This window comes from Micrococcus sp. Mcc89 (assembly GCF_024519795.1).
Taxonomy (GTDB): Bacteria; Actinomycetota; Actinomycetes; order Actinomycetales; family Micrococcaceae; genus Micrococcus; species Micrococcus luteus.
Window position 1 is genome coordinate 1 of the sequence record NZ_JALJRI010000033.1, and the last position, 57377, is coordinate 57377.

Annotated in this window: 51 protein-coding genes and 1 pseudogene (1 of these 52 running past the window's edge); 36 read left to right on the forward strand and 16 right to left on the reverse strand. The window is 73.7% G+C overall.

Features of this window, described 5'->3' with window-relative positions:
- Positions 1-620, forward strand: a pseudogene (locus tag NR072_RS04825) (IS5/IS1182 family transposase); the annotation flags it as partial.
- Between the two features lie 336 nt (positions 621-956).
- On the opposite strand, the gene NR072_RS04830 reads toward NR072_RS04825, so the two are convergent.
- From NR072_RS04830 to NR072_RS04845, 4 genes are all read right to left on the reverse strand, one after another.
- Positions 957-1580, reverse strand: coding sequence for a CueP family metal-binding protein (locus tag NR072_RS04830; RefSeq protein ID WP_044659994.1), 624 nt, complete (start codon positions 1578-1580; stop codon positions 957-959).
- 182 nt (positions 1581-1762) lie between these two features.
- Positions 1763-2098: a metal-sensitive transcriptional regulator gene (locus tag NR072_RS04835; RefSeq protein ID WP_270618289.1), complete on the reverse strand. Its 336-nt coding sequence runs from the start codon at positions 2096-2098 to the stop codon at positions 1763-1765.
- Positions 2099-2109: 11 nt separating this feature from the next.
- Positions 2110-4245 carry a heavy metal translocating P-type ATPase gene (locus tag NR072_RS04840; RefSeq protein ID WP_036382829.1) on the reverse strand — a complete coding sequence of 712 codons (2136 nt, stop codon included), beginning with the start codon at positions 4243-4245 and terminating at the stop codon, positions 2110-2112.
- A gap of 89 nt (positions 4246-4334) precedes the next feature.
- Positions 4335-4922 carry a YdhK family protein gene (locus NR072_RS04845; protein ID WP_163721322.1) on the reverse strand — a complete coding sequence of 196 codons (588 nt, stop codon included), beginning with the start codon at positions 4920-4922 and terminating at the stop codon, positions 4335-4337.
- 501 nt (positions 4923-5423) lie between these two features.
- On the opposite strand from NR072_RS04845, the gene dxs reads away from it, so the two are divergent.
- Genes dxs through NR072_RS04865 form a run of 4 tightly spaced genes read left to right on the forward strand, consistent with a single transcriptional unit; the run spans position 5424 to position 9261 of the window.
- A complete protein-coding gene (gene dxs, locus NR072_RS04850; protein ID WP_241247657.1) occupies positions 5424-7439 on the forward strand; it encodes a 1-deoxy-D-xylulose-5-phosphate synthase in 2016 nt (671 codons plus the stop codon).
- A complete protein-coding gene (locus NR072_RS04855; protein ID WP_044659996.1) occupies positions 7436-7954 on the forward strand; it encodes a hypothetical protein in 519 nt (172 codons plus the stop codon). Before dxs ends, NR072_RS04855 begins: the two co-directional genes overlap by 4 nt.
- A gap of 3 nt (positions 7955-7957) precedes the next feature.
- Complete coding sequence (locus tag NR072_RS04860) at positions 7958-8932, forward strand: aldo/keto reductase (RefSeq protein ID WP_020627855.1); 975 nt, start codon at positions 7958-7960, stop codon at positions 8930-8932.
- Entirely contained in the window at positions 8932-9261 is a 330-nt protein-coding gene (locus NR072_RS04865; RefSeq protein ID WP_020627854.1) for a PLD nuclease N-terminal domain-containing protein, read from the forward strand. Before NR072_RS04860 ends, NR072_RS04865 begins: the two co-directional genes overlap by 1 nt.
- 7 nt (positions 9262-9268) lie before the next feature.
- Here the strand turns inward: NR072_RS04865 and NR072_RS04870 are convergent, their stop codons facing one another.
- Complete coding sequence (locus tag NR072_RS04870; RefSeq protein WP_256836360.1) at positions 9269-9781, reverse strand: Rieske (2Fe-2S) protein; 513 nt, start codon at positions 9779-9781, stop codon at positions 9269-9271.
- Between the two features lie 94 nt (positions 9782-9875).
- Between NR072_RS04870 and NR072_RS04875 the strand changes: the two genes are divergently transcribed.
- Entirely contained in the window at positions 9876-10532 is a 657-nt protein-coding gene (locus NR072_RS04875; protein ID WP_036382836.1) for a hypothetical protein, read from the forward strand.
- A 41-nt stretch (positions 10533-10573) separates the two neighbouring features.
- Here the strand turns inward: NR072_RS04875 and NR072_RS04880 are convergent, their stop codons facing one another.
- The 4 genes from NR072_RS04880 to msrB form a co-directional block, all read right to left on the reverse strand.
- A complete protein-coding gene (locus tag NR072_RS04880) occupies positions 10574-12745 on the reverse strand; it encodes a 3-hydroxyacyl-CoA dehydrogenase NAD-binding domain-containing protein (RefSeq protein ID WP_036317899.1) in 2172 nt (723 codons plus the stop codon).
- Positions 12746-12821: 76 nt separating this feature from the next.
- Complete coding sequence (locus tag NR072_RS04885) at positions 12822-14072, reverse strand: HRDC domain-containing protein (RefSeq protein WP_036382839.1); 1251 nt, start codon at positions 14070-14072, stop codon at positions 12822-12824.
- A gap of 71 nt (positions 14073-14143) precedes the next feature.
- Positions 14144-14758: a DUF3000 domain-containing protein gene (locus NR072_RS04890; protein ID WP_020627849.1), complete on the reverse strand. Its 615-nt coding sequence runs from the start codon at positions 14756-14758 to the stop codon at positions 14144-14146.
- A 75-nt stretch (positions 14759-14833) separates the two neighbouring features.
- Entirely contained in the window at positions 14834-15349 is a 516-nt protein-coding gene (gene msrB / locus NR072_RS04895; protein WP_020627848.1) for a peptide-methionine (R)-S-oxide reductase MsrB, read from the reverse strand.
- 87 nt (positions 15350-15436) lie between these two features.
- Between msrB and NR072_RS04900 the strand changes: the two genes are divergently transcribed.
- Positions 15437-16837, forward strand: coding sequence for a S9 family peptidase (locus NR072_RS04900; protein WP_020627847.1), 1401 nt, complete (start codon positions 15437-15439; stop codon positions 16835-16837).
- A 6-nt stretch (positions 16838-16843) separates the two neighbouring features.
- On the opposite strand, the gene NR072_RS04905 is transcribed toward NR072_RS04900, so the two are convergent.
- Positions 16844-18937: a M3 family metallopeptidase gene (locus NR072_RS04905; protein WP_036380983.1), complete on the reverse strand. Its 2094-nt coding sequence runs from the start codon at positions 18935-18937 to the stop codon at positions 16844-16846.
- 99 nt (positions 18938-19036) lie between these two features.
- Between NR072_RS04905 and NR072_RS04910 the strand changes: the two genes are divergently transcribed.
- The 8 genes from NR072_RS04910 to NR072_RS04945 all read left to right on the forward strand — a co-directional run bounded on the left by NR072_RS04910 (position 19037) and on the right by NR072_RS04945 (position 28070).
- Positions 19037-19798: a YebC/PmpR family DNA-binding transcriptional regulator gene (locus NR072_RS04910; protein ID WP_036317934.1), complete on the forward strand. Its 762-nt coding sequence runs from the start codon at positions 19037-19039 to the stop codon at positions 19796-19798.
- A 47-nt stretch (positions 19799-19845) separates the two neighbouring features.
- Positions 19846-20481 carry a crossover junction endodeoxyribonuclease RuvC gene (gene ruvC / locus NR072_RS04915; RefSeq protein WP_036317938.1) on the forward strand — a complete coding sequence of 212 codons (636 nt, stop codon included), beginning with the start codon at positions 19846-19848 and terminating at the stop codon, positions 20479-20481.
- An 80-nt stretch (positions 20482-20561) separates the two neighbouring features.
- Positions 20562-21206 (forward strand): Holliday junction branch migration protein RuvA, encoded by a 645-nt coding sequence (ruvA, locus tag NR072_RS04920; protein ID WP_036317942.1) that lies wholly within the window; start codon positions 20562-20564, stop codon positions 21204-21206.
- Positions 21203-22225: a Holliday junction branch migration DNA helicase RuvB gene (gene ruvB, locus NR072_RS04925; protein WP_036317944.1), complete on the forward strand. Its 1023-nt coding sequence runs from the start codon at positions 21203-21205 to the stop codon at positions 22223-22225. Before ruvA ends, ruvB begins: the two co-directional genes overlap by 4 nt.
- Before the next feature lie 60 nt (positions 22226-22285).
- Positions 22286-22717 (forward strand): preprotein translocase subunit YajC, encoded by a 432-nt coding sequence (yajC, locus tag NR072_RS04930; protein WP_036317946.1) that lies wholly within the window; start codon positions 22286-22288, stop codon positions 22715-22717.
- Between the two features lie 70 nt (positions 22718-22787).
- The gene (secD, locus tag NR072_RS04935; protein WP_036317949.1) at positions 22788-24608 is read left to right on the forward strand and encodes a protein translocase subunit SecD; all 1821 of its coding nucleotides are present in this window, start codon (positions 22788-22790) and stop codon (positions 24606-24608) included.
- Positions 24605-25645, forward strand: a complete 1041-nt coding sequence (gene secF, locus NR072_RS04940) for a protein translocase subunit SecF (RefSeq protein WP_036317952.1) — start codon at positions 24605-24607, stop codon at positions 25643-25645. The genes secD and secF overlap by 4 nt, the downstream gene beginning before the upstream one ends.
- 115 nt (positions 25646-25760) lie before the next feature.
- Complete coding sequence (locus NR072_RS04945) at positions 25761-28070, forward strand: bifunctional (p)ppGpp synthetase/guanosine-3',5'-bis(diphosphate) 3'-pyrophosphohydrolase (protein WP_256836361.1); 2310 nt, start codon at positions 25761-25763, stop codon at positions 28068-28070.
- 11 nt (positions 28071-28081) lie between these two features.
- Here the strand turns inward: NR072_RS04945 and NR072_RS04950 are convergent, their stop codons facing one another.
- Entirely contained in the window at positions 28082-28699 is a 618-nt protein-coding gene (locus NR072_RS04950) for a hypothetical protein (protein WP_036380977.1), read from the reverse strand.
- Between the two features lie 85 nt (positions 28700-28784).
- On the reverse strand, positions 28785-30323 hold the full coding sequence (locus NR072_RS04955) for a DUF349 domain-containing protein (RefSeq protein WP_044659821.1): 1539 nt from the start codon (positions 30321-30323) through the stop codon (positions 28785-28787).
- 174 nt (positions 30324-30497) lie between these two features.
- Here NR072_RS04955 and hisS point away from each other — a divergent pair, with 174 nt between their 5' ends.
- Positions 30498-31874, forward strand: a complete 1377-nt coding sequence (hisS, locus tag NR072_RS04960) for a histidine--tRNA ligase (protein WP_036313678.1) — start codon at positions 30498-30500, stop codon at positions 31872-31874.
- Between the two features lie 60 nt (positions 31875-31934).
- Here hisS and NR072_RS04965 read toward each other — a convergent pair whose 3' ends face one another.
- Positions 31935-33227 carry an APC family permease gene (locus NR072_RS04965; protein WP_044659820.1) on the reverse strand — a complete coding sequence of 431 codons (1293 nt, stop codon included), beginning with the start codon at positions 33225-33227 and terminating at the stop codon, positions 31935-31937.
- Positions 33228-33372: 145 nt separating this feature from the next.
- Between NR072_RS04965 and aspS the strand changes: the two genes are divergently transcribed.
- The gene (aspS, locus tag NR072_RS04970; RefSeq protein WP_044659819.1) at positions 33373-35187 is read left to right on the forward strand and encodes an aspartate--tRNA ligase; all 1815 of its coding nucleotides are present in this window, start codon (positions 33373-33375) and stop codon (positions 35185-35187) included.
- A 23-nt stretch (positions 35188-35210) separates the two neighbouring features.
- On the opposite strand, the gene dtd is transcribed toward aspS, so the two are convergent.
- From dtd to NR072_RS04985, 3 genes are all read right to left on the reverse strand, one after another.
- The gene (gene dtd / locus NR072_RS04975; protein WP_044659818.1) at positions 35211-35663 is read right to left on the reverse strand and encodes a D-aminoacyl-tRNA deacylase; all 453 of its coding nucleotides are present in this window, start codon (positions 35661-35663) and stop codon (positions 35211-35213) included.
- 44 nt (positions 35664-35707) lie between these two features.
- Positions 35708-37447 (reverse strand): choice-of-anchor I family protein, encoded by a 1740-nt coding sequence (locus NR072_RS04980; RefSeq protein ID WP_044659817.1) that lies wholly within the window; start codon positions 37445-37447, stop codon positions 35708-35710.
- 139 nt (positions 37448-37586) lie between these two features.
- The gene (locus NR072_RS04985; RefSeq protein ID WP_044659816.1) at positions 37587-38177 is read right to left on the reverse strand and encodes a DUF1697 domain-containing protein; all 591 of its coding nucleotides are present in this window, start codon (positions 38175-38177) and stop codon (positions 37587-37589) included.
- A 52-nt stretch (positions 38178-38229) separates the two neighbouring features.
- Between NR072_RS04985 and NR072_RS04990 the strand changes: the two genes are divergently transcribed.
- The 19 genes from NR072_RS04990 to carB form a co-directional block, all read left to right on the forward strand.
- Complete coding sequence (locus NR072_RS04990; protein WP_256836362.1) at positions 38230-39627, forward strand: replication-associated recombination protein A; 1398 nt, start codon at positions 38230-38232, stop codon at positions 39625-39627.
- A 171-nt stretch (positions 39628-39798) separates the two neighbouring features.
- Entirely contained in the window at positions 39799-40362 is a 564-nt protein-coding gene (locus NR072_RS04995; RefSeq protein WP_020621560.1) for a general stress protein, read from the forward strand.
- A gap of 282 nt (positions 40363-40644) precedes the next feature.
- On the forward strand, positions 40645-41271 hold the full coding sequence (gene rpsD / locus NR072_RS05000; protein ID WP_020621561.1) for a 30S ribosomal protein S4: 627 nt from the start codon (positions 40645-40647) through the stop codon (positions 41269-41271).
- A 171-nt stretch (positions 41272-41442) separates the two neighbouring features.
- Positions 41443-41832 carry a hypothetical protein gene (locus NR072_RS05005; RefSeq protein ID WP_020621562.1) on the forward strand — a complete coding sequence of 130 codons (390 nt, stop codon included), beginning with the start codon at positions 41443-41445 and terminating at the stop codon, positions 41830-41832.
- Complete coding sequence (gene alaS, locus NR072_RS05010) at positions 41829-44540, forward strand: alanine--tRNA ligase (RefSeq protein WP_036380962.1); 2712 nt, start codon at positions 41829-41831, stop codon at positions 44538-44540. Before NR072_RS05005 ends, alaS begins: the two co-directional genes overlap by 4 nt.
- Before the next feature lie 7 nt (positions 44541-44547).
- Positions 44548-45069, forward strand: a complete 522-nt coding sequence (gene ruvX / locus NR072_RS05015) for a Holliday junction resolvase RuvX (protein ID WP_129866780.1) — start codon at positions 44548-44550, stop codon at positions 45067-45069.
- Positions 45066-46334, forward strand: a complete 1269-nt coding sequence (mltG, locus tag NR072_RS05020) for an endolytic transglycosylase MltG (RefSeq protein ID WP_129866781.1) — start codon at positions 45066-45068, stop codon at positions 46332-46334. The genes ruvX and mltG overlap by 4 nt, the downstream gene beginning before the upstream one ends.
- Positions 46334-47257 (forward strand): shikimate dehydrogenase, encoded by a 924-nt coding sequence (locus NR072_RS05025; RefSeq protein ID WP_113914224.1) that lies wholly within the window; start codon positions 46334-46336, stop codon positions 47255-47257. Before mltG ends, NR072_RS05025 begins: the two co-directional genes overlap by 1 nt.
- 79 nt (positions 47258-47336) lie before the next feature.
- Positions 47337-48572, forward strand: coding sequence for a chorismate synthase (aroC, locus tag NR072_RS05030; protein ID WP_036336604.1), 1236 nt, complete (start codon positions 47337-47339; stop codon positions 48570-48572).
- Complete coding sequence (locus NR072_RS05035; protein WP_044659812.1) at positions 48569-49273, forward strand: shikimate kinase; 705 nt, start codon at positions 48569-48571, stop codon at positions 49271-49273. Before aroC ends, NR072_RS05035 begins: the two co-directional genes overlap by 4 nt.
- On the forward strand, positions 49270-50439 hold the full coding sequence (gene aroB / locus NR072_RS05040; protein WP_081097731.1) for a 3-dehydroquinate synthase: 1170 nt from the start codon (positions 49270-49272) through the stop codon (positions 50437-50439). Before NR072_RS05035 ends, aroB begins: the two co-directional genes overlap by 4 nt.
- Positions 50440-50559: 120 nt before the next feature.
- Positions 50560-51123: an elongation factor P gene (gene efp, locus NR072_RS05045; RefSeq protein ID WP_002857030.1), complete on the forward strand. Its 564-nt coding sequence runs from the start codon at positions 50560-50562 to the stop codon at positions 51121-51123.
- Positions 51116-51568, forward strand: a complete 453-nt coding sequence (nusB, locus tag NR072_RS05050; RefSeq protein WP_044659811.1) for a transcription antitermination factor NusB — start codon at positions 51116-51118, stop codon at positions 51566-51568. Before efp ends, nusB begins: the two co-directional genes overlap by 8 nt.
- Before the next feature lie 169 nt (positions 51569-51737).
- Positions 51738-52346, forward strand: a complete 609-nt coding sequence (pyrR, locus tag NR072_RS05055; protein WP_036313707.1) for a bifunctional pyr operon transcriptional regulator/uracil phosphoribosyltransferase PyrR — start codon at positions 51738-51740, stop codon at positions 52344-52346.
- 3 nt (positions 52347-52349) lie between these two features.
- Positions 52350-53333: an aspartate carbamoyltransferase catalytic subunit gene (locus NR072_RS05060; RefSeq protein ID WP_036313715.1), complete on the forward strand. Its 984-nt coding sequence runs from the start codon at positions 52350-52352 to the stop codon at positions 53331-53333.
- Positions 53330-54709, forward strand: coding sequence for a dihydroorotase (locus NR072_RS05065; RefSeq protein ID WP_036313718.1), 1380 nt, complete (start codon positions 53330-53332; stop codon positions 54707-54709). The genes NR072_RS05060 and NR072_RS05065 overlap by 4 nt, the downstream gene beginning before the upstream one ends.
- The gene (locus NR072_RS05070) at positions 54706-55332 is read left to right on the forward strand and encodes a hypothetical protein (protein ID WP_256836377.1); all 627 of its coding nucleotides are present in this window, start codon (positions 54706-54708) and stop codon (positions 55330-55332) included. Before NR072_RS05065 ends, NR072_RS05070 begins: the two co-directional genes overlap by 4 nt.
- Positions 55329-56513 (forward strand): glutamine-hydrolyzing carbamoyl-phosphate synthase small subunit, encoded by a 1185-nt coding sequence (carA, locus tag NR072_RS05075; RefSeq protein WP_113914216.1) that lies wholly within the window; start codon positions 55329-55331, stop codon positions 56511-56513. Before NR072_RS05070 ends, carA begins: the two co-directional genes overlap by 4 nt.
- Positions 56514-56516: 3 nt before the next feature.
- A protein-coding gene (carB, locus tag NR072_RS05080; protein ID WP_078025475.1) for a carbamoyl-phosphate synthase large subunit crosses the window boundary here: on the forward strand, positions 56517-57377 show its 5' end (the start). The gene runs 2445 nt beyond the window's last position; the window shows 861 of its 3306 coding nt (coding positions 1-861); its start codon is at positions 56517-56519; the stop codon falls past the right edge of the window.

The window sequence follows — 57377 nt, forward strand, 5'->3', positions numbered from 1 at the left end:
ACCAGCGGGAAGAAACACTGGCCGCCTATGGGCAGAACTCAATGGCCCTTGACACACGGCCGCATGGCCGAAGAGGGCACCTGGGACACGGTGCTGGCAACACGGACCACCTGCAGCGGATGCCGAAATCCTGATCGATTGGTCGGTCTCGGTCGACTCCACGATCGCCCGCGCCCATCAGCACGCGAGGAACACCACCCGGCTCAGAGGGGCTGGATCGAACGACAAGGAATCCGCGTGAAGAGCCCGCCGATCACGGCCTCGGGCGCTCACGGAGCGGGCTGAGCACGAAGACCCATCAGCTGGTCGACGGTGCTGGGCGAGAGGGCGTACTCATCGCGGGCGATCGGCACCCATCTGCGCGCCGGTGGCATCAAGGCCGTTCTCCCCAACCGGCTGACCAGCAGGGCCACCGCAGACGCCGCGGCTCGGCCGGCGGCCGACCCGTGGGCCTGGACTCGGAGGCTTACACGGGCCGGAACGTGATCGAGCGCCAGGACGCGCACCTGAAGCAATGGCCGGGCCTGGCGAGCAGGTACGACGAGTACGCGATCGTGTACTGGGCTGCCGTGGTCCTGAATGCTGTGCTCGCGTGGTCGACGGCATTGTCGGACACGCCCGAGTGGCGTGTTCGAACTGATCGACGATCCAGGTCAAGTGCTCGAGAAGCTCGGCGAGGCTCAGCACCGGCAGGTATGAGCGTGAGGACCTGGACAGAGAGGATCCCCCGAAATGCACATCGTGAAACAGAGTGAGCGATGTAGTGCTCTTCAGTTGGCACTGGTTGATATTGGTCGACGAGGCTTCAGCCCGGTCTGGTGATGCCCTGCGATGACTCTGAAGCCGGCTCTCGGGCGAATCCTCACATCGGGACGCCGAGACCCTGTGGGAGTCCAAGGATGGGACGTCTCGACGCCTGATCTGTCGGCGCTGCAGAGGAGCATGAGACCTGGGCCTTAAACCAGCTGAAGACCGGTCAAGCAGGTGGGGTCGTCGGGGCGGGTCGAGATGGCCTTTTTCGCGGTGCGGCCTTCAGCTGAGACAGTGAGAGTAGCGTCAATTCCACGCGGCAGCCAGACCCCGACGAATCCGTTGTCGTACGTCGTCAGCGTTTCATCGAGGAGGGTCTCCCCGGACGTCGCCTCGACCACGGTGACGTGGACGTCAGTATTGGCGAGTTCGCCGGTGCAGGTCGTGAGGCTGTGGAAGTAGCATTCGTGAGTCTGGCTGCGATACGGGGCGATAGAGACGTAGAATTCGTCTTCTGGCATCGGCAGGGTGGTCTGATTGTTCTGGTCGTCGGTCAGTACAAGCTGGTCCGGTTCAATCGACGCGATGAATTCAGACGAGCGATCTGTCACCTTCGTTGAGTCGAGGCGCTTGATGATCTCGCGAGCATTCAATCCGTCTAGATTGTGCTCGACCACCAGTGAGTGATCGGATCCTGCATCAGCGGACGGTCCCGCATCAGCACAGCCGCTGAGCAGGAGGACGGCGCTGGTCGCCAGACCGGTCAAGGCCGCGCAGATCCTCAGGCGGCTCCTGGAGGACTGGATCGGAGCAACAATGGCAAGTGGCATGCCCAACTCTTTTCTCAGGTGAACGTGTTCATGTCGTCAGGTTAGACAGAAGGCATCCCGAGTTCGCCGGTGCCAAGGGCGCGACGACGTGCAAAGCACGCCTGCCCGGAGACATCAAGAGCCTTGTCCTGATCTGGGGCCCACCGGTCCGAGGCACCCTGTGTTGACGAAATCGGATGGTGTCAGGAGCGCACGAGGCGATTGATGGCGTCGGTGGCCTCCTGGATCTTGGCGATGGCCGCGTCTTCATCGCCTTTCTTGGCGGCGTCGAGCACGCAGTGCTTGAGGTGGTCATCGAGCAGACCGGTCGCCACTCCCTGCAGGGCGCGGGTGAGGGCCGAGACCTGGGTGAGGATGTCGATGCAGTACTTTTCGTCGTCGATCATCTTCGTGATGCCGCGGGCTTGGCCTTCGATGCGCTTCATGCGGTTGCGGTAACGGTCCTTGTCACTGATGTAGCCGTGCCGATGGGCTCCGGTGTCGGCACCGGTCTCATCGGCTGCAGTTTCAGTGGTCACGAGTGCGTCCTTCACTTCTGGTGCTCCAGGACGGAGCGGGTGCTGGCATCTGGGGCGAGGTCGATGCGACGCAGCAGCTGGGCGTTGAGCGCGACGACGACGGTGGAGATCGACATCAGGATCGCGCCTACTGACATCGGCATGACGAAGCCGACGGGTGCGAGCACGCCAGCCGCGAGCGGCACAGAGAGCAAGTTGTACCCTGCGGCCCACCACAGGTTTTGCCTCATTTTACGGTATGCGGCACGGGAGAGCTGGATGACCGAGAGGACGCTACGCGGGTCGGAGCTGGCGAGGATGACACCTGCAGAGGCGATGGCGACGTCGGTGCCGGCCCCGATGGCGATGCCGACGTCGGCCTGGGCCAGGGCAGGGGCGTCGTTGACGCCGTCGCCGACCATGGCGACCTTCTTGCCCTCCTTCTGCAGCTGGTCGACCTTGGCGGATTTGTCCTCGGGGCGGACGCCGGCGAAGACCCGGTCGATGCCGAGCTCTCTTCCCACCTCGTTCGCCACGGCTTCCGCGTCGCCGGTGATCATGACGACCTCGACGCCGAGCTGATGGAGCGCATCGACGGCGTCGCGGGACTCTGGGCGAACCTCGTCGGCGAGCTTGAGACCGCCGATGACCTTGCCGTCGCGGAGGACGTGCAGGATGATCGCACCCTCTGCCCGCCATTCGTCGGCGACACCGATCTCGTCCTGGCCGGTCTCCTCGAGCAGACGGGGTCCGCCGACGCGGATCTCATGGTCGGCCACCGTCGCGGTGACGCCGACCGCCGGGGAGGAGGTGAACCCGCTGGCCGGTTCGACGGCGAGGCCCTTCTCCTTGGCGGCGGTGACGATGGACCGGGCGAGGGGGTGCTCACTGTCGGCCTCGGCGGAGGCGGCCAGGGCGAGGAGCTGTTCGGCATTCAGGCCGCCGGTCGGCTCCACGCCGGTGACGGTGGGCTCGCCCTTGGTCAGGGTGCCGGTCTTGTCGAAGAGCACCGCGTCGACCTGGCGCATGGACTCCAGGGCGAGGCGGTCCTTGATCAGGACGCCGCCGCGGGCGGCGCGCTCGGTGGCGATGGACACGACCAGAGGGATCGCCAGACCCAGCGCATGGGGGCAGGCGATGACGAGGACAGTGATGGTGCGAACGACCGCGTCGTCGGGGAGCCCGAAGAGCGTCCAGACGACGGCGGTGATCAGCGCAGCTCCGAGGGCGAACCAGAACAGCAGGGCCGCAGCCCGGTCGGCGATGCGCTGGGCACGGGAGGATGAGCCCTGCGCCTCGGCGACGAGCCTGTTGATGCCCGCCAGAGCCGTGTCGTCGCCGGTGGCGGTGATCTCTACGCGCAGGCCGGAGTCGGTGGCCACGGTGCCGGCGGTGACGTTCTCGCCCTCGCCGCGGGCGACGGGGTGTGATTCGCCGGTGATCATGGACTCGTCCATGTCGGCGCGGCCGTCGACGATGGTGCCGTCGGCGGGGACGCTGCCGCCAGGCCGGACGATGACGACGTCGCCGACGCGCAGCTCTGCCGGGTCGACCTTGACGACGTCGTCTCCCTCTATACGCTCAGCCTCGTCAGGGAGCAGCGCGGCGAGGGAGTCCAACGCCGAGGTGGTCTGGGCCAGTGAGCGCATCTCGATCCAGTGGCCCAGCAGCATGATGACGATCAGCAGCGCCAACTCCCACCAGAACTCGAGCTCGGGGTGGACGAGACCGACAGTGGCGGCCCAGGAGGCGAGGAACGCTACGGTGATGCCGAGCGCGATGAGCAGCATCATCCCCGGCTGGCGGCTTTTCAGCTCGCTGACAGCACCGGTGAGGAACGGGGTGCCGCCCCAGGCGTACATGACGGAGCCGAGGACTGCGGCGACCCAGCCCGCCCAGCTGGGGACCGAGTAGCCCAGGAGCATGGCGAACATGGGGGAGAACGCGACCACCGGGATGGCGATGATCAGGTTGATCCAGAACAGCCGCCGGAACTGGCCGACGTGGTCGCCGTGGCCCGCGTGACCACCGCCGTGATGACCGTGCCCGGCGTGGTCACCGTGTTCCATGGTGTGGTCTTCGTTCTCGGCGCGCGAGTCGTCACGGTGGCCGGACTCGGTGGTCGCGACGCCGGCGTGGTCATGGTGATGCGTGGTCGGGTCCGTCATGCTCTTCGCTTCCCCTCGTCATTCCCCGATCTTTCCTTCGATCGGGTCGTATTTCGCCGCGGACCTTCAGCGCGCCCGCGGCGATCGGCTCAGGAGGCCGGCTTGAGCTCGCTCTCGACGACCCACTTGTGGTTGGTCATCGTCATGCCGTCGGACTCGTAATCGACCATGTAGACGGTCTCCTCGGTGGAGGAGGCGATGGTCGCCTTCGCGCCCTTCATGCCTTCCATGTGTTCGGCCTCGAGAGTGACCTCGGTGCCGTCAGCCAGACGTTCATCTCCGGCGTCCTTGATCTCCTGCTGGACGACCCACTTGTGATCCTTGACCGGCTCCCCGCCTGCGGACGGCGTGAAGTCCACCGCATAGGTGTACGTGTCGTACGCGCCGGCGATCGTCGCGTTCGCACCGTCCATGCCCTCCATGTGGTCGGCGGTGAGCGTGACCTCGGTGCCGACCGGGTATGTGGGCGACGCAGCCGTCTCGATGCCCTCGGGGGCGGGGCCGCCGTCCATCGGATGCTCCATCCCGCCGCTGTCAGAGCTGCTGTCGTGGCCCTCGTGCTGGCTGGTCGTCGAGGGGGTCCCTTGGTCCTGGCCGCCGCCGGTGCTGCAGCCGGTGAACACGAGCGCTCCTCCGAGCACTCCTGCGGCGACGGTGGTCATGAGGTGCTTGCGCATGAAGTCTCCTGTTCGTTCTGGTCCAGTCAACGCTATACCCCTCCCGGGTATCAAGTCGATGTCGATCGGCGGGCGTGGAATCGCCCGGCCAAGATCCAGTCGACCCGGGGTGGCAGCGCTGAGGCTGCGATGGAGAACATCGGCTCGGCGGCCCTGGTCGCAGATGGAATCGAGGCCCGAACGGACGGGCTCACCTCGCTCGCCGTCGTGACGGGATCGGCTGCGTCGTCTCGTGAACATCACCGTGGTGAGAAGACGATCCCAGTACCGTCGATCACCCAAGAGAAATTGGTCTTGTCCGGTTGCATCGTCGGGTGTCCCATCGAGACAGGGATCCTGAGAGCCGACGGAAGCTGTGCAACTATCGCCAGGCAGAGCGAAGCATGTCTCAGTACGTGCTCCGTCAGATCGCCGCGAAGGCCTGATCCACGGGGCCCGCCCGCGCGGGCCGCCGCCGGCGTCCCGCCCGGGTGCGGAGCCGCGGAGTAGGCTGGTCGCACCATGGAACATCTGCCCCCCACGAGCCCCGGCGCCCCGCTGCTGCCGCAGATCGCCCGCCCGGCGGACCTGTCGGCCCTCACGGAGGACCAGTTGACCGCGCTGGCTGCGGAGATCCGCGCCTACCTGATCGCCCACGTCTCCAAGACGGGCGGCCACCTCGGACCGAACCTGGGCGTCGTCGAGCTGACGCTGGCCGTGCACCGCGTCTTCGAGTCGCCGAAGGACGCGGTCATCTTCGACACGGGTCACCAGTCGTACGTGCACAAGCTGCTCACCGGACGCCAGGACTTCACGACGCTCCGCCAGGAGGGGGGCCTGTCCGGCTACGGTGACCGCACGGAGTCCGAGCACGATGTGGTGGAGTCCTCGCACGCCTCCAGCTCGCTCTCCTGGGCGGACGGCATCGCGCGGGCCTGGGCGCAGACCGGGCAGGGGGACCGCACCGTGGTGGCCGTGATCGGCGACGGCGCACTCACGGGGGGCATGGCCTGGGAGGCGGTCAACAACATCGCCGCGGGCCGGGACCGGCGCGTGGTGATCGTCGTCAACGACAACGGCCGCTCGTACGCGCCCACGGTGGGCGGCGTCGCCGAGCACCTGGGCGGACTGCGCCGCGGGGTGCTGGACAAGGTGCGCACCCACCACCGCTACGAGCAGACCCTCGACTACCTCAAGCGCCGCCTCCAGGAGGCCGGCCTCGCGGGCGAGCTGGTGTACCGGCCGCTGCACGCGGCGAAGAAGGGCCTCAAGGACCTCTGGGCGCCGCAGGGCCTGTTCGAGGACCTGGGCATGAAGTACATCGGCCCGGTGGACGGTCACGACCTCACCGCCATGGAGGAGGCCCTCGAGGACGCGCGGGCGTACGGCGGGCCCGTGATCGTCCACGCGATGACCGAGAAGGGGCACGGCTACGCACCGGCGGTCGCGCACGAGGCGGACCAGTTCCACGCGATCGGCGTGATCGACCCCTCCACGGGCGAGCCCATCACCTCGTCCACGGCCCAGTCCTGGACCTCCGTGTTCGGCGAGGAGATGCTCGCGATCGCGAATGAGCGGCCGGACGTCGTGGCCATCACCGCCGCCATGCAGAACCCCGTGGGCCTGGCCCCGATGGCGCTGGCCCACCCGGACCGGGTGTTCGACGTCGGCATCGCCGAGCAGCACGCGGTCACCTCGGCCGCCGGCATGGCCTTCGGCGGTCTGCACCCCGTGGTGGCCGTCTACGCGACCTTCCTCAACCGCGCCTACGACCAGGTGCTCATGGACGTGGGCCTGCACCGTGCGGGCGTGACGTTCGTGCTGGACCGCGCGGGCGTCACCGGGCCGGACGGCCCGAGCCACCACGGCATGTGGGACCTGGCCCTGCTGCAGTCGGTGCCGGGGCTGCGGATCGCCGCGCCCCGCGACGCGGACACGCTCCGGGAGGAGCTGCGCGAGGCCGTCGCCGTCGAGGACGCGCCCACCGTGGTGCGGTTCGCGAAGGGCTCGGTCGGCGAGCCGGTGCGTGCCCTGGAGCGACTGTCGGACGGCACGGACGTGCTCGCCCGGCGGGGCGAGGCCGGCGGACGCGACGGCGCCGAGCGGGACGTGCTGATCGTGGCGGTGGGCGCGATGGCCGAGCTCGGCCTCGACGTCGCCGAACGGCTCGAGCGGCACGGCATCAGCGCCACGGTGATCGACCCGCGGTGGGTCCTGCCCGTGGCCCGGTCCGTGATCGACACGGCCGCCCGCCACCGGATCGTCGTGTGCCTCGAGGACGGGGTGCGGGCCGGCGGCGTCGGCTCGCGGATCCGGCAGGAGATGCGCGCGGCCGGCGTGGACACCGCCCTGAACGAGGTCGGCCTGCCGGTCGAGTTCCTCGCCCACGGCAGCCGCGAGCAGGTGCTGGCCCGCGTGGGCCTCACCGCGCAGCGCATCACCCAGGACACCGTCGCCCAGGTCCTCGGCGCCAAGGTCCCGTACGCCCGGCCCGTCCCCGAGGACGCGGCCGCCCCCCACCACCAGGAGCAGGCATGAGCATCGTCCGGCTGTACCGTGATCGCGTCGGCGACGACGGCGCCCGGCTCTTCGAGTACCGCGAGGCATGGGCCGACGCGGAGGCCGGGGAGTTCGTGGTCCACCACGGCCGGGTCGGCCAGCCCGGCACCGTCGGGGAGCAGCCCCTGGCCGACCAGGCCGAGGGTGATCAGCTGCTGGCCGCGTTCGTGGCGCAGGGCGCGGAGGAGGGCTTCGCCGAGGCGGACCCCGCGACCTTCGCCGTGCTGCCGGTGGCCTACCGGCTCCGCGGCCGGGAGGCCACGGTGATCGAGCGGCGCACCGTGGAACGGCTGCGCGTCGAGGTGACCCACCAGCTGGCCTGGCGCGGTCTTGGCGAGGTCGAGGACGTCGTCGAGGAGGCCGGTGCCCTCGTGCTGCGCGTCCGGACCCCCCACGCCCGCAAGGCCGCCGCCGAGATCCCGGCGGCCGCCAAGCGCGCCGACGGCGTGCAGCCGAACAAGGTGGACGTCCGCACCGCAGAGCAGGAGGGCTGACCCGTGCGCCACACCCGTCTCGGCCGCTCCGGGCTGACCGTCTCCGTCGTCGGCCTGGGCTGCAACAACCTCGGCCGCCCCGGCACCGCCACGCTGGAGCAGGCCGGCACCGACGCCGTCGTCCACGCCGCGCTCGACGCCGGCATCACCTTCTTCGACGTCGCCGACGTCTACGGCGCCGAGCCCGGCCTGTCCGAGGAGCGGCTCGGCCGCGCCCTGGGCGCCCGCCGCGACGAGGTGGTGATCGGCACCAAGTTCGGCATGGACATGGGCGGTGTCGCCGGCGACGACGGCGGCGCGCGGGGCTCCCGCCGGTACATCGTGCGCGCCGTCGAGGACTCCCTGCGCCGCCTCGGCACCGACTGGATCGACCTCTACCAGTTCCACACCCCGGACCCGGCCACGCCCATCGAGGAGACCCTCCGCGCGCTCGACGACCTCGTGCGCGCCGGCAAGGTCCGCTACGTGGGCCACTCGAACCGGGCCGGGTGGCAGATCGCCCAGGCCGAGTACGTGGCCCGCGAGCTGGGCGTGGAGCGCTTCGTGTCCGCGCAGAACCACTACAACCTGCTGGACCGCCGGGCCGAGCTCGAGGTGGTCCCGGCGGCGGCCGAGTTCGGGCTCGGCGTCCTGCCGTACTTCCCGCTGGCCAACGGGCTGCTCACGGGCAAGTACTCGCAGGGCGACGCCCCCGAGGGCTCGCGCCTGTCCCACGTGCGCCAGCACATGGTGGCCGACGCCGACCTGGAGCAGCTGGCCGCGTTCGGCCGGTTCGCCCGGGAGCGGGGGATCACCGAGGTCCAGGCCGCGATCGGGTGGCTGGCGGCGCAGGGACCGGTGTCCTCCGTGATCGCCGGCGCCACCCGTGCCGAGCAGGTCGTGGAGAACGCGGCGGCGGCCGACTGGCTCGCCACCGCGGAGGACCTGGCCGAGCTGGACGCCCTGTTCCCGGGCCCGGAGAAGGTCGCGCTCTTCTGATGGCCGGCGCGCTGACCGGCGCGGCCGCCGCGACCCCGCTCGTGCCGACGCCGGGGGAGGCCGCCCTGGGCTGGACCGTGTCCGTCGTGGCCGGTGCGCTGTGGGTGGCCGGCTTCGTCTCGCTGGGCCGCAGCCCCCTGGACGCCCGGGCGCGCCTGCCGTGGGTCGGCCTCATGCTGCTGCTGCCGGTGCTGGGGGCGCTCATCTGGTTCTGGTGGCGGCACCGCTACTACCCGGCGCGGCGGCGCGAGCAGCCGGCGTGGGACCCCAACGACCGCTCCGCCGTCGTGGTGCCCCCGCGCCGGCGCTACGGCGCGCCGGAGGAATGAGCCGGGCTCAGAGCTTGACGACGATGCGGTCGTCGACGACGGCCGCGTCGTAGTCCATGAGGGCCTTGCGGGCCGGGCCGCCGAACGGCTTCCCCGAGGTGACGTCGAAGTGCGAGCCGTGGCAGGGGCAGACGTAGGCCGGGCCCTCCTGCCGGTCCACGACCTGGAGCAGGCAGCCCTGATGCGTGCACACGTTGGTGAAGGCGGTCACCGTGGTCTCGTCCACGCGATGCATCATCAGCGTCCTACCCTGCACCTGCACCTCCCGGGAGGCGCCCACGGGCAGCTCGGCGGCGGGCAGCGCGTCGACGGCGTCGGAGCCGGTGTAGTGGTCCTGCGCGGTGTCCTTCTCACGCAGCCGGTCCGTGCAGCCGGCCAGCGCGAGTGTGCCGGCACCCGCGGCGGCGACGGCGGCGCCGCGGCCCAGGACGGTGCGGCGGGAGGTGTCCGGGCGGGCGTGGTCGTCGCAGCAGCCGGACCGGGAGGAGTTCGGGGTGAGGGGGGAGTCCTGCGTGGTCATCGACCCATTATCGCCCGTGGCGAGGGCGGATGCGACCGGGCCCGACGGGTGCGAGGATCGGGGGGACGGACCCCCGAGCCCCAGGAGCACCGCCGTGACCCACCCCGCCCCGCGCCCCACCGGCGCCGCCCGTTTCGACCTCACTCCCTTCGAGCGGTGGGAGGCCGTGACCCTCGACGACGTGCACGTCGGCTTCCTGCACCGGGTGCTGGAGGACGGCGTGCTGACCACCCGCATGGGCTTCGCCCCCACGCCCGCCCAGCGCGCCGCCCGCGGTGGACTGCCCGAGCGCTACCTCGCCCAGACGCAGGTCGGCTTCACGCCCGACGGGGACGGCTGGGCATGGACGACCCACGAGGACTCCGCCGGAGCCCAGCGGGTGCGCATCGACCGTGAGCGGGCCGGCATCGACGCCGCGGTGCTGCCCTCGTACGCGGAGTACCTCCTCCTCGCGCGGGTGGCCGCCGAAGGCCCGCTCGCCGTGGACCGGCTCGAGGAGGCCTCGCCCCTGCAGGGCGGGCTGCGCGTGCCCCGCGCCGAGCTGCGCCCGGCGGACGCGGGCGGGTCGGACGTGCGGGTGGCCGTCGTCGCGGACGGCGTGGAGCTGGGGGCGCACCTCGTGCGCGAGGGCGCCGTGGTCGCCTCCGACTGGGGCGGGGGCACCGCCTCGACCCCCGTGGCCGACCAGGCCGCGGCGACCGCCGGGCTCGACGCGCACGTGGTGACGTTCGCCGGGCTGCCGATCGCCTGAGCCGTGGGCCGGGCCGTCGCGGACGGCCCGGCCGGGGCCGGTCAGGCCTGCGCGGCCGGGTGGAAGCGCCGCCCGTTCACCCGCTCGGCGGCCCCGCAGTCGTCCAGGTACGGCGTGATGCCGCCCAGGTGCAGGGGCCAGTTGGCGCCGAGGATCATGCACAGGTCCACGTCCTCGGGGGCCGCGACGACGCGCTCGTCCAGGAGCAGGCCGATCTCCTCGGCCAGCGCGTCCTCGACCCGGCGCAGCAGCTCCTCGGAGGTCTGCGGGGTCGAGCCCTGCTCCAGCAGGGCCGCGGTCGCCTCCGGGATCTGCTCGCCGGTCGCGCCGGCGGCCTCCTCGTCGCGCCGGTCGGGGCGGACGTCCTTGGCCCAGATCGCGGTCTTGCCGGCGTCGATCAGGCGCTGCAGGTTCGCCGAGACCGGGAAGCGCTCCGCGCCGAAGGACGCGGAGAGGGACTCGGACACGTGCTGGGCCACGGGGATGCCGACCATGGCCAGGAGGGTGAACGGCGTCATCGGCAGGGCCAGCGGGTCCAGCGCGTGGTCGGCCTCGTGCGCGTCGGTGCCCTCGTCGAAGGAGTTCTGCACCTCGCCCATCATGCGCAGCAGGACGCGGTTGACCACGAACGCGGTGGCGTCGTGGACGAGCACGCCGGTCTTGCGGAGCCGGCGGGTCAGTTCGAACGCGGTGGCCACGACCTCGTCCGTCGTCGCCTCGGTCCGCACGATCTCCACGAGCGGCATGACCGCCACCGGGTTGAAGAAGTGGAAGCCCACGAGGCGCTCGGGATGCTCGAGGACCTCGGCCATGGCGGCCACGGACAGGCTCGAGGTGTTGGTCATCAGGATGGCGTCCTCACGCACGATGCCCTCGAGCTCGCGGAAGACGGTGCGCTTGACCTCGAGCTCCTCGAAGACGGCCTCGATGACGATGTCGGCGTCCGCGTACACCGCCTTGTCCGTGTCCGCGGTGATCAACCCGGCCAGGGCCTCGCCGTCCTCGGCGGAGAGCCGTCCACGGGAGACCATCTTCTCGACCTGCGCGCGCACGCCCGCCAGGCCGCGCTCGACACGCTCGGCGTCGATGTCCGTCATCACGACGGGCACCCGCAGGTGCCGGGCGAAGACGAGGGCGAGCTGGCCGGCCATCAGGCCCGCACCGACGATGCCGACCTTGCGGACCTCGCGGGCGAGCTCGCGGCCCGGGTCGCCGGCGGGGCGCTTGGCGCGGCCCTGGACGAGGCCGAGGAACGCGTACACGGTGCGCCGGAACTCGGGGGAGTGCAGCAGCGTCCCGAGGGCGTCCGCCTCGGCCTGGGCGGACTCGGCGCGGGTGCGCGTGCGGGCGCCGGTGAACAGGTCCTCCAGGTGACGGCGCGCCGGCAGGTGGCGTCCGGGGCGAGCGGCCTGCAGCCGCTCCAGCGCCGCCAGGGCGCGGTCCCAGGCGGCGTCGGACACGTCGCGGTCGCGGTGGGCGGCCAGTTCGGCCGCCACGGACTCGTCCCCGGCGACCAGGGCGGCGGCGAGCTCGAGGCCCGCGTCGAGGAGGTCCCCCTCCACGATCCGGTCCATCAGGCCGAGCCCGTGCGCCGCGCGGGCGTCGAGCATGCGGTTGTCGTCGAGGGGGTTCTTCAGCACGACGTCGACGGCGGCCTCCGGGCCGATCAGATGGGGCACGCGCCACACGCCGGACCAGCCGGGGATCAGGCCGAGCCGGACCTCGGGCAGGCCGAAGCCCTTCGCATCGGCGGCCACCACGCGGTGTCCGGCGGCCAGGGCCAGCTCGAGGCCGCCGCCGAGGGCGAGGCCGTTCACGAGCGCGACCGTGGGGATCTCGAGGGCCGCGAGCCGGTCGTAGACGGCGTGGCCGAGCAGGGCCAGGTCGCGGCCGACGTCGTCGGTGAGGCCCGCGATCAGGGACAGGTCCGCCCCGGCCGCGAAGGTCCCCTCCACACCGGTCACGGCCAGGGCCTGGATCGCGCCCGCGGCGGCCCGGGCGGCCTGCTCGTCGAGCACCCGGCCGAGGCCGAGGAGCGTGGCCGGGCCCAGGGTGGCGGGCCGGCGGGGTCCCTGCCCGTTGTCCAGCGTGAGCAGCGCGAGCGTGCCCGCGCCATCGGGCAGGGCGTGGTCGGTCACGGTGACGGTGGTGACGACCTCATCCGGGGCCAGGGCGGGCAGGTGGTCGAAGGAAGCAAGAGAAACGGATGTCATGCGGGTCACACTACCGGCGAGTAGCCTCGGCGTCGACGCGACGCGACGGACCGATCCGGCCGGCCGCGTCGGGGGCTCAGGCGCCGGCGGGATCGGGGTCGAGGAGCGCGACCGTGACGATCGCGCCGACGTTCTCCACCTGCCACGGGCGCGCGCCCCGCTCCGTCAGGAACGCGTCGACGGTCTCGGGGGTGATCGGGGCGGGCGGGGTCCAGCAGATCCGCCGAAGGGTGTCCGGGGTGAGGAGGTTCTCGGTGGGCATCCCCAGCTGCTCGGCCCGTCGGGCGACGCGGGCCTTGGCCGTGCGCAGGCGGCGGTCCGCCACCGGGTCCCGGTCCTTCCAGGCCCGGGGTGGGGGCGGGCCGTCCCCGGTGCGGATCTGCGCCGCGGGGGCGTCGTCCCGCTCGGCGTCCTCGACGCCGGCCCGGATCGCGGCGATCCAGCGCGGGGCCTCGCGGCTCGCGGCGCGGCCGTGGAAGCCGGAGGTCTGGCGCAGGGCGGGGACGGTGCGCGGCTGGGCGGCCGCGGCGGCGACGATCGACCGGTCCGGGATGAGCCGGCCGGGGGCGACGTCGCGGTGGCGGGCGAGGTCCTCGCGGGCCTCCCACAGGCGCTTGAGGACCGCGCGCTGCACGGGGCGGCGCAGCGTCTGGGAGCCCGAGGTGCCGCGCCAGGGGTCCTTCTTCGGCGTGGGCGGCGGGGCCGTGCGCACGTGCTCGAACTCCTGCTCGGCCCACGCGAGCTTGCCGTCGGCCTCGAGGCGCGCGATCAGGGCCTCGCGCAGCGGGACGAGCAGCTCGACGTCGAGCGCCGCGTAGGTGAGCATCGCCTCGGGCAGCGGACGCACCGACCAGTCGGCGGCCGAATGCTCCTTGGCGAGGGTGACCCCCAGCAGCTCCTCCAGGACCGCGGCCAGGCCGACGCGCGGCAGGCCGGACACCCGGGCCGCGAGCTCGGTGTCGAACAGCCGATCGGGGCGCAGCCCCTGCTCGGCCAGGCAGGGCAGGTCCTGGCTGGCCGCGTGCAGGATCCACTCGACGCCCGCGAGGGCCTCCTGCAGCGGGGCCAGCCCGTCGAGGGCTTCGGGATCGACGAGCCAGATGCCGGCGCCCTCGCGCTTGAGCTGGACGAGCATAGCCCGCTGGCCGTACCGGATCCCGGAGGCGCGCTCCGCGTCGACGGCGACGGGCCCGGTCCCCGCGGCGAGCGCCGCGGCGCAGGCCTCCAGGCCCGCGCGGGTGTCGGTGAGCCGGGGGACTCCACCGGCCGGTGTGGCGATCAGCCGCGGGGGCGCGTCCGGGGCGGCCGTCTCGGGGGCGTCGGTCATGCTGCTCCTGTTCGGGGAGGTCGGGGCGGGGACGGGCCGGGGCCCGGTGTGTCGGAGGCGCGGGCGCGCGGTCAGGGGCCGGCCGTGTGGACGTCCGCGGCGTGCTCGGGCGGCAGACCGGCGAACGCGCAGATCATGTCCGACCACGCCTCGAGATGCGAGCCGAGGTCCCGCGGGGCCGGGGTCCACGAGGCGCGCAGCTCGATGTCGGTGGTGTCCGGGGCCGCACTGAGCGTCCCGAAGCCCTCCGCGATGCTGCGCGTCGCGGTGCCGCCGGCGTGGGAGTGCTCGGCGTGGCGGCGCTCGAGCGCCTCCACGAGCCACGTCCACGCGACGGCGCCGGCCAGCTGGTCCAGTGCGACGTCCGGTTCCAGGCTCGCACGGATCCATGTCACCGCCCGGAAGCCTCCCGGCCACCGGGCGTCCGGGGCCGGGTCGTGCAGGAGGACGAACCGCCCCGTGGCCAGCACGCCGCCGGTCGCGCCCGGCCCGTCGCACACGTCGGCGGCGAGGGCGACGGCGAAGGGCGCCTGCCCCTCGGGTGCCGGGATCTCCCGCAGCCGCACCTCGGTCCGTGGCCGCGCATCGCGCAGGTCCGCCAGGGCACGCCGGAACACCCCCGGCGGCACGGGCGCCTCGACCGCCCCGGGGGCGGCGGAGAGGCGACGGGGCCCGATCACGCTCATGCCCGTCAGCCTAGGCTGCGGGGCCCAGCGGGCCGCGGGGGCGCGCCGTGGACGCCACGGCGCTCCCGCACCGGATCAGCGCGCCCCGTCCGGGGCCGCCGCGTCGTCGGCGGGGGCCAGGCGCAGCGAGATCGAGTTGATGCAGTAGCGCAGGTCCGTGGGGGTGTCATAGCCCTCGCCCGCGAAGACGTGACCCATGTGGGAGCCGCACGCCGCGCACCGCACCTCGATCCGCTCCATGCCCAGGGTGGTGTCCTTCAGGTACTCCACCCGGTCCTCCGCGAGCGGTGCGAAGAACGAGGGCCAGCCGCAGTGCGCGTCGAACTTCTCGTCCGAGCGGAACAGCTCGGATCCGCACGCCCGGCACGCGTACACGCCCTTCACGTGCGAGTCCCAGTACTCGCCCGTGAAGGGCCGTTCCGTGCCGGCCCGGCGCAGCACCTGGAACTCCTCGGGCGTGAGCCGTCGGGCCCACTCCTCGTCCGTCAGGCGGGCGCCGCCCGGGGCGGCCAGGGTCTGCTCGGGAGCGGGGACGTCCCGCGCGGGGTCGGGGGTGGGGCCGTCATGGGGGGTGTGGGGAGTCTCGGTCATGCCCGGTGCAACGGTCCGGAGCGCCGTCGTGTTCCCGACCGGCGTCGCATTGGCGGGCGCGCCCGCCCGTGGAGGACAATGGCGCGCATGGCCGCACGACCCCGCCGTCCCCGTCCCCACCCCGCCGACCTGCCGCCCGCCCTGGCCGCCGCCGTCACCGTGGCAGCCCGGCGGGCCGGGGGTCGCGACTCCCGCGTCCGCCGAGCGGGCCGCCTGGTCCGCCGCGGAGTCACCGGATCGGTGCGCGGCGGCGTGGCCGTGGCCTCCCCGGTGGCCCGCTGGGCCCCGCCCGTGCTCAGCGTCGCCGCGGCCTCCGCCTTCGTGCTGGCCGGGGCGAGCTCGGCGCTCGCAGGCGTGTTCGCCCGCACCGTGGTGACCCCCGTGCGCCGCCACGCCGAGTCCACGCCGATCCTCGCCGTCGTCGACACGCCCGCCGGGCAGGACGTGATCCTGCAGGCCGACGAGTACACCACCGTGCCCGGCCAGTACTCCCTCACGTTCGACGACGGCGCCGGATGCGCCCGCATCGGGGAGATCACCTCCTTCGACCCCCGGGACGGCACGGTGCAGCGCGCGGTCGAGGAGGTCTTCTCCGGCGATCTGACGACGGCGACCCGGGGCCGGTTCACCGGCTTCGTCTACCCGACCCCCGCCGACGCCGGGCTCGACGCCGAGGACGTGCAGGTGCCGGTGCCCGGCGGCCACGCCCGCGCATGGCGCATCGAGCCGGACCCCAGCGAGGACGGCGAACCCCGTCCCGCGGAGGGGCTGTGGGCGGTGATGGTCCACGGCCGCGGTGCGCGCCGCAACGAGGGCATCCGCGCCGTGCCGACCGCCCGCCGCCTGGGCATGACGTCGCTGCTGATCTCCTACCGCAACGACGGCGACGCCCCGGACGCCGCCGACGCCCGCTACGGGCTCGGCACCACCGAATGGGAGGACGTCGAGGCGGCCATCCGCTACGCCCTCGACCACGGCGCCCGGGACGTCGTCCTCTTCGGCTGGTCCATGGGCGGGGCCGTGGTGCTGCAGACCGTGGACCGCTCCCCGCTGGCCCCGCACGTGCGCGGCGTGGTCCTGACGGGCCCCGTCATCGACTGGGTGGACGTGCTGCGCCACCAGGCCCGGCTCAACCGGATCCCCGAAGCCGTGGGCCTGCTCGGCCAGTGGCTGCTGGCCAACCGGGCCGGCCGGTTCATCACGGGCCTGGCCGCCCCCGTGGACCTCAAGGCCCTGGACTGGGTGACCCGCGCCGACCACGTGCGTGTGCCCACGCTGATCCTGCACTCCGAGGACGACGAGTACGTGCCCGTCGGCCCCTCGCAGGACCTGGCCGAGCGCAACCCGGACCTCGTGCGGTTCGTCCGCTTCCACCAGGCCCGCCACACCCGCGAGCAGAACGTGGACCCGCGCAAGTGGGACACCACCGTGCGCGGCTGGCTGCGCGCCGTGCTCAGCGCCCCCCGCCCCGGCGGCCGGGGGCGCTGACCGCGCTCAGGCCGCGGCGTCCGCCAGCCCCCGACGGCGCAGCAGCGGCTCGAGCTCGGCGTCCCGGCCACGGAACGCGCGGTAGGACTCCAGCAGGTCACGCGTATCGCCCCGCGAGAGCAGCTCGTCCGCGAACCGGCGGCCGTTCTCCCGCGTCATCCCGCCGTGCTCGCGGAACCACTCCACGGCGTCCGCGTCCAGCACCTCGGCCCACACGTAGGAGTAGTACCCGGCCGCGTAGCCGCCGCCGAAGATGTGCTTGAAGTAGCCGGTGCCGTAGCGCGGAGGCACCAGGTCCGGGTCGATGCCCGCCTCGGTCAGCACCCGGCGCTCGAACGCGGCCGGGTCGGCCGTGGCGGCGTCCACCGTCTCCTCCGTCAGCGAGTGCCAGGCCCAGTCCACGAGCGCCGCGCCCAAATACTCGACCGTGCGGTGCCCCTCGCCCCACAGGTCCGCCGCCTCGAGCCGCTCCAGCGTCCCCGCCGGCAGCGGCTCGCCCGACTCCACGTGCCGCGCGTACGCGGCCAGCAGGGACGGCTCGCGCAGCCACACCTCGTTGACCTGCGACGGGAACTCGACGACGTCGCGCGGCACGTTCGTCCCGGTGAGCGAGGCGTACTCGCCCCGGGCCAGCAGCCCGTGCAGGGCGTGGCCGAACTCGTGGAACAGCGTCGTGGCCTCATCCAGCGTCAGCAGGGCCGGACGCCCCGCCGCCGGGGCCGGCACATTCATCGTGGTGAACACCACCGGGCGCTCGCCCAGGGCGTCCGCCATGTCCCGCACCGTGTGCATCCAGGCACCGCCCGACTTGGTCGGCCGCGCGAACAGGTCCGCGACGAACAGACCCACCCCGGCACCGTCCTCACCCGTCACCTCGAACACCCGGATCCCGGGGCGGTACAGGTGCCGCGCCAGCTCCGGGCGCTCGGCGAACGTGAGCCCGTACAGCGCCGTCGCCGCCGCGAACACGCCCTCGGTCAGCACCCGGTCCAGCTCGAAGTACGGGCGCAGGGCGTCCGCGTCCACCGCGAACTCCTCCCGCGCGTACGCCGCGGACAGCGCCGGCCAGTCCCATGGGGCCACCTCGGCGTCCGTCCGGCCCGCGTGCGCCGCCGCCGTCGCCGCGTCCGCCCGCGCGTTGGCCATCGCCCGCGGCGCCATCGCGGCCAGCAGCTCCTCCACGGCCGCCGTCGACGGCGCCGCCCGGTCCTTCAGCGCCTGCTCGGCCCAGCTCTGCGCCCCCAGCAGCCGCGCCTTGCGCAGCCGCAGCCGCACCATCGCCATCGCCGTCGTCAGCGTCTCGTGCTCCCCGGACCCGCCCCGGCCCGTCGACGCCTCGAACACCTCGCGCCGCATCCCCTCGTCCTGCAGGGACGCCAGCCACGGCTGCGACGTGAACAGGGACAGCGTCAGCAGCCACGGGCCCGCCGCCGCGTCCCCGTCCCCGTGCCCCGCCTCGGCGGCCGCCCCCGCCGCCGCGGCCAGGTCGTCCTCGCTCAGACCGGCCAGGCGCTCGCGGTCCGTGACGAGCACGGCGCGGGCGGCGGTGTCCGCGACGAGGCGGCGCGTGTAGGCGGCCGAGAGGGACGCCAGCTCCGTGTTGATCCCGCGCAGCTCCTCGCGCGCGGCCTCGTCCAGGTCCGCCCCCGCCAGGGAGAGGCGCAGGCGCAGCGTCTCCAGCAGGCGGGCGTCCTCGCCCGTGAGGCCGCCGTCGTCGATCGAAGCGGCGCGCGCCGCCAGCCGCGGGTCCAGCAGGATCGCGTCCTCGTGGGCCGCGAGCTCGGGGGAGAGCTCCTCGGCCAGGGCCTGCCGCGCATCCGTGCCGTCCGAGCCGACGAGCGTGAAGAACATCGCGGCGGAGCGGCGCAGCAGCTGGCCGGACAGCTCGAGCGCACGGACGGTGTTCTCGAAGGTCGGCGCCGTGGCCGCCCCGAGGATCTGGTCGACCTCGGCGCGCTGGGCCGCCATCCCCGCGCGCACGGCCTCGGCCAGCTGCGCGTCGGAGACGGCGGAGAAGTCGGGCAGCCCGTAGGGCAGGTCGGAGGGGGTCGCCAGCGGGTGGTCGGCGGGCAGGACGGAGGGCGCGGAGGTGTGGGTCATGGGCGCGAGTGTAGTCAGCCGTGATCCGCGCCACCCCACCGGGCGTCGCTAGACTGGGCGGTCGAGCCAGCAGACGAGATCCAGACCTGAGGAGGCGTGATGGCAGGACATTCCAAGTGGGCGACCACCAAGCACAAGAAGGCCGTCATCGACGCGCGGCGCGCCAAGGCGTTCGCGAAGTACATCAAGAACATCGAGGTCGCGGCACGTGCCGGCGGACCCGACGTCGCCGGCAACCCCGCCCTCGACCTGGCCGTGTCCAAGGCCAAGAAGGCCTCGGTGCCCAACGACAACATCGACCGCGCCGTCAAGCGCGGCGCCGGCCTCACCGGCGAGGTCATCGACTACGCCGAGATCATGTACGAGGTCCGCGGCCCCCAGGGCTCGGCGCTGCTGGTCGAGTGCCTGACCGACAACAAGAACCGCGCCGCCGCGGACGTGCGCGCGGCCGTCACCCGCAACGGCGGCACCATGGCCGACTCCGGCTCCGTCTCCTTCCTCTTCGAGCGCAAGGGCCTCGTGCGCCTGCCCGCCGAGGGCAACACCGAGGACGGCCTGCTCGAGGCCGTGCTCGAGGGCGGCGCCGACGCCGAGGAGGTCGTCGTCTCCGGCGACTCCTTCGAGATCCTCTCGGACCCCTCCGACCTGCAGTCCGTGGCCAAGGCCCTCGACGAGGCGGGCGTGGAGTACGAGTCCGACGAGCTCGAGTTCGTCCCCACCATGAAGGTGGACCTGGACGCGTCGGGCGCCCGCACCTTCCTCAAGCTGGCCGATGCCCTCGAGGACCTCGACGACGTCCAGAACGTCTTCTCGAACGTGGACATCGCCCCCGAGGTCCTCGCCGAGCTCGACGAGGACTGATCGCGCTGAGCGCGCGCCGGCCCGCCGACGTCGTCCGGATCCTCGGGGTGGACCCGGGGCTCACCCGCTGCGGGATCGCCGTGGTGGACGTGGACGCGCGACGGCGGGCCGCGCTCGTCCACGTCGAGGTCACGGGCACCCCGCCCACCGCCCCCCTGGACCAGCGCCTCCTGCGCATCGACGAGGCCGTCTCCGCGGTCCTCGCCGCGCACCGGCCCGATCGCGCCGCCGTCGAGCGCATGTTCGCGAACACGAACACGCCGACCGTGCTGGGCACGGCCCAGGCCGCGGGCGTGGCGATCGCCGCGGCCGCGCGCGCCGGCGTCCCCGTGGGCCTGCACACCCCCTCCGAGGTCAAGGCCGCCGTCACCGGACACGGCGATGCGGGCAAGGAGCAGGTCACCACGATGGTCACCCGGATCCTCCGCCTCGACGCCCCGCCGCGCCCGGCCGACGCGGCCGACGCCCTCGCCTTGGCCATCGCCCACGGCTGGCGCGGCACCGCCCTCGGCGCGGCCGCCGGCCAGACCGGCCTCGACACCGCGGACCTCGCCTCCCGGGCGGGGCGCTCGCAGTTCGCCGCCAAGGCGCCCGCGCGCGCCCGCCCGCGGGGCCAGCTCACCGCCGCGCAGCGGGCCTGGCTCGACGCCGAGCGCTCGGCGGGCGGCGGGCGACGCCGGTAGGCCGCTGCCGGGCCGGCGTTCGATGATATGTTCGAATCCGCGCCGACCGGCGTCCGTCCGTCCCGACAGGAGGGCCCCTCATGATCGCCTCGCTCAGCGGCACCGTCGAGCACGTGGCCCTCGACCGGGCGGTCATCGCCGTCGGCGGCCTGGGTGTGCAGTTCTCCGCCACCCCGCAGACGCTGGCCACCCTGCACGAGGGCCGGCCGGGGGCGGTGCAGACCCACCTCGTGGTCAAGGAGGACGCCCTGACCCTCTACGGCTTCGCGGACCGCGACGAGCGCGAGGTGTTCGAGGTGCTCATCACGGCCAACGGCGTGGGTCCCCGCCTCGCCCTGGCGATCCTCTCCGTCCACCACCCCGAGACCGTGCGCCGGGCGGTCACCGAGGAGGACGAGAAGACCCTCACCCGCGTGCCCGGCATCGGGCCGAAGATGGCGCGCAAGATCATCGTCGAGCTCTCCGGCCGCCTCGCGCCCACCGGGGAGCCGGTGCCCGAGGCGGAGGCCGAGGCGAGCGCCGAGCCGACCGTCGAGGCGCTCTGGCACGCCGACGTCGTGCAGGCGATGGCCGGCCTGGGCTGGTCCGAGAAGGAGGCGCTCAAGGCCGTCGAGGCCACCGTGGCGGCCCGCCCGGAGCTGGACGAGGGCCGCGACGTCGCCGCGCTGCTGCGTGCCACCCTGCGCGACGTCGGCATGGCCGGCTCTGTGCGAGGCGGGCGATGAGCGCGGAGTCCTCGCCGCTGTCCGCGGCGGCCGTCGACCCGGAGGAGCGTCGGCTCGAGGCCGCGCTGCGCCCCAAGCACCTGGACGAGTTCGTGGGCCAGATGCGCGTGCGCGAGCAGCTGGACCTCATGCTCGCCTCCGCCCGGCTGCGCGACCGCGCCGCGGACCACGTCCTGCTCTCCGGTCCGCCCGGGCTCGGCAAGACCACGCTGGCGATGATCGTGGCCGCGGAGATGAACGCCCCCCTGCGGCTGTCCTCCGGCCCCGCGATCCAGCATGCGGGCGACCTCGCGGCCATCCTGTCCTCGCTCACCGAGGGCGAGGTGCTCTTCCTCGACGAGATCCACCGGATGTCCCGCCCGGCCGAGGAGATGCTCTACATGGCCATGGAGGACTTCCGGGTGGACATCGTGGTGGGCAAGGGCGCCGGCGCCACCTCGATCCCGCTCGAGCTGCCGCCCTTCACGCTCGTCGGCGCCACCACGCGGGCCGGCCTCCTGCCGGGGCCGCTGCGCGACCGCTTCGGCTTCACGGGCCATCTGGACTTCTACACCGAGGTGGAGCTCGAGCGCGTCCTGCGCCGCTCCGCCCTGCTGCTGGACATGCGGCTGGCCACGGAGGGGTACCGGCAGATCGCCCGGCGCTCGCGCGGCACCCCGCGCATCGCCAACCGCTTGCTGCGCCGCGTGCGGGACTGGGCGCTCGTGAAGGGGCTGGCCGAGGTCGGCGCGCACGACGCCGCCGCCGCCCTGGACATGTACGAGGTCGACGGGCGCGGCCTGGACCGGCTCGACCGGTCCGTGCTCACGGCCCTGTGCACCACGTTCGGCGGCGGGCCCGTGGGGCTCAGCACGCTGGCCACCGCCGTGGGGGAGGAGGCCGAGACCGTGGAGACCGTGGCCGAGCCCTTCCTCATCCGCGAGGGCATGGTGGCGCGGACCCCCCGTGGCCGCGTCGCGCTGCCGGGGGCCTGGGAGCACCTGGGCCTCGCCGCTCCGGAGGCCACGCCGGGGCCGTGACGCCCAGGGCGGGCCCCTACACTGGACAGGCCCGCCCACCCCGAGCATCAGGAGTCCCCCATGCCCGTCGCCACCGCCGCGACCCTGCCCGTGATCGCCCAGCAGGCCCAGGGGGGTGGCGGCAGCCTGCTCATGCTCATCGCCTTCGCCCTGCTCGCGGTGATGCTCTTCCTCTCCTTCCGCAAGGGCAAGAAGATGCAGCAGCAGCAGGCGCAGATGCGCAGCACCCTCGCCCCAGGCGTCGAGGTCATGACGGGCGCCGGCATCTTCGGCACCGTCGTGGCCGTGGACACCGAGGGCCAGCGGGTGACGCTGGAGACCGCCCCGGGCACCCGCATGGACGTGCACCTGCAGGGCGTCACCACCGTCGTGGAGCCGGAGACGGCCGCCGCGCCCACCACGGACCCGTCGCGTCTGGATGACGCCCCCGGCACCGAGTACCGCGCCGACGACGCCGACGACCCGCGTCCGCGCCGCGACGACCTGGCCTGAGGCCCACCCACCCCTGCACACGCGGCCCCGCCTGGCGGGGCCGCTCGAATGTGACGGAAGCACCTGAGCAATGGCGAAGAGAACACCCACCGGCTCCGCCGGGCGCACCCTGGCCTGGCTGGCCGCCCTCCTCGTGGTCCTGGCCGCGATCCTCGGCGGGGGCGTGGCCTCCGGCGCGGCCTCCTGGGCTCCCAAGCTCGCCCTCGACCTCGAGGGCGGCACGCAGATGGTGCTGGCCCCCCAGACCTCGACGGGCGAGTCCGTCACCCCCGAGCAGCTGGACCAGGCCGTGGAGATCATCCGCCAGCGTGTGGACGGCTCCGGCGTGGCCGAGGCGGAGGTCGCCACGCAGGGCTCCCAGAACGTGGTCGTCTCCCTGCCCGGGGTCCCGGACGAGGAGACCCGCCGCCTGATCCAGGCGTCCGCGGACATGCAGTTCCGCCCCGTGCTGCAGTCCGGCCCGGGGGAGGCCACCCCCGAGGACCAGCGCCTGCCAGAAGACCAGCTGCCGAAGCCCGACGGGGAGCCGGCGGACGCCTACGACCCGAACTGGGTCACCCCGGCCCTGCTGGCCGAGTTCCAGGCCACGGACTGCACCGCCCCGCGGGACCCGGCCGCGCCCCCGCCGCCGTCCGACCGGGCGATCGTCGCCTGCCAGCCCTCCGAGGAGCTCGCCGACGGCGCCGTCACGCCGGCCCAGAAGTACATCCTGGGCCCCGTGGTCATCCCGGGCACCCAGATCAAGGGCGCGTCCAACGGCATGGCCCAGGCCCAGGGCGGCGTCTCCACCAACCAGTGGGTCGTCAACATCGAGTTCGACGAGGAGGGCACCAAGGCCTTCACGGAGGTCACCCAGAAGCTCACCCCGTACCCCGAGGGCGACCCGCGCAAGCAGTTCGCGATCCTGCTGGACGGGGACGTGATCTCCGCGCCGCAGTCCAACGTGGTCATCACCAACGGCAGCGCGCAGATCAGCGGCCCCACCCTGAACGAGCAGACGACGGCGCAGTTGGCCGAGCAGCTCAACTACGGCTCCCTGCCGATCTCCTTCTCGATCGAGTCCGAGCAGCAGATCTCCGCCACGCTCGGCCGGGACCAGCTCTTCTGGGGCCTGATCGCCGGCCTGATCGGCCTCGGCCTCGTGGCCGTGTACCAGTTCTTCCAGTATCGGGCCCTGGGCCTGCTGACCTTCGCCTCGATCATCGTGGCGGGCGTGCTGACGTGGCTGACCATCGCGATCCTGGGCTGGACGGACAACTACCGCCTGTCCCTCGCGGGCATCGCCGGGCTCATCGTGGCGATCGGTCTGACGGCGGACTCGTTCATCGTCTACTTCGAACGCATCAAGGACGAGCTGCGCGCGGGCCACACCGTGCCCGTCGCCGTGCACGAGGGCTGGAAGCGCGCCCGGCGGACGATCACCGCGTCCAAGGCCGTGAACCTGCTGGCCGCCGTCGTGCTGTACTTCGTGGCCGTCGGCAACGTGCGCGGCTTCGCGTTCACCCTCGGCCTCACCGCGATCGCCGACCTGATCGTGGTGTTCATGTTCACCCACCCGCTCATGGTGCTGTTGGCCCAGACCCGCTTCGTGGGCGAGGGACACCCGATGTCCGGACTGGACCCGTCGCTGCTGGGCGGGCCGTCCCTGTATCAGGGCGCCGGCCGCTTCCGCGAGCCCGCCCACGCCCCCCGCACCGGGCTCCCGGCGGAGGACTCCGACGAGCCGGCTGACGCGGCGGCCGCCGACGCCCCGCGCCCGCTCGTCGCGACGGGCGCCCCCCGCGCGGGCTCGTCCGCCCGGGGGGGCGGCCGCCGCTCGCGCACCGCGCCGCCCATGACGATCGCCGAGCGACGCCGCGCCGAGCGACGCCGCCAGGAGGAGGACCAGTGAACCGCTTCGCCGACTGGGGCAACGCCCTCTACTCGGGCCGCATCTCCTACCCGTTCATCCAGCGCTGGCGGCGGTGGTTCGCCCTCGCCGCCCTGCTGCTCGTCCTCGCCGGCGGCCTGACCGCCCTCCGCGGTGGCTTCAACCTCGGCATCGAGTTCCGGGGCGGCTCCGAGTTCACCGTCTCGCAGACGGCCTCCACCGACGTGGCCGCGGGCGAGCGCGCCGTGACCGACGTGCTGGCCGACGGCCACGCCACCGTCACGAACGTCGCCCCGGGCACCGTGCGCGTCCAGACCGAGCAGCTCGACGACGCCCAGACCCGAGCCGTGGCCGCGAACCTGCAGGAGGCCTACGGCGTCGGCCAGGACCAGGTGACCTCGACCTTCGTGGGGCCGACCTGGGGCGCCGCGGTGTCGCAGCAGGCCCTGATCGGCCTGGTGATCTTCGTGGTGCTCGTGACCCTGTTCATGGCCGTGTACTTCCGCACCTGGAAGATGTCCCTGGCCGCCGTGCTCGGCATGCTCTACGTGGTCGCGCTGACCGCCGGCATCTACGGCGCCACCGGCTTCGAGATCACGCCGTCGGCCATCATCGGCTTCCTCACGATCCTGTCGTACGCGCTCTACGACACCGTGGTGGTCTTCGACAAGATCCGCGAGAACACGATCGGGGCCGAGGAGGACCCGGAGCGCTCCTTCGTCGAGAACGTGAACCTCGCGGTGAACCAGACGCTCGTCCGGTCCATCACGACCTCCGTCGTCGGCATCCTGCCGGTCGGCTCGATCCTGTTCATCGGCGCGGGGCTGCTCGGTGCCGGCACGCTGCGGGACATCGCGCTCGCGCTGTTCGTGGGCATCATCGTGGGCACCCTGTCCACCCTGTTCCTCCAGGCGCCGCTGTACGCCCTGCTGCGCCGCAACGACCCGGACGTGCGCGACCACGACGCCCGGGCCGCGGCCCGCGCCGCCCGGGAGCGTGCCTCAGAGGCGGTCACCGATCCCGACGTCGCCCCCTGGGACGACGGCGCGCGACTCTGACGGAGCCGCTGCGGCCCCGGTGGTCTTCCTGGGGCGGGGTGGGACGGGCGCGGGTAGACTCGCCGATCATCCCGGCCGGAGCGGTCGGGGCCGCACGAGTCAGGAGGCGTGGCCCATGAGCGAGCAGGACCCCACTCCCGCCCCGGCCCGTCCCGCCCCGGCCCGTCCCGCCCCGGTCCGGCCCCGCAGCCGGATCGCACGCCTGACCGGCCGGCACGCCACCGAGTACTCGCCCCTGCTCGAGCCGCTGATGCGCACCGTGCGGCAGCGAGCCACCAAGACCGAGCTGGCCGAGATCGTCCGCGCCTTCGAGGTCGCCCGCGCGGCACACGAGGGGCAGATGCGGCGCTCCGGGGACCCGTACATCACCCACCCCGTCGCGGTCGCCACGATCCTCGCCGAGATCGGCGTGACGGGCCCGACGCTCCTGGCGGCCCTGCTGCACGACACCGTCGAGGACACGGACTACTCCCTGGAGCGCCTCCGCGCCGACTTCGGCTCCGAGGTCGCCCTCCTCGTGGACGGCGTGACCAAGCTGGACAAGGTGACCTACGGCGCCGCGGCGCAGGCCGAGACCGTGCGCAAGATGGTCATCGCGATGGCCCAGGACGTGAACGTCCTGCTCATCAAGCTCGCCGACCGGCTGCACAACGCGCGGACGTGGCGGTACGTCTCCTCGGAGTCCAGCGCCCGCAAGGCCCAGGAGACCTTGGACATCTACGCCCCGCTGGCCCACCGGCTCGGCATGAACACCGTCAAGTGGGAGCTCGAGGACCTCTCCTTCGCCGCCCTCAAGCCCAAGATGTACGCGGAGATCGTGCGCCTCGTGGGGGAGCGCAACCCGGAGCGGGAGAAGCACATCGCGGCGCTGCGCACCGTGATCGAGGAGCACCTGCGCGAGCACCGGATCCGGGCGACCGTCACCGGACGGCCGAAGCACTACTACTCGATCTACCAGAAGATGGTGACGCGCGGGAAGGACTTCGACGACATCCACGACCTCACGGGCATCCGGGTGCTCGTGGACTCCGTGCGTGACTGCTACGCCGTGCTCGGCGTCATCCACGCGCGCTGGAACCCGGTCCCGGGCCGGTTCAAGGACTACATCGCGGTCCCGAAGCTCAACATGTACCGCTCCCTGCACACCACGGTGATGGTGCCGGGCGGCAAGCCGGTGGAGATCCAGATCCGCACGCAGGAGATGCACCGCCAGGCCGAGTACGGCGTCGCCGCGCACTGGCGGTACAAGGCCCAGGTCGCCGGCCAGGCGCCGGTGCAGGCCACGCCGGCCTGGCTGCGCTCGGTGATGGACTGGCAGGCGGACACCCGGGACCCGGACGAGTTCCTCGCCTCGCTGCGCACCCAGATCGGGGCGGACGAGGTGTACGTCTTCACGCCGAAGGGGGAGATCCGCACCCTGCCGGCCGGCTCCACGCCCGTGGACTTCGCCTACGCCATCCACACCGACGTCGGCCACCGCACCATCGGCGCCCGGGTCAACGACAAGCTCGTCCCGCTGTCCACGCCGCTCAGCCACGGCGACACCGTGGAGGTCTTCACCTCGCGCGCCGAGGACGCGGGGCCGAGCCGGGATTGGCTGGGCTTCGTGGTCTCGCCGCGGGCCCGGTCCAAGATCCGTCACCACTTCGCCACGCAGCGCCGCGACGAGCAGGCCGACCGGGGACGCGAGTCGCTGACCCGTCAGCTGCGCAAGGCCGGCATGGCCGTGCAGCAGGTGCTCGGCGGCGAGGAGCTGGTGCAGGTGGCCACGGATCTCGGCTACGCGGACCTCGACGGGCTGTTCGTGGCCCTCGGCGACGGCCACGTGTCCGCCCAGTCCGTGCAGGAACGCGTCGCGGAGCGCCTCGCTCCGCCGACGTCGACGCAGGCCGAGCCGGAGGGCGAGCTGACCGTCGGCGAGGTGGACCTGCAGGAGCTGGTCCCGGCCCAGTCGCGGCGCGCCCCCGCGCGGGCCACCAACGACGCCGGCGTGCTCGTGGACGGCGACGGCGGCGTCATGGCCAAGCTGGCACGGTGCTGCAACCCGGTGCCGCCGGACGCCATCGACGGGTTCGTCACCCGCGGCTCCGGGGTCTCCGTGCACCGGGTCGACTGTCCCAACCTGGCGACCCTGCTCGCGCAGGAGCCGGAGCGCCGCACCCCGGTCAGCTGGGCGCCGTCGCGGGACACCGTCTACCTGGTGGAGATCCAGATCGAGGCGCTGGACCGCAAGTCGCTGCTCTCCGACGTCACCCGGGTCCTCTCCGAGAACCACGTGAACATCCTCTCGGCCTCCGTGAACACCACCCGCGACCGCGTGGCGATGAGCCGGTTCGTCTTCGAGATGGGCGACCCCCGGTTCCTCGGCCACGTGATCGACGCGGTGCGCCGCATCGACGGCGTCTTCGACGTGCACCGCACCTGAGCCTCCCGGCCTCAGTCGGGGACGTCCAGCGCCGCCAGCAGCGCGCCCAGCCGGCGCCGGGCCGCCACGACGCCGGCACGGCGGGTCCGGCGGGCCAGCCGCTCCCGCAGCCCGGCGGCGCCGTGGGCGCCGATCACGGCGGCCGCGCGCCGCGCCGCATCCGGGTCGGCGCTGAGCAGCAGGTCTTCGACTGTCCGGGCGGGCGTCGTGACCCGCACGGGGCCGAAGCGGAGCACGTCGTGCTCGGCGGGGGCGACGCCCGTGGCATCGGCCGCGACGTCCGACTGCGTGAGCGTCCAGGGCAGCAGGCCCCCGCCGGCGGGGCGCCGGTGGAAGTGCGGCACGGCCGCGTGCAGCCGCCCGGGCGCCGCGCCGCCGGCCAGGATCCAGGCCGCCGACGGGCCGATCGCGGTCCAGCCGGCGGCCAGGAGCGGGCCGCCGAGGGTCCACAGGGCAGCGGCCCGGACCGCGGGATCGTCCGCGGCGTCCGGCCGCGCCCACACCCCGGGCAGCAGCGGCCGCACGGCGCCCCGCGCGCCGAGCGCCTGCAGCTCCGGCTCCGTGAAGGGGTCGCCCGCCAGCACGAGTGCCCCGGTCGGGGCGGTCTCCTCGATCGTCACGGTCGTCATGCCCGGATCCTGCCAGAGACGGGGACGCCCCCGCGGCCGCCTGTGGACAGGCGGGCCGCGGGGGCGTGCTCGAGACGGGTGGGGCTCAGCGGAGCTCGGAGGCCGAGGCCTCGAGGGCCTGCTTCCACTGCAGGCGCGCGTCGAGCGCCTCCTGGGCCTTCTTGACGGCGCGCTGGTCGCCCCGGGCCTGGGCCCGGGCGAGATCCGCCTCGAGCCCCGCGATGGTCTCCTCGAGCTGCGTGAGGGCGGAGTTCGTGCGGGCCTTGGTCTCCGGGTCGGTGCGGCGCCAGTGCTCGTTCTCCGCCTGCTTGAGGGCGTCCTCGAGCTTGCGGAAGCCCTCCTCCATCCGGCGGACGTCCCCGCGGGGCACGCGGCCGGCATCCTCCCACCGCCCGCGCAGCTCGTTGAGCGCGCGCCGTCCGGCCTTGACGTCCGTGAACGGGAGCAGCTTCTGGCCGTCGGCGAGGATCTGCTCCTTCACCTTCAGGTTGGCCCCGTACTCGCGGTCGATCTCCTGGTTCGCGGCCTTGCGGGCGGCGAAGAAGACGTCCTGGGCGGCGCGGAAGCGGGCCCAGAGGGCGTCGTCCTCCTTGCGGGAGGCCCGGGGGGCGCGCTTCCACTCGTCCATCAGGTCGCGGTACTTGCCGGCGGTCACGCCCCAGTCGGTGGAGGTGGACAGCTCCTCGGCACGGGCGATGAGACGCTCCTTGACCTGCTTGGCCTCGGCCGAGGCGGCGTCCAGCCGGGAGAAGTGGGCGCGGCGGGTCTTGTCGAACGCGGTGCGGGCGCCGCGGAAGCGCTTCCACAGGTCGTCCTCGACCGACTTGGCCAGACGCGGACCGGCCTTCTGGGCGGCCTTCCACTCCTCGAACAGCTCCGTCATGCGCTTGGACGCGGTCTTCCAGGGCATCCGCTCGGCCGGGGTCTGGGCGAAGGTCTCGGCCTCGGCGACGATGGCCTCGCGGGTGGCCAGCTGCTCGGCCTGGGCGGCCTGCCGGGCCTCCTGTTCCGCGGCGCGGTAGTCGCCCAGGAGGGTCTCCAGGGCCGCCAGGCGGGTGCGGAGGGCGTCCATGTCGCCGACCATGTGGCGCTCGTTCACCGCGGTCGTCATCTGACCCAGCGCCCGGCCCAGCTCACCCGAGGGGGCGCCGGCGGCGATGCGCTGCTCGAACAGGGCCATCTGGGCGCGCACGTCGTCGTACTTGCGCACGAAGTACGCCAGCGCGTCCTCGGTGCTCGCGTCCGGCACCTGGCCGACCGCGTGCTCCTCCTGCCCGTCCAGCAGCGTGACGTGGCCGTCCTCGCTCACCCGGGCGAACCTGGCGGCCTCCTCCACCGGGGTGGGCGGCACGGTCGGGGCCACGACGGGGGCCGGGGCGACGGACGCGGCGGCGGGCGTCGCGGGGCGCACGGCGGCCGGGCTGGCCTTCTTCATCGCGGCCGGGGAGGGCACGGCGGGCGTCTCGGCGGGCTGGGAGGAATCACCGTGCGCCGGGGCGTCGGGGACGATCTCGGGGACGGGCCGGGCCTCGGCGGGCACGGTCGTATCGGCGGCCTCGGCCGACGCGGGGGTGGACTCGGTGGCGGGGGACTGCTGGTCGTCGGGCTGCATGTGATTGGTCACCGCTGGAACTCTCCCTGACTGCGCCGGCACGCAGTCGTCGAGGGATGCGGCCGGTCGGGATGGACACGAACAGGGCCAGCGTACCGGGCCGGACAGCGCCCGCGCCTAGAATGGGCCGGTGCGCCGGCGGGGGACCGTCGCGCGTCCCCGCCGTCGTCGTCTCGAAGGATCGCCATGTCCCGCAAGGCCTCCCTGTCCGGTTTCCACGAGTGGCTGCCCGCCGAGCGGCTCGTGGAGCAGCACGTGCTCGACACGCTGCGGCGGACCTTCGAGCTGCACGGGTTCGCCGGCATCGAGACCCGTGCCGTGGAGACCCTGGGCCAGCTGCTGCGCAAGGGCGAGGTGGACAAGGAGGTCTACGCGGTCTCGCGCCTGGCCGAGGACGAGGAGGTCGCCGCGGGCCTGCGCGATCCCAAGGACCCGGCCGACCCCAAGCGCCTGGCCCTGCACTTCGACCTCACCGTGCCGTTCGCCCGCTACGTCGTGGAGAACGCCGGCCACCTCGCCTTCCCCTTCCGTCGCTACCAGATGCAGAAGGTCTGGCGCGGGGAGCGCCCTCAGGAGGGCCGCGCCCGCGAGTTCACCCAGGCGGACATCGACGTCGTCGGCGACGGCGCCCTCTCGCCCCGGTACGACGCCGACGTCGCACTGGTGATGGCCGAGGCGCTCGGCGCCCTGCCGATCGGCGACTTCCTCATCCGCGTGAACAACCGCAAGCTCGCCGAGGGCTTCTACCGGGGCATCGGCCTGGAGGACACCGCCGGCGTGCTGCGCAGCATCGACAAGCTGGAGAAGGTCGGCCCGGAGGAGGTCGCGCGGCTGCTCCAGGAGGAGGTCGGCGCGAGCCCCGAGCAGGCTGCGCAGGCGCTGGCCCTGGCGGACATCCGCACGTCGGACACCTCGTTCGTCGAGCGGGTCCGCGCCCTGGGGGTGACCCACGAGCTGCTCGAGGAGGGGCTGACCGAGCTGGCCGACGTCGTCGCCACCCTGCACCGCCGCGCCCCCGGGCGCGCCGTGGCGGACCTGTCCATCGCGCGCGGCCTGGACTACTACACGGGCACCGTCTACGAGACCGTCCTGGTGGGCCACGAGCAGCTCGGCTCGATCTGCTCGGGCGGCCGCTACGACGCGCTCGCGTCCAAGGGGAACCGCGTGTTCCCCGGTGTCGGACTGTCCATCGGCGTGACGCGGCTGGTGATGCGCATGCTGTCCCAGCAGATGGCCGTGGCCTCCCGCTCCGTGCCGACCGCGGTGTACGTGGCGCTGACGGCGGACGAGGACTGGTCCGAGGCCCAGGACGTCGCGGCCCTGCTGCGGGAGCGCGGCATCCCCGCGGAGGTCGCGGTGTCCGCGGAGAAGTTCGGCAAGCAGATCAAGTATGCGGACCGCCGCGGCATCCCGTTCGTCTGGTTCATGGGTCGGGACGACGCCGGCGCGCGGGTCCACGAGGTGAAGGACATCCGCTCCGGCGAGCAGCACGCCGCGGACCCGGCCGACTGGACCCCGCCGGCCGAGGACCTGCTGCCGCAGGTCGCCCGCGCGCAGGACTGAGCGGACGCGGCCGCTATGCCGGCCCCGGTGTGCGGCGGCGGTGGGTGTCTGCGCGTCGGGTCACCGGCCCCGGCGCCCGGCCCGCACGAACGCGCGCCCGCCCACCCCGATCAGGAACACGCCCGCCATCGCGGCCACGGACATCGGCGGCAGGCTGAGGGCGAGCAGCAGGCACAGGGCCAGGCCGAGGACGTTGACGGCGCGGGGCACGCGCAGCGGGCGCGGCCGGGCCGGGCGGCGGCCGTCGTCGTCCCCGCGCAGGGTCAGGGCGGACAGGTTCGCCACCGCGTAGTAGACGAGCACGCCGAACGAGCTGAAGCCCACCACGGTGAGGATGTCCGTGGTGAGCAGGAGCAGGATCACGGCCGCGGCCACCGTCAGCTGAGCCGTCCACGGCGTGCCGGTCCCCGCATGGACCCGTGCCAGGGGGCGGGGCAGGTCGGACTCGCGGGCCATGGCCAGGGCGGTGCGGGAGATGCCCGTCAGCAGGTTGAGCATGGCCCCGGCCGCGGCGAGGGCGGCGCCGGCCACCGCCACCCAGCCCCAGCCGGAGCCCAGGGCGGTCTCGAGCAGGTCGCGCACGGGCGCCGGGGACCGGGCCAGCCCGGAGGTCCCGAGGCCCGAGATCAGCGCCGTGGCGAGCAGCAGGTACAACGCCACGGTCACGGCGAGGGCGATCAGGATGGCGCGCGGGATCGTGCGTGCGGGGTCGATGACCTCCTCACCCATGGTGGCCACGCGCGCGTAGCCGGCGAACGCGAAGAACAGGACGCCCGCGCCCATGAGCACGCCCTGCACGGGGGAGTCGACGCCGAGCGCCGCGGCCGAGCCCCCGGGGGCCTCGCGCGCCAGGCCTGCGCCGATGGCCAACACGAGCACGGCGAGCACGGGCACGAGGATCGCCAACGTCGCCTGCGCGGTCCGCGTCACGCCCGCCATCGCCACCCCGGTGAGCACGACGACGGCGGCCACGCCCGTCCACCGGGCCGCGGCGGCGTCGTCGGGGAAGAGGTACAGGCCGAGGGTGGCCGCCATCGCGGCCACCGACGCGGTCTTGCCCGTGACGAAGCCCCAGCCGGCGACGAAGCCGGCCCACGGGTGCAGCTGCCGCCGGCCGTAGACGTAGGCGCCGCCGGACTCGGGGTGGACGGTGGCCAGCTGCGCCGTGGACAGGGCGTTGCACAGGGCCGCGACGGCCGCGACCGCCAGGGCCCCGTACAGCAGGCCGGGGTGGCCGCCGGTGAGCGCGGCCGCCAGGCCGATCGCGGTGAACACGCCCGCGCCGATCATCGAGCCGAGGCCGATCGCGACGGCGTGGAGCAGGGTCAGGCGGCGCTGCAGGGCGGCGGTCATGACGGGGTCCTCCTGGGCTGGGGCAGTGTGGACGGGGCACTAGACTGACGGGAACGGCGCGCGCCCGCCCCGCAGGCGTATCACACGGCGTCGACCATCACATGAACCCCGCACATCGTCCGGCGACCGGACGGAGAGGATCCTCGTGCTGCGCACCCACTCCCTCGGCGAGCTCAACGCCTCGCTCATCGGCCAGACCGTCACCGTCACCGGCTGGGTGGCGCGGCGGCGAGACCACGGCGGCGTGGCCTTCGTGGACCTGCGCGACGCCTCGGGCTTCGCCCAGGTTGTGGTGCGGGACGAGGCGGACTTCGACCCGCTGCGCAACGAGTGGGTTCTGCAGGTCACCGGCACGGTCGAGCGCCGCCCCGAGGGCAACGAGAACCCGAACCTTCCCTCCGGTGAGATCGAGCTGATCGCGGAGACCGTGACGGTGCTCAACACCGCCGCCGCGCTGCCGTTCCAGGTGGACGAGCACGTGGAGGTCGGCGAGGAGGCCCGGCTGCGCCACCGCTACCTCGACCTGCGCCGCCCGCAGCCCTCGCGCATCATGCGCCTGCGCTCCGAGGTCAACCGGACGGCGCGCGAGCTGCTGCACGGCGAGGGCTTCGTGGAGGTCGAGACCCCGACCCTCACGCGCTCGACGCCGGAGGGCGCCCGCGACTTCCTCGTCCCGGCCCGCCTGGCTCCCGGCTCCTGGTACGCCCTGCCGCAGTCGCCGCAGCTGTTCAAGCAGCTGCTGCAGGTGGGCGGGATCGAGAAGTACTACCAGATCGCCCGCTGCTACCGGGACGAGGACTTCCGCGCGGACCGTCAGCCCGAGTTCACCCAGCTGGACATCGAGGCCTCCTTCGTGGAGCAGGATGACGTGATCGCCCTCGGCGAGAAGATCGTCAAGGCCCTGTGGGCCCTCGTGGGCGTGGACGTGCCGACGCCGATCCGCCGCATGACCTACGCCGAGGCCATGGAGAAGTACGGCTCGGACAAGCCGGACCTGCGCTTCGGCCTCGAGCTGACGGACCTGACCGAGTACTTCAAGGACACCCCGTTCCGCGTGTTCCAGAACGAGTACGTGGGCGCCGTCGTGATGCCGGGCGGCGCCTCCCAGGCCCGCCGCACCCTCGACGCGTGGCAGGAGTGGGCCAAGCAGCGCGGCGCCAAGGGCCTGGCCTACGTGCTCATACAGGAGGACGGCGAGCTGACCGGTCCGGTGTCCAAGAACATCTCCGAGGAGGAGAAGGCCGGGCTGGCCGCCGCCGTGGGCGCGAACCCGGGCGACTGCGTGTTCTTCGCCGCCGGCAAGCCGAAGGAGTCCCGCGCGCTGCTGGGTGCGGCCCGCGTGGAGATCGGCCGTCGCTGCGGGCTGTTCACCGACGCCGGTGACGGCGTGGCCGCGAAGGACGCCGACTGGGCGTTCGTGTGGGTCGTGGACGCGCCGATGTTCGAGCCGGCGGCCGACGCCGTGGCCTCGGGCGACGTCGCCGTGGGCGCGGGCGCCTGGACCGCCGTGCACCACGCGTTCACCTCGCCCAAGCCGGAGTTCGCGGACACCTTCGACACCGACCCGGGCTCGGCCCTGGCCTACGCCTACGACATCGTGTGCAACGGCAACGAGATCGGCGGCGGTTCCATCCGCATCCACCGTCAGGACGTGCAGGAGCGCGTGTTCGAGGTCATGGGCCTGTCCCCGGAGGAGGCGAACGAGAAGTTCGGCTTCCTGCTCGAGGGCTTCAAGTACGGCGCCCCGCCGCACGGCGGCATCGCGTTCGGCTGGGACCGCGTGGTCGCCCTGCTGGCCGGCACCGACTCGATCCGCGAGGTCATCGCGTTCCCGAAGACCGGCGGCGGCTTCGACCCGCTGACGGCCGCACCGGCGCCCATCACCGCCCAGCAGCGCAAGGAGGCCGGCGTCGACGCGCAGCCGGAGCCGAAGCAGGCCGAGGCCGAGCCGGGAGCCTGATCCGGGCCCGCGGCGGGCCCGCCTCAGCCGCGCCGCGGACCGGCCAGCTCGTCCGAGTCCACGATCAGCGTGAACGGCCCGGAGTTGGTGAGGGAGACGTCCATCTTCGCGCCGAACACCCCGCGCTCCACGCGCACGCCGGCGGCCTCGAGCTCGGCCGTGAACCGCTCGTAGAGCGGCTCGGCCTGGTTGCCCTTCGCCGCGCGCGTCCAGGACGGCCGCCGGCCCTTCCGCACGTCGCCGTACAGCGTGAACTGGCTGACGACGAGCGCCGGGGCACCGGCGTCGGTGAGGGACCGCTCGCCGTCGAGCATGCGGAGCCCGGCCACCTTGCGGGCCACCTGGACGGCCTCGGCCTCGGTGTCGTCGACGGTCACGCCGAGCAGGATCACCAGCCCCTCGCCCTCGAAGGAGCCGACGACTTTGCCGTCGACGGTCACGGACGCGGAACGGGCGCGTTGCAGAACGGCTCTCATGCAGCCATTCTGCAACGCGCCCGGAACCGGTCCGCGTCAGCGGATCACTGACGACGGGTCGGATTCACCTCGTACACGGTGGTCGAGCCGGAGACCTCGTTGGCGACGATCAGCAGGGCGGTGCCGGAGGGGGACTCGTCGGCCGGCACGAAGGTCAGGCCCTCGGCGCCCATGTCACCCAGGCCGGCCGTGGCGTCGTCGCCCGCGGCATCCCAGTCACGGTCGTTGACGTAGTCCACGTAGGTGGCGTTCCGCGGGTCGGTGATGTCGAAGACCACCACGCCGCCGATGCGCTCGAGGCCCACGAACGCGTAGGTGCGGCCCTGGATCGTGCCCACCACTACGGACTCGGGCTCGGGGCCCTTGTCATCCGAACGGGAGTCCCCGGACGGGGTCTCGTCGTTGTTCGCGTTGAACGCGTGCTCCGGCAGCTCGCCGGCGGCCACGAGCCGGGCGATCTGCTCCTCGATCATGCCGGCGGAGTCGAACAGGCGGGTGCCGTCCGCGGTGTAGATGGAGAAGGACCGGCCGCCCAGTGTGGTCAGGGAGGAGTGGCACTCGCGCTCAGAGTCGTAGCCGAGGTCGGTGAGCACCTTCAGGCGGCCCAGGGCATCCTTCTTCTGCAGGGCCTTGGCCCCCGGGAACTCGGCGGCGCACAGGTCCAGGTCGCTGACGCGCTCGGAGTCGTTGAAGTCGCCCCACTCCCGCCCGTCACCCTCGTTGGCGGTGACGACCAGGTTCTGACCGCGCCAGCGGTACGTGTCGATGCCGTCGGGCATGGGCAGGCCGTCGACCGGCCAGTGGCCCAGCTCGATGCCGCCGTCCTTGTCCGAGGCGTCCAGCACGCCCTCGGTGGACCAATCGGTGGGCGTCAGCGCCCAGAGGTCCTCCAGCGTGGCGGACTTCAGGTCCACGACGGCGACGGCGTTGGCCTCCTGCACGGACACGTAGGCGGTGCGTCCGGTCGGGTCGACGGTGACGTACTCCGGCTCGAGGTTGCGAGCCACCCGACCGGCGGGCTCGTGACCGGCGGGCACCGCCATATCGGGGCCGGAGACGCGCACGCCGGCGGGCAGGGCGGTGCCGGCGTCGTAGGCACGGAAGTCCACGGTGCGCACCGCGTCCTGGGTCAGGCGGGAGAACTGCCGGGCGTTCTTCGGTACGGAGACCACGGAGATCGTGCCCTCCGGGTCGACGGAGAAGTCGTCGGCCGGTTCGCCCTCGTTGGCGACCACCACGTACGCCCCGTTCGGGGAGAAGGCCAGCGAGTCCGGCAGGGCACCCACCCGCACGCCGCCGAGGTAGCGCAGGGTGGTGGTGTCGAAGAACACGACCCAGCCGTGGTCGGTCTTCTCGGCGGCCTCGACGGCGACGGCCATCACACCGCCGGAGACAGCGACGGAGTTCACCGTGGCGCCCTTGTCCGTGACGGAGCCGTCCGCGGTGCGCAGGCCCTCGGCGGAGAGGGTCCGCTCGGCCACGGGGGCGGCGTCGGCGCCCAGGCGCATGACGTCGACGGCGCCGCGCTGCGCATTCACCACGAACAGGCGGCCGGAGACCGCGTCGAAGGCCGGGATCTCGGCGGCGGACTCGCCGAACACGCCGGTCTCGTGGGTGCCGGCGCGGGTGAGCTCGATGCTCTTGCCGGACGGGTTGGCGGCGATGGCGGCGCGCTGGGCCGTGGCCGAGTGCGGGGCGGGCGCGCTGAGGGAGGCCGGGGCGAGGAAGGCCGTGGACAGGGTCGCGGCGGTGACGGCCGTGGCGAGGCGTGCGAGGCGAGGCATGGATGCTCCAGTCAGGGCAGGGAGGCGGAGGACGGGGTCACCCCATCGCACGGATGTGAACGGTCCGTGACGTCCCGGCCAGCGCGCGGTGTCCCGCGGGTGTCGACGCCCCGGACGCCCCGCGTGCCGTCCGCCGAGGTCAGTCCTCGCTCGGCAGCCCCGCGAGCACCCGCACCGTCGTGAGGTTCCGGGCCGTGCCGCGCACCCCGAGCGCCCGGTCGAGGCGGGCCGGAGTGAGCGGGGAGTCGGCGACCCCCGCGGCGCAGCGCATCCACAGCAGCCGTCCCTCCAGGGCCGTGCGATCCGGCCCCGCGGGTCGGTCGTCCCCGTGGTCGAGCGCGGCCAGGGCGGCGGCCGCCTCGGGTGCGGGGTCGTCCTCGAGCACGGTGAGCTGCGTGCGTTTCGGCTCGCCGCCGGCCCAGGGGAGCGCGTCGTGCAGCTCCAGGGCGCGCCGGAGCGTGCCCACGTCCACGAGGACCACGGGGACGTCGAGGCCGCCCTCCTCACGCGCCCGTCGCGCGAACCCCTGCCGCACGCCCTCCGCGGCTGCGTCGGAGGACGCCCGGAACAGGACGTTGCCGCTGGCCAGGTGGGTGGTGACCGCCTCCCCGCCGGCGGCCTGGGCCCAGCGGATCAGCGTGTCCTTGCCGACACGGTTGCTCCGCCCCACGTTGATCCCGCGCAGCAGCAGGACGTGGGTGTGGTCGGTGCGCGGGGCGGCGGGGCTCATGCGGCCATGATGCCACCCACGCCCCCGCGGGCCGAGGACTACCCTGGACCCGATGGACGACCTCTTCAGCGCCGCCCACAACGGGGCCGACGACGACGGCCCGGCCGGCACCGTGGCCGCCCCGCACCCCGGCGCACCGCTGGCCGTGCGCATGCGCCCGCGCACGCTGGATGACGTGCTGGGCCAGCGGCACCTCATGCGGCCGGGCTCCCCGCTGCGCAAGCTCGCCGAGCCCGATCCGGACTCCGCCGCGGGACCGAGCTCGGTCATCCTCTACGGGCCTCCGGGCATCGGCAAGACGACGCTGGCCCACGTGATCGCCCGCGCCCCCGGGCGCACGTTCACGGAGCTGTCCGCGATCACGGCCGGTGTGAAGGACGTGCGGCAGGTGATGGAGCAGGCCCAGCGCGAACGGGACCTCTACGGGCGCACCACCGTCCTGTTCCTCGATGAGATCCACCGCTTCTCCAAGGCGCAGCAGGACGCGCTGCTGCCGGGCGTCGAGAACCGCTGGGTCGTGCTGGTGGCCGCGACCACGGAGAACCCGTCCTTCTCCGTGATCGCACCCCTGCTCTCCCGGTCGCTGCTGCTCACGCTGCGTCCCCTCACGGACGACGACATCGTCGGGCTGCTGGACCGTGCCGTGACCCAGGAGCGCGGGCTCAACGGCGCCGTGGTGCTCCAGGACGACGCGCGGGACTACCTGGTGCGGATGGCCGGCGGCGACGCGAGGCGGGCGCTCACGGTGCTGGAGGCCGCGGCCGGCGTCGCCCTGGACAAGGCGCGCGAGGCCGGCCGGGCGGGGGAGGGCGCCGTCGCGGTCACGGACGAGGACGCCGCGCAGGCGATGGACCACCACGTCCAGCGCTACGACAAGGACGGCGACCAGCACTACGACGTGATCAGTGCCTTCATCAAGTCCATCCGCGGCTCGGACGTGGACGCGTCGATGCACTACCTCGCCCGGATGCTGGAGGCGGGGGAGGACCCCCGGTTCATCGCCCGGCGGCTGATCATCTCCGCGTCCGAGGACGTGGGCATGGCCGACCCGACCGCGCTGCAGACCGCCGTGGCCGCCGCCCAGGCCGTGCAGCTGATCGGCATGCCGGAGGGACGCATCATCCTGGCGCAGGCCGTGACGCATCTGGCCACCGCGCCGAAGTCCAACGCGAGCTACACCGCCGTGAACGAGGCGATCGCGGACGTGCGGGCCGGCCACACGGGCGCGGTGCCGGCGCACCTGCGGGACGCGCACTACCCCGGCGCGGCGGCCCTCGGCCACAGCCAGGGCTACGTCTACAGCCACGACGAGCCGCACGCCGTCGCCCGTCAGCAGTACGCGCCGGACCCCCTGGTCGGGAGGGACTATTACCGGCCCAAGCCCATCGGACACGAGAAGCGGCTCACCGAGCAGGTGGCCGCGCTGCGCCGGATCATCCGCGGCGACTGAGCGCGCGCCGGGCCCGAGGGCGGACGCCTCGGGCGGCCGCGCGGAATAAAGACCCCGGATCACCGGTTGTCCAGGGATGAGCGGGGCGGTCGACGTCGGCCCGCCGACTCCTCGCCCGCTCGCGCCCCCATGCACCACCGACGCACAGAAGGAACAGAAGGAGCCGCCCCCATGACCCAGTCCACTCCGCAGCAGTCCACCCCCCAGCACACCGCCGCGCAGCAGCCGGCCCCGTACGGCCGCCCCGGCGCCGGCGGCCCCGCCCTCCCGCAGGCCGACTACCGCATCCTGCGCTCCGTCCCGGCCTACGCCGAGGCCCAGGCCCTCGTGGACCAGCTCTCCGACGCCGGGTTCCCCGTGGAGCGCGTGCGCATCGTGGGCACCGGGCTGCGCTCCGTGGAGCAGGTCCTGGGCCGGATGACCACCGGCAAGGCCGCCGTCCGCGGCGGGCTGCAGGGCCTGTGGTTCGGCCTCCTGCTCGGCCTGCTCTTCTCGATCTTCGCCCCCGGCTTCGGGTTCCTCTGGATCCTGCTGATCTCCCTGGGCCTGGGCGCCCTGTGGGGGGCCGTCTTCGGGGCGATCGGCCACGCGGCCACCGGCGGCAGGCGCGACTTCACGTCCCTGCAGACCATGGAGGCCGAGTCGTACGACGTGCTGGTCGAGGCCTCCCACCTGGACCAGGCCGGTCAGCTCCTCGGCGCGGACCCCGGCACCGCGGCCACGCCGCGCGCCTGAGCCCCGGCCCGCCCCGTCGTCGTCGCTCTGGTAAGGTGGACCGGTCTGGCAGGCGCTGCGCCCCGGACGCATCCCCCTCGAACGGTCCACGGGACACCCGCGTGCCCGGTCGAGGGACGCGCAGCGCATCAGTGGATGACGGGCGGCGGCACGCCCCTCAGCTCTCCTCAGGATCGCGGGGAGGCCAGGTTCGAGTCCCCTTGACCCGTGTGCCCCGGCGCGCGGACGAGACCTCGAGACAAACCCGAACCGTGCCGCACGTCAAGGAAAGGCAGGTCCACCATGAGTGGCAACCTTCGCACCCGCCGCACCGTGCGGCACTCCCGCGCCCTGGGCATCGCGCTGACCCCCAAGGCCGAGAAGTACATGGAGCGTCGTCCGTACGGCCCCGGCCAGCACGGCCGTGCCCGCCGCAAGCAGGACTCGGACTACGCGGTGCGCCTCAAGGAGAAGCAGCGTCTGCGCGCCCAGTACAACATCCGCGAGGCCCAGATGCGCCGCTACTTCGAGGAGGCCAAGCGCACCGCCGGCCTGACCGGTGAGAACCTGGTCGAGCTCCTCGAGCAGCGCCTCGACGCCCTCGTGCTGCGTGCCGGCTTCGCCCGCACCATCCAGCAGGCCCGTCAGCTCGTCGTGCACCGCCACATCCTGGTGGACGGCAAGCGCGTGGACGTCCCCTCGTTCCGCGTGAAGGAGGGCCAGATGATCCACGTGCACGAGCGCTCGGAGAAGATGGTCCCCTTCCAGCTGGCCGCCGCCGGCGCCCACCAGCAGGTCCTGCCCGCCACCCCGGGCTACCTGACCGTGGAGATCGACAAGCTGCGCGCCACCCTCACCCGTCGCCCGAAGCGCTCCGAGGTCCCCGTGACCTGCGAGGAGCAGCTCGTGGTCGAGTACTACGCGCGCTGATCCGCCGCGGCCGGGTCCGTCCCGGACGACGGCGCCCCGCGCGTCCCGCAGGCCCGGTCACCTCTCGGAGGTGACCGGGCCTGCGGCGTCCCCCGGGCCCGCCGCCGGGGATCGGCGCCGCGCCCGGTAAGGTGGGGCCGGAATCCCTGCCGTCCGAAGGAGGCCCCCGCCATGCTCCGCTCGCTGCTGCTCGTCGGCGCCGGCGCCGCATCCGGCTGGTTCGCACACCGCGCCCTCGGCGACCGTGCCCACCCGGCGACCGACGCGACCGACGCGCCGACGTCTGACCCTGGCTCCGCGGGGGGGCGCGCGGGGTTCTCCGCCCGCCTGGACCCGGAGCGTCTGGCCCGCCAGGCCGGTGAGGCCGCCGCCGACGCCGCGGCGGCCGCCCTGCAGGACGGTGCCCGGCGCCTGGCCGAGCGCGTCCGCGCCGAGGCCCCCTGGGCCGCGCCCTACCTGCCCCACACGGGGCCGATCATCTCCGGGGAGACCGTGGAGCCGCCGTCGCACGGCGCCGCCCGCCCCCAGACCACCACCACGCAGAAGGACACCCCCGCATGAAGTCCCAGGAGATCGCCCGCCGCTGGACCGCCTTCTTTGAGTCCAGGGGGCACCGCGTGGTGCCGTCGGCGTCGCTCGTCTCGCCGGATCCGTCGCTGCTGTTCACGGTGGCCGGCATGGTCCCGTTCATCCCGTACTTCCTGGGGGAGCAGACCCCGCCGAGCCCGCGCGTCGTCTCGGTGCAGAAGTGCATCCGCACCGCGGACATCGAGGAGGTCGGCAAGACCGTCCGCCACGGCACCTTCTTCCAGATGTGCGGCAACTTCTCCTTCGGCGACTACTTCAAGGAGACGGCCATCCCGATGGCCTGGGAGCTGCTGACGTCCTCGGTCGAGGACGGCGGCTTCGGCCTGGACCCCGAGCGCCTCTGGGTCACCGTGTACCGCGAGGACGACGAGGCCGAGCGCATCTGGCGCGAGGACGTGGGCGTCCGTCCCGAGCGCATCCAGCGCATGGGCAAGGACGACAACTACTGGAACACCGGCCAGCCCGGCCCGGGCGGCCCCTGCTCGGAGATCTTCTACGACCGCGGCCCCGCGTACGGCGTCGACGGCGGCCCGGCCGCGGACGACACCCGCTACATCGAGATCTGGAACCTCGTGTTCATGCAGTACCGCCTCTCCGCGGTGCGCTCGAAGGACGACTTCGACATCGCCGGCGAGCTCGAGCACAAGAACATCGACACCGGTCTCGGCCTCGAGCGGCTCGCCATGATCCTCCAGGGTGTGGAGAACATGTACGAGACGGACCAGGTCCGCCCCGTGCTCGACCGCGCCGCGCAGCTGGCCGGCCGCTCCTACACCTCCACCGAGGACCCGGCCGACCCGCACTACGACGACGACGTCCGCCTGCGCATGGTGGCCGACCACGTGCGCTCGGCCCTGATGCTGATCAGCGACGGCGTGCGCCCCGGCAACGAGGGCCGCGGCTACGTGCTGCGCCGCCTCATCCGCCGCGTCGTCCGCGCCCTGCGCCTGATGGGCGTCACCGAGCCCGTTTTCCCTGAGCTGCTGCCGGTCTCCCGGGACGCGATGAAGGGCACCTACCCGGTGGTCGCGGACGAGTTCGAGCGCATCTCCCGGATCGCCTACGCCGAGGAGAAGGCGTTCCTGCGGACCATCGCCGCGGGCACGGCCCGCCTCGACGCCGCGGTGGGCCAGGCCCGCTCGGCGGGCGGCGGCATCGCGGGCCCGGACGCGTTCGAGCTGCACGACACCTACGGCTTCCCGATCGAGCTGACGCTGGAGATCGCGGAGGAGGCCGGCGTCGCCGTGGACGAGGCCGGGTTCCGCGCCCTCATGGCCGAGCAGCGCGACCGCGCCCGCGCGGACGCCAAGGCCAAGAAGGCCGGCCACACGGACACCGCCGTGTACCAGCGCCTGCGCGCCGAGGGCCAGACCCACTTCACCGGCTACACCGAGCACACCACCGAGTCCGTGGTGCGCGGCCTGCTGCAGAACGGCGAGGAGGTCGCGTCCGCCGGCGCCGGCACGGAGCTCGAGCTCGTCCTGGACGCCACGCCGTTCTACGCGGAGTCCGGCGGCCAGGCCGCGGACACCGGCCTGATCACCGGCGACGGCTTCCGCCTCGAGGTGCTCGACGTGCAGGCCCCCGTGAAGGGGCTGTCCGTGCACAGGGTCAAGGTCCTCGACGGCGAGGTCGCCGCCGGTGCGCAGGCCCTCGGCGCGATCGACCTGCAGCGCCGCCTCGACGGCGAGAAGGCCCACTCCGGCACCCACCTGGTGCACGCCGCACTGCACCAGATCCTCGGCCCCGAGGCCACCCAGTCCGGCTCCTTCAACAAGGAGGGCTACCTGCGCTTCGACTTCCGCTGGGCCGAGGCGCTCTCGGCCGGGGCCCGCTCCGAGGTCGAGGACGTGGTGAACATCGCCATCCGCGACGACCACGCCGTGCTCACCCAGGAGATGAGCCTCGAGGAGGCGCGCGCACTCGGCGCGATGAGCCTGTTCGGCGAGAAGTACGGCGACCGGGTGCGCGTCGTGGAGATCGACGGCGCCTGGTCCCGCGAGCTGTGCGGCGGCACCCACGTGGGCCGCACCGCGCAGATCGGCTCGCTGACCCTGCTCGGCGAGCAGTCCGTGGGCTCGGGCAACCGCCGCGTCGAGGCGCTCGTCGGCCTGGACTCGTTCCGCCACCTCGCCGCGGAGCGCACCCTCGTCTCCGAGCTCTCGGAGATGTTCAAGGCCCCGGCCGAGGAGCTCAAGGACCGCATCGGCGCCACCCTGGACCGGCTCAAGGCGGCCGAGAAGCAGGTCGCGGAGCTGCGGGCCCAGGCGCTGCAGGCCCAGGCCGGGCAGCTCGTCGGGCAGGCCCAGGACGTCACGACGTCCGCCGGGACGTCGGTGCGGGTGCTGGCGCACCACGTCGGCGACGTGGCCGGGGACCAGCTGCGTTCCCTCGTGCTGGACCTGCGCGCCCGGATCGAGTCGGCCGGCGGCAACGCGGCGGGCACGCCCGTGCTCGTGGCCCTCACGGCCGAGGCCAAGGGCCGGCCCCTCGTGGTCGTGGCGACCAACGAGGCCGCCCGCGCGGCCGGCCTCAAGGCGGGCGCCATGGTCAAGACCGCCACCGGCGTGCTCGGCGGCGGGGGCGGAGGCAAGGACGACGTCGCCCAGGGCGGCGGCCAGGACGTCACGCGCGTCGGGGACGCGCTCGAGGCCGTCGTCGCCGCGGTGCGCGCGGCCTGAGGCGGACGTGAGCGCAGGTCAGGACGGGGCCGCCGTGGCGAGCGACGCCGTGCGCCGGGGGCGCACCCTCGGCGTCGACGTCGGACGTGCCCGCGTGGGCGTCGCGTCGGCCGACCCCGACGGCCTGATCGCCACCCCCGTGGCCACCCTGCGGCGGGATGCGCGTCGACGTCGTGACGTGGACGAGCTCGTCGCCCACGCACGCGAGCTCGACGTCGTCGCCGTGTACGTCGGCCTGCCGGTGAATCTGCGGGGCGAGCACACGCCGTCCACGCAGGACGCCCTCGACTACGCGGACGCCGTCGCCGCCGCCCTGGTCGAGGCGGGCCACCCCGTGCCGGTCCGGCTCGTCGACGAGCGGCTCAGCACGGTCTCCGCGCAGGCCGGACTGCGGGCCGCGGGCCGGTCCGTCAAGGACAGCCGCGGCGTGATCGACCAGGCGGCCGCCGTCGCGATCCTGCAGGCCGCCGTGGACGAGCAGCGCCGCACCGGCCGCTGGGCCGGCCAGGACCGGGAGCAGATCCGGTGACCGGCGACCACCAGCACGCGCGGCGTGAGGACCACTGGGACGATCTGCTCGGCGACGAGGCCGACGTCCACGACGACCTCGACGTGTTCGGCTTCGCCCACGGCGAGGCGGACGAGGCCGATCTCGGCGCCCCGTCCCAGCCGGTCGACGCGGCCGGCCCATGCCGGCCCCGCACGTTCCTGCGTCGCCGGGGCTCCGGGTCCCACCCGGCCCCGCGGGTCGATCGCGGCGCCGGCCGGCGGCGGACCGCGCTGGTGCTGGGCACGGTGCTCGTGGCGTTCGCCGTCGTGGTCGGGCTGATCGTGCGCGGGTTCCTGGGCGGCCCCGACCACACGGCCGTCGAGGGCGACGAGGTGACGTTCTCGGTGGAGCCGGGCGAGGACCTGGGCTCCGTGGCGGCCCGCCTGGACCGGGCCGGCATCGTGGCCTCCGCCCGTGCGTTCGAGCGCGCCGCCAGGGACACGGGCAGCGGTCTCGTGCGCTCGGGGGACTTCGTGCTGCGCGAGCGGATGCCCGCGGCCGAGGCCCTCGCGGTGCTCCAGGGCGCCGCGGACGGGGCCGTGCACTACGTGCTCGTGGAGCGCGGCCGGCGACTCACCGAGGTGCTGGACGCCGTCGCCGAGGCCACGGGGCTGCCCCGCGAGGAGCTCGAGGCCGCCGCCCACGACCCGACCCGCTACGGCGTCCCCGGGGAGGCGGGCACGCTCGAGGGCTGGCTCGACGCGGGGGAGTACCGCCTCCCCGTCGACGCCACCGCCGAGCAGGTGCTCGACTCCCTGATCCGGCCCACCCTCGCCGAGCTCGACGCCCTCGACGTCCGCGACCCGGCCGAGCAGCAGCGCCTGCTCACGATCGCCTCCATCCTCGAGGCGGAGGCCCTGCCCCAGGACTACCGGCAGGTCGCCGGCGCCATCGAGAACCGCCTCGCCCCGGACAACACCGAGACGCGCGGGCTCCTGCAGATCGACGCCACCGTCACGTACGGCCTCGGCGTGCGCAGCCTCAGCTTCACCTCGGGCCAGCGCCAGGACGCGTCGAACCCCTACAACACGTACGTGCACCCGGGCCTGCCGCCGGGTCCGATCGGCATGCCCTCCGACGCGGCCGTCGAGGCCGCCCTCGACCCGGCCGAGACGGACGCCTACTACTGGGTGACCACGGACATCGGCACCGGCCACACCGAGTTCTCCCGCACCTATGAGGAGCACCAGCAGCACGTGCGCACCCTGCAGCGCTACTGCGCCTCCAATCCGGGGGTGTGCTGATGCGCCCCACGCTGCGCGCGGCGGTCCTGGGCCGGCCGATCGCCCACTCGCTCTCCCCGGTGCTGCACGCGGCCGGCTACCGGGTCCTGGGCCTCGACGTCGACTACGGCCGCCGAGACCTGGGCGAGGACGAGGTGCTCGCCTTCGCGGCCGAGCACCTCGGCGCCCCGGGCACGGCCGACGGCGGCGCGGCCGCGGCCCGCGGGCAGGACTGGCTCGGCTGCTCCGTCACCATGCCGCTGAAGCGGGCGGTCGTCGCCGCCGCCGGGCACGTCAGCGACCGCGTCCGCCTCCTGGGCACCGCGAACACCCTCGTGCGCGACCACCCCTCCGCGCCCGGGGTCGTCCACGCCGAGAACACGGACGTGGACGGCATCCTCGGCGCCCTCGCCGCGGCCGGCCTCGACCGTGCCGCCCGGGGCGGGACCGTCGGCGTCCTCGGGAACGGGGGGACCGCGACGGCGGCCGTCCTCGCCGCCGCCACGCTCGGCGCGGACGCGGTGCTCTTCGGCGTCCGCGACCCCGCCCGCGCCGCCGAGGTGACGGCCCTGGCCGACGCGCTCGGGCTGCGCTGGGCGACCCTGACCCAGGCGGATCTGCTCCGGCGGGCGCCGGGGCTGCGTGCCGTCGTCGCCACCCTGCCGCCGCGCGCCGCGGACGCCCTGGCCGCACACGTGCCGGCCGGCGCCGCCCTGCCGCCCCTGCTGGACGCGGCCTACGACCCGTGGCCCTCCGTGCTGGCGTCCGCCTGGTCCCGGGAGGGCGGTCCGGTGGCGTCCGGGCTGTCCATGCTGCTGCACCAGGGCATCGAGCAGGTCCGGCTGTTCACGGCCCGGCCCCGCGCCGCGGCCGGGATGCCCGAGCCGGACTGGGCGGCGGTGACGCGCGCCGCGGCGGACGCCCTGGGACCGGCCGCCGGCTGAGCGTCGAACGCCGGATCCGGTGCGTCCCGTCCGGTCACACGTGACGGCGCGGCGCCCCGTGCGTGAGAGACTGCACGCCATGGTGCGCTGGTTGACAGCGGGGGAGTCTCACGGCCCCGCGCTCACAGGAATCGTAGAGGGACTGCCGGCCGGGATCCCGGTCACGACGCAGGACGTGCAGGACGCGCTCGCGCGCCGCCGCCTGGGGTACGGGCGCGGCGCGCGCATGAAGTTCGAGCAGGACGCGGTGACGATCCTCGGCGGCGTCCGCCACGGCCGCACCCTCGGCTCGCCTGTGGCGATCCAGGTGGGCAACACGGAATGGCCCAAGTGGGAGAAGGTGATGGCCGCCGATCCCGTCCCCGCGGAGGAGCTCGACGGTCTGGCCCGCAACGCGGCGCTCACCCGCCCGCGGCCCGGCCACGCCGACCTGACCGGCATGCAGAAGTACGGCTTCGACGAGGCCCGCCCCCTCCTCGAGCGCGCCTCCGCCCGTGAGACCGCCGCCCGTGTGGCCCTGGGCACCGTCGCCCGCGCCTTCCTCGGCGAGCTCGGCGTGCGGATCGTCTCCCACACCGTGGCCTTCGGGGAGGCCGCCCTGCCGGAGGGCCACCCGTTCCCCGTCCCCGAGGACGAGGCCCGCCTCGACGCCGACCCGGTCCGCTGCCTCGACCCGCAGACCTCCGCGGCGATGGTCGCCGAGGTCGACGACGCCCACCGCGCCGGGGAGACCCTCGGCGGCGTCGTGGAGGTGCTGGCGTACGGCGTGCCGATCGGCCTGGGCTCCCACGTCCACTGGGACCGCCGCCTCGACGCGCGGCTGGCGGGGGCGCTCATGGGCATCCAGGCGATCAAGGGCGTGCAGGTCGGCGACGGGTTCGCCACGGCCGCCCGACGCGGCACCGCCGCCCACGACGGGATCGCCCGCGGCGCGGACGGCCGCCCCCGGCGCACGACCGACCGGGCCGGCGGCATCGAGGCCGGCATGTCGACGGGCGAGCTGCTGCGCGTGAGCGCCGCGATGAAGCCGATCGCCACGGTGCCGCGCGCACTGCCCACGGTCGACGTCGCCACGGGCGCGGAGACCACGGCCCACCATCAGCGCTCCGACGTGGCGGCCGTGCCCGCCGCGGGCATCGTCGCCGAGGCCATGGTCGCCCTCGTCCTGGCCGACGCGATGCTCGAGAAGTTCGGCGGCGACTCCGTGGCCGAGACGCGCCGCAACCTCGAAGCGTTCCAGGCCGCGGTCCCCGCCCTGCCGGAGCCGGGCGCCGACGTCGTGGCGGACGGCCCGATGGGCGACCCCCTGCCGTGACCGACACCCCCGGGACCGCGCCGGCCCCGGGACCGGACCCGAGCACGCGTCCCGTCCCCGGGCCCGTCACCGTGTGCCCGTGGGAGGGCATGATCGGTGCCCTCGAGGCGCGCCTGACGGCCGCGGCCACGGTGGCCGCCGCGGCCGACGAGGACCCGGCCGCGCGCCCGGCCCGCCGGATCGTCCTCGTCGGCCCGATGGGGGCCGGGAAGACGACGGTCGGCCGGGCCCTGGCCGCCGTGACCGGGCTGCCCTTCGTGGACTCCGACGAGCTGTTCACCCAGGTGCACGGCCCGATCCCGGAGTTCTTCGCCGAGCACGGCGAGGCCGCGTTCCGGGCGGAGGAGGCGCGCGTCATCGGCCATGTGCTCGGCCGACCCGCCCCGTGCGTCCTCTCGTGCGGCGGCGGCGCCGTCCTGCATCCGGGCACCCGCCGCGCGCTGGCCGGGCCGGACTCCGACGTCGTCTACCTCGCGGTCGGAGAGGAGGAGGCGCTGCGCCGCGTGGGCGGCGGCGCGGGCCGCCCCGTCCTGGCCGGAGACCCCGCCGGGACCTGGCGGCGCATCCTCGCCGAACGCGAGGGGCTGTACCGCGAGGTCGCCGACCTCGTGCTCGACACCACAGGCCTGACGGCCGCCGAGGCGGCCTGGCGTATCGTGGGGGACGCCCACCGCCCCCGAAGGAGTGAGTCACACCCATGACCGACCGTGAGCCGGACATCACCGAGCAGGAGACCCCGGGGGCGGCGCCCGCGGCCGCTCCGGCCGCACCCGAGGACGTGACGGTCATCCCCGTGGCCGGCGGCCACGAGGCGGCCGTGCACGGCGGCTACGACGTGGTGGTGGGCCGGGGCCTGCTCGCGCGCCTGCCGGACATGCTCGGCCCGACCGTCCGACGCGTGCTGGTCATCCATCCGCGCGCCCTCCGGGCCACCGGCGACGTCGTCAAGAACGACCTCGAGGCCGTGGGCCTGACCGCACTGACCGCCGAGATCCCGGACGCCGAGGAGGGCAAGCACCTGCAGGTGGCCGGGTTCTGCTGGCAGGTGCTCGGCCAGAACGACTTCACCCGGTCGGACGCGATCGTCTCCGTGGGCGGCGGCGCCGTGTCCGACCTGGCCGGCTTCGTGGCGGCCACGTGGCTGCGCGGCGTCCGCGTCGTGCACATGCCCACCACCCTGCTGGGCATGGTGGACGCGGCGGTGGGCGGCAAGACCGGCATCAACACCGCCGAGGGCAAGAACCTGGTGGGGGCGTTCCACAATCCGGCCGGCGTGCTGGCGGACCTGGACACGCTGCTCACCCTGCCGGCCAACGAGCTGATCTCCGGCCTGGCCGAGGTCGTGAAGTGCGGCTTCATCGCCGACCCCGCGATCCTCGACCTCATCGAGGAGGACCCGGCCCAGGCCCAGAACCCGCACTCCGCGCGGCTGCGCGAGCTGATCGAGCGTTCGATCCGGGTCAAGGCGGACGTCGTCTCCCGCGACCCCCGCGAGTCGGGCGCCCGCGAGGCGCTGAACTACGGCCACACGATGGGGCACGCGATCGAGCTCGCCGAGCGCTACCAGTGGCGCCACGGCGCCGCGGTGTCCGTGGGGCTGGTCTTCGCGGCCGAGCTGGCCCGCTCCCTCGGCCGGCTCGACGACGCCACCGCGGACCGCCACTGGTCGGTGCTGACGGCCCTGGGCCTGCCCGTCTCCTACCGCGGGGACCGGTGGCAGACCCTGCTCGAGGGCATCCGCCGGGACAAGAAGAACCGCGGCGACCAGCTGCGCTTCGTCCTGCTGGACGGGCTCGCGCAGCCCACCACCGTGGACATCCCGGACGCGTCCCTGCTCTTCGCGGCGTACCAGGAGATCGCAGAGTGAGCCGCCGCTGACCCCGGCCCCGCGCGGGGCCTCCCGTAGACTGGCCCGCGCACATCCAAGACCCCACCCACTGCAGGCGGACCCGTGACGGTCCGCGAGACCGATCGGGAGCACACACACGTGGCAACGAGCAACGACATCAAGAACGGCGCCGTCCTGAAGCTGGAGGGCCAGCTCTGGAACGTCACCGAGTTCCAGCACGTCAAGCCGGGCAAGGGCGGCGCGTTCGTCCGCACCAAGATGAAGAACATCACCACGGGCAAGGTCGTGGACAAGACCTTCAACGCCGGCGCCAAGGTCGAGTTCGCCACCGTGGACCGCTCCGACTACCAGTACCTCTACCAGGACGGCGCGGACTACGTGTTCATGGACGTCAAGGACTACGACCAGATCACCGTGCCCGGGGCCGTGGTCGGCGACGCCGCGAAGTACATGCTCGAGAACACCCAGGTGGTCATCGCCCTGCACGAGGGCACGCCGCTGTACCTCGAGATGCCGGCGTCCGTGGTCCTGGAGATCACCTACACCGAGCCGGGCCTGCAGGGGGACCGCTCGTCCGCCGGCACCAAGCCCGCCACCGTGGAGACCGGCGCCGAGATCCAGGTGCCGCTCTTCGTCGAGCAGGGCACCCGCGTCAAGGTCGACACCCGCACCGGCGACTACCTCGGCCGCGTCAATGACTGAGCGGGCCTCCGCCGGCTCCGCTGCCAAGCGGGGGACCACGGCGCGCAGCCGCTCCCGGCAGCGTGCGGTGGAGATCCTGTTCGAGGCCGAGCAGCGGGGCTCCAGCGCGCTGGAGGGCATCCGCACCCGCCGCGAGAGCACCGATCTGCAGGTGAACGCCTACACCCAGCGGCTCGTGGAAGGCGTCATCGCGGACCAGGAGCGGCTCGACGAGGCCCTGAGCTCCTACTCCCGCGGCTGGTCCCTGGACCGCATGCCCGCCGTCGACCGGGCGATCCTGCGCGTGGGGGCCTGGGAGCTGCTGTTCCAGGACGACGTGCCGGACGCCGTCGCCATCTCCGAGGCCGTCGCCCTGGCCGCCCAGCTGTCCACGGACGACTCGCCCGAGTTCGTCAACGGTCTGCTCGGCCGCCTGCAGCAGGTCAAGCCGACGCTGCTCGCCTGAGCGGCCGAGAGCTCCGTCACGAGGCCCGTCCCGCACCGCGTCATCCGCGCCGTGGGGCGGGCCTCGCTGGTAGAGTCGGCGACGTCCCGCGCGGGGGCCCACCGGCGCCCCGGGACGAACCACGCATCCTTTAAGAGCCGTCCTGTGAGGCGGGGAAGGAGGCGCCGGCATGGGAACTGACCCCGCCGCACCTCGTGCTGCCCGGACCGTGCTGTCCACGTCCGAGATCGACCGGGCGCTGACCCGGATCGCCCACGAGATCCTCGAGTCCAACAAGGGCGCCGAGGGTCTCGTCCTGATGGGGATCCCGCGCCGCGGGGCCCCCCTGGCCCGGCGGCTCGGCGCCCTGCTGGCCCGCATCGAGCCGGCCTTCGACCCCACCGCCGCCGTCGGTGAGGTGGACGTGACGCTCTACCGGGACGACCTCCGCCGCGGCACGGCCCGCACCCCGATGCCCACCCGCCTGCCCGAGGTCCCCCTCGACGGCGCCGTCGTCGTGCTCGTGGACGACGTCCTCTTCTCCGGCCGCACCGTCCGGGCCGCCCTCGACGCGATCGCCGACCTGGGCCGCCCCGCCGCCGTGCGCCTGGCCGTCCTCGTGGACCGCGGGCACCGCGAGCTGCCCGTCCGGGCCGACTTCGTGGGCAAGAACCTGCCGACCTCCACCGCCGAGCGCGTCCAGGTCCGGCTCATGGAGGTCGACGGCCCCGAGGGCACCGGCGAGGTCACTGAGGACGCCGTGAGCATCGTCGACCGTGTCGCGACCCGGGAGGGTTGAGCCGTGCGCCACCTGCTGTCCACCGCCGACCTCTCCCGCGCCGACGCCCTCGCCGTCCTCGACACCGCCGAGGAGATGGCCGCCGTCAACCAGCGCGAGGTCAAGAAGCTGCCCGCCCTGCGCGGCCGCACCGTGGTGAACCTCTTCCTCGAGGACTCCACCCGCACCCGCATCTCCTTCGAGGCCGCCGCCAAGCGGCTCTCCGCGGACGTGATCAACTTCTCCGCGAAGGGGTCGTCCGTCTCCAAGGGGGAGTCGCTCAAGGACACCGTCCAGACGCTCGAGGCCATCGGCGCGGACGCCATCGTGATGCGCCACTGGTCCTCGGGCGCGGCCCGCCAGCTGGCCGACTCCGGCTGGGTGCGCTCCGCCGTCGTGAACGCCGGCGACGGCACCCACGAGCACCCCACCCAGGCCCTCCTGGACGCCTTCACCCTGCGCCGGCGCCTCGCCGCGGCGACGGGAGAGGACCTGGTCGGCCGGGACCTGACCGGCATGCGCGTGGTGATCGTGGGGGACATCCTGCACTCGCGCGTGGCCCGGTCCAACGTGTGGCTGCTCAGCACGCTGGGCGCACAGGTCACCCTGGCCGCCCCGCCCACCCTGCTGCCCGTGGGCGTGGCCGCGTGGCCGTGCCAGGTCACCTACTCGCTGGACGAGGCCCTCGACGCCGGCCCCGACGCCGTCATGATGCTCCGCGTCCAGGCCGAGCGAATGGGCGGCGCCTTCTTCCCGTCCGCAGGGGAGTACACCCGGACCTGGGGGCTGACCGACGACCGCTTCGCCCGCCTCACCGCCGGCCGGGGCGCCCTGCTCGACGAGCCCGTGGTCATGCACCCCGGCCCGATGAACCGCGGCCTGGAGATCAGCCCGGCGGCGGCGGACTCGCCCCGCAACACCGCCCTCGAGCAGGTCGCCAACGGCGTGTCCGTCCGCATGGCGGTCCTGCACCTCGTCCTCAACCACGACCAGGAGGTCCGCCCGTGAGCGCCCCCAGCCCCGCCCCCCTGCTGCTGCGCAGCGCGCGCCTGACCACGGGCGAGACCGCCGACGTGCTCGTCGCCGAGGGCCGGATCGCCGCCCTCGGCCCGGACGCCGCGACCCACGCCGCCGGCCTCGACCCGGCCCCCGAGGAGGTCGACTGCGCCGGCCTGGTGCTGCTGCCCGGGCTCGTCGACCTGCACACCCATCTGCGCCAGCCCGGCAAGGAGGACGCGGAGACGGTCGAGACCGGCACCCGCGCCGCCGCGATGGGCGGCTTCACCTCGGTCCACGCGATGGCCAACTCGACGCCGACGGCCGACACCGCCGGCGTGGTGGAGCAGGTGTGGCGGCTGGGCCGGGACGCGGGCTGGTGCGATGTGCACCCCGTGGGCGCGGTGACCGTGGGCCTGGCCGGCGAGGCCCTGGCCGACCTCGGCGCGATGGCCGACTCGCAGGCCCGCGTGCGGATGTTCTCCGACGACGGCATGTGCGTCCACGACGCCGTGCTGATGCGCCGTGCGCTCGAGTACGTGAAGTCCTTCGGCGGCTTCGTGGCCCAGCACGCGCAGGAGCCGAACCTCACCGCCGGCGCCCAGATGAACGAGTCCGAGCTCTCCGGCGTCCTCGGCCTGGCCGGCTGGCCCGCCGTGGCGGAGGAGGCCATCATCGCCCGTGACGTGCTGCTGGCCCAGCACGTGGACTCCCGCCTGCACGTGTGCCACGTCTCCACGGCCGGCTCCGTCGAGCTGATCCGCTGGGCCAAGGCCCAGGGCGTGGCCGTGACCGCCGAGGTCACCCCGCACCACCTGCTGCTCACCGAGGAGCTCGTCCGCTCCTACGACCCCGTGTTCAAGGTCAACCCGCCGCTGCGCCGCGAGTCCGACGTGATGGCCCTGCGCGCCGGGCTGGCCGACGGCACCATCGACACCGTGGGCACCGACCACGCCCCACACACCGCCGAGACCAAGCAGTGCGAGTGGACGGTCGCGGCGATGGGCATGACGGGCCTCGAGACCGCCCTGTCCGTGGTGCAGCAGGCGATGGTGGACACCGGCCTGATGGACTGGGCCGGCGTCGCCCGCGTAATGTCCACGGCGCCGGCCCGGATCGCCGGCCTGACCGACCAGGGCCAGGCCGACGAGCGCGGCGTCCCGCGCGTCGGCGCCGTGGCCAACCTCGTGCTCGTGGACCCGCAGGCCCGCCGCACCGTGGACCCCGAGCAGCACCTGACCAAGTCCCGCAACAGCCCGTACCGGGGCATGGAGCTGCCGGGCGCGGTACGCCACACGGTCTACCGCGGCGCCCGCGTCGTCGCCGACGGCGCCCCCGCCCGGCCGTACCGCCACCCGGCCCTGACGGAGACGGGGGAGCGCGCGTGAGCATCACCTCCCTGGCCGCCGCCCTGGCGGCCCGTCCCGTCCCGCCGCGGACCCCGACGAAGGACTACGCGGACGTGTGGCTGCCGGTGACCCTGGGCACCCTGGCCGTCGTCCTCGTGCTGCTCGGCCTGCTGGCCCTCGGGTGGCGGGCCCGCCGCCGGGCGCAGGCCGGGATCCCGGCCCCGGCCCCCGTGCCGACGGCCCTCTACGACGCCGAGCCGACGCTGTCCGCGGAGGGCATGCACGTGGGCACGGTGCGCGGCGAGGACCGACTGGACCGCGTGGCGGTGCACGGCCTGGGCCTGCGCTCGCGCGCCGTCCTCGAGGCCCACGACGCCGGCACCCACCGCGGCCTGCTCGTGCTCCGCCCCGGGGCCGCCAACCTGTTCATCCCCGCGGACGACCTCGTCGAGGCCGGCCTGTCCGCGGGGATCGCCGGCAAGTTCGTCGAGCCGGGCGGGCTCGTCGCCTGGGGCTGGCGCCTCGGCGACGTGGAACTCACCTCCGCCTTCCGCCCCGACCGCCCCGAGGACCGCGACCGGCTCCTCGCCGCCCTGCAGACCATCATCGACCCCGCCCCGGCCGACCCGGCCGGCCGCGCAGGAGAAGGAGACCCCCGATGAGCACCCCCACCGACGACCTGGCCCTGCTCGTCCTCGAGGACGGCACCGTCCACCGCGGCCGGGCCTACGGCGCCCGCGGCCGCACCCTGGGCGAGGCCGTGTTCACCACGGGCATGACCGGCTACCAGGAGACCCTCACCGACCCGTCCTACGCGGGGCAGATCATCGTGCAGACCTCCCCGCACATCGGCAACACCGGGGTCAACGACGCCGACCGCGAGTCGCGGGCGATCTTCGCCGCCGGCTACGTGGTCCGCGACGCGGCCCGGCGTCCGTCCAACTGGCGCGCCGAGCGCACCCTCGACGAGGATCTCGAGGCGTTCGGCGTCGTCGGGATCCGCGAGGTCGACACCCGGGCCGTCACCCGCCGCCTGCGCACCGAGGGCTCGATGCGCGCCGGCGTGTTCTCCGGCGAGCTCGCCGCCCGCCCGGAGGCCGAGCTGCTGGCGGAGGTGCGCGCCCAGCCGTCGATGGCCGGCGCCCGCCTCGCGGAGTCCGTCACCACGGAGGAGCCGTACGTCGTCGAGCCGGCCGAGCACGGCTGGGAGGGCGAGCCGATCGCCGAGATCGCCGCCCTCGACCTCGGCATCAAGGCCGCCACGCCGCGGCACCTGGCCTCCCGCGGCATCCGCGTGCACGTGCTGCCCGCGGCCACGGACCTGGCCGGCATCCGCGCCGTGGACCCGGACGGCGTCTTCCTGTCCAACGGCCCCGGCGACCCGGCCACGGCAGACGCCCAGGTGGAGCTGCTGCGCGAGGTCCTCGACGCCGGCCTGCCGTTCTTCGGCATCTGCTTCGGCAACCAGATCTTCGGCCGCGCGCTCGGCTTCGACACCTACAAGCTGAAGTTCGGCCACCGCGGCCCGAACCAGCCGGTGCTGGACAAGGCCACGGGCCGCGTGGCCATCACCTCCCAGAACCACGGCTTCGCCGTGGACGCCCCCCTCGGCGAGCCGATCGAGGCGCCGGAGTCGCGCTTCGGCCGCGTCGAGGTCTCCCACTGGTCCCTGAACGACCAGGTCGTCGAGGGCCTGCGCCTGCTCGACCGGCCCGCCTTCTCCGTGCAGTTCCACCCGGAGTCCGCGGCCGGCCCCAACGACACCCTCGACCTGTTCGACCGCTTCGTGCAGCTGCTCACCGAGCACCGCGCCGCCACCACCCCCGCCACCGAAGGAGCCTGATCCATGCCCAAGCGCACCGACCTGAAGTCCGTCCTGGTCATCGGCTCCGGCCCCATCGTGATCGGCCAGGCCGCCGAGTTCGACTACTCCGGCACCCAGGCCATCCGCGTCCTCAAGGAGGAGGGCGTCCGCGTCGTCCTCGTCAACTCCAACCCGGCCACGATCATGACCGACCCGGAGCTGGCCGACGCCACCTACGTCGAGCCCATCACCCCGGCCGTGGTCGCCAAGATCATCGAGAAGGAGCGCCCGGACGCCCTGCTGCCCACCCTGGGCGGCCAGACGGCGCTGAACACCGCCATCGCCCTCGACAAGGACGGGGTGCTCGAGCGCTTCGGCGTCGAGCTGATCGGCGCGAACATCGAGGCCATCGAGCTCGGCGAGAACCGCGAGCTGTTCAAGGGCGTCGTGGAGCGTGCCGGCGGCGAGTCCGCCCGGTCCCACATCGTGCACACGATGGAGGAGGCCCTGGCCGCCGTCGAGGACCTGAAGTACCCCGTGGTGGTGCGCCCCTCGTTCACGATGGGCGGCCTCGGCTCCGGCATGGCCTACGACGAGGCCGACCTGTACCGCATCTGCGGCGCCGGCTTGCAGTACAGCCCGACCTCCGAGGTCCTGCTCGAGGAGTCCATCCTCGGCTGGAAGGAGTACGAGCTGGAGATGATGCGGGACAAGAACGACAACGTCGTCGTCGTCTGCTCCATCGAGAACGTGGACCCCGTGGGCGTGCACACCGGCGACTCCATCACCGTGGCCCCGGCCATGACGCTGACGGACCGCGAGTACCAGAAGCTGCGGGACATCTCGATCAACGTCATCCGCGAGGTCGGCGTGGACACCGGCGGCTGCAACATCCAGTTCGCG

Bases quoted from the DNA above. Each gene is read 5' to 3' on its own strand.
- NR072_RS04830 (WP_044659994.1), bottom strand. From the start codon at position 1,580: ATGCCACTTGCCATTGTTGCTCCGATCCAGTCCTCCAGGAGCCGCCTG.
- NR072_RS04840 (WP_036382829.1), bottom strand. From the start codon at position 4,245: ATGACGGACCCGACCACGCATCACCATGACCACGCCGGCGTCGCGACC.
- NR072_RS04845 (WP_163721322.1), bottom strand. From the start codon at position 4,922: ATGCGCAAGCACCTCATGACCACCGTCGCCGCAGGAGTGCTCGGAGGA.
- dxs (WP_241247657.1), top strand. From the start codon at position 5,424: ATGGAACATCTGCCCCCCACGAGCCCCGGCGCCCCGCTGCTGCCGCAG.
- NR072_RS04855 (WP_044659996.1), top strand. From the start codon at position 7,436: ATGAGCATCGTCCGGCTGTACCGTGATCGCGTCGGCGACGACGGCGCC.
- NR072_RS04865 (WP_020627854.1), top strand. From the start codon at position 8,932: ATGGCCGGCGCGCTGACCGGCGCGGCCGCCGCGACCCCGCTCGTGCCG.
- NR072_RS04870 (WP_256836360.1), bottom strand. From the start codon at position 9,781: ATGACCACGCAGGACTCCCCCCTCACCCCGAACTCCTCCCGGTCCGGC.
- NR072_RS04880 (WP_036317899.1), bottom strand. From the start codon at position 12,745: ATGACATCCGTTTCTCTTGCTTCCTTCGACCACCTGCCCGCCCTGGCC.
- NR072_RS04885 (WP_036382839.1), bottom strand. From the start codon at position 14,072: ATGACCGACGCCCCCGAGACGGCCGCCCCGGACGCGCCCCCGCGGCTG.
- NR072_RS04890 (WP_020627849.1), bottom strand. From the start codon at position 14,758: ATGAGCGTGATCGGGCCCCGTCGCCTCTCCGCCGCCCCCGGGGCGGTC.
- msrB (WP_020627848.1), bottom strand. From the start codon at position 15,349: ATGACCGAGACTCCCCACACCCCCCATGACGGCCCCACCCCCGACCCC.
- NR072_RS04900 (WP_020627847.1), top strand. From the start codon at position 15,437: ATGGCCGCACGACCCCGCCGTCCCCGTCCCCACCCCGCCGACCTGCCG.
- NR072_RS04905 (WP_036380983.1), bottom strand. From the start codon at position 18,937: ATGACCCACACCTCCGCGCCCTCCGTCCTGCCCGCCGACCACCCGCTG.
- NR072_RS04910 (WP_036317934.1), top strand. From the start codon at position 19,037: ATGGCAGGACATTCCAAGTGGGCGACCACCAAGCACAAGAAGGCCGTC.
- ruvA (WP_036317942.1), top strand. From the start codon at position 20,562: ATGATCGCCTCGCTCAGCGGCACCGTCGAGCACGTGGCCCTCGACCGG.
- ruvB (WP_036317944.1), top strand. From the start codon at position 21,203: ATGAGCGCGGAGTCCTCGCCGCTGTCCGCGGCGGCCGTCGACCCGGAG.
- yajC (WP_036317946.1), top strand. From the start codon at position 22,286: ATGCCCGTCGCCACCGCCGCGACCCTGCCCGTGATCGCCCAGCAGGCC.
- secD (WP_036317949.1), top strand. From the start codon at position 22,788: ATGGCGAAGAGAACACCCACCGGCTCCGCCGGGCGCACCCTGGCCTGG.
- NR072_RS04945 (WP_256836361.1), top strand. From the start codon at position 25,761: ATGAGCGAGCAGGACCCCACTCCCGCCCCGGCCCGTCCCGCCCCGGCC.
- NR072_RS04950 (WP_036380977.1), bottom strand. From the start codon at position 28,699: ATGACGACCGTGACGATCGAGGAGACCGCCCCGACCGGGGCACTCGTG.
- hisS (WP_036313678.1), top strand. From the start codon at position 30,498: ATGTCCCGCAAGGCCTCCCTGTCCGGTTTCCACGAGTGGCTGCCCGCC.
- NR072_RS04965 (WP_044659820.1), bottom strand. From the start codon at position 33,227: ATGACCGCCGCCCTGCAGCGCCGCCTGACCCTGCTCCACGCCGTCGCG.
- dtd (WP_044659818.1), bottom strand. From the start codon at position 35,663: ATGAGAGCCGTTCTGCAACGCGCCCGTTCCGCGTCCGTGACCGTCGAC.
- NR072_RS04980 (WP_044659817.1), bottom strand. From the start codon at position 37,447: ATGCCTCGCCTCGCACGCCTCGCCACGGCCGTCACCGCCGCGACCCTG.
- NR072_RS04985 (WP_044659816.1), bottom strand. From the start codon at position 38,177: ATGAGCCCCGCCGCCCCGCGCACCGACCACACCCACGTCCTGCTGCTG.
- NR072_RS04990 (WP_256836362.1), top strand. From the start codon at position 38,230: ATGGACGACCTCTTCAGCGCCGCCCACAACGGGGCCGACGACGACGGC.
- NR072_RS04995 (WP_020621560.1), top strand. From the start codon at position 39,799: ATGACCCAGTCCACTCCGCAGCAGTCCACCCCCCAGCACACCGCCGCG.
- rpsD (WP_020621561.1), top strand. From the start codon at position 40,645: ATGAGTGGCAACCTTCGCACCCGCCGCACCGTGCGGCACTCCCGCGCC.
- NR072_RS05005 (WP_020621562.1), top strand. From the start codon at position 41,443: ATGCTCCGCTCGCTGCTGCTCGTCGGCGCCGGCGCCGCATCCGGCTGG.
- alaS (WP_036380962.1), top strand. From the start codon at position 41,829: ATGAAGTCCCAGGAGATCGCCCGCCGCTGGACCGCCTTCTTTGAGTCC.
- NR072_RS05025 (WP_113914224.1), top strand. From the start codon at position 46,334: ATGCGCCCCACGCTGCGCGCGGCGGTCCTGGGCCGGCCGATCGCCCAC.
- aroC (WP_036336604.1), top strand. From the start codon at position 47,337: ATGGTGCGCTGGTTGACAGCGGGGGAGTCTCACGGCCCCGCGCTCACA.
- aroB (WP_081097731.1), top strand. From the start codon at position 49,270: ATGACCGACCGTGAGCCGGACATCACCGAGCAGGAGACCCCGGGGGCG.
- nusB (WP_044659811.1), top strand. From the start codon at position 51,116: ATGACTGAGCGGGCCTCCGCCGGCTCCGCTGCCAAGCGGGGGACCACG.
- pyrR (WP_036313707.1), top strand. From the start codon at position 51,738: ATGGGAACTGACCCCGCCGCACCTCGTGCTGCCCGGACCGTGCTGTCC.
- carA (WP_113914216.1), top strand. From the start codon at position 55,329: ATGAGCACCCCCACCGACGACCTGGCCCTGCTCGTCCTCGAGGACGGC.